Annotated in this window: 49 protein-coding genes and 2 tRNA genes (1 of these 51 running past the window's edge); 26 read left to right on the top strand and 25 right to left on the bottom strand. The window is 65.2% G+C overall.

Going from position 1 to position 41,990, the window contains the following annotated elements:
- From EPD80_RS11355 to EPD80_RS08140, 3 genes are all read left to right on the top strand, one after another.
- Positions 1–339 (top strand): DUF6537 domain-containing protein (locus EPD80_RS11355; protein WP_185957744.1); only part of this gene is annotated, 339 nt, incomplete at its 5' end.
- A 149-nt stretch (positions 340–488) separates the two neighbouring features.
- Positions 489–1,058 carry a TRAP transporter small permease subunit gene (locus EPD80_RS08145; RefSeq protein ID WP_142810985.1) on the top strand — a complete coding sequence of 190 codons (570 nt, stop codon included), beginning with the start codon at positions 489–491 and terminating at the stop codon, positions 1,056–1,058.
- Positions 1,058–2,758, top strand: coding sequence for a TRAP transporter large permease (locus EPD80_RS08140; RefSeq protein ID WP_142810991.1), 1,701 nt, complete (start codon positions 1,058–1,060; stop codon positions 2,756–2,758). The genes EPD80_RS08145 and EPD80_RS08140 overlap by 1 nt, the downstream gene beginning before the upstream one ends.
- Here EPD80_RS08140 and EPD80_RS08135 read toward each other — a convergent pair.
- Positions 2,695–3,633, bottom strand: coding sequence for a LysR substrate-binding domain-containing protein (locus EPD80_RS08135; RefSeq protein WP_142810983.1), 939 nt, complete (start codon positions 3,631–3,633; stop codon positions 2,695–2,697). The two genes, EPD80_RS08140 and EPD80_RS08135, sit on opposite strands and share 64 nt — an antisense overlap.
- Positions 3,634–3,732: 99 nt before the next feature.
- Here EPD80_RS08135 and EPD80_RS08130 point away from each other — a divergent pair, with 99 nt between their 5' ends.
- From EPD80_RS08130 to tilS, 4 genes are all read left to right on the top strand, one after another.
- Complete coding sequence (locus EPD80_RS08130) at positions 3,733–4,056, top strand: HPF/RaiA family ribosome-associated protein (protein WP_142810981.1); 324 nt, start codon at positions 3,733–3,735, stop codon at positions 4,054–4,056.
- A 119-nt stretch (positions 4,057–4,175) separates the two neighbouring features.
- Complete coding sequence (locus tag EPD80_RS08125) at positions 4,176–4,880, top strand: Bax inhibitor-1/YccA family protein (protein WP_142804302.1); 705 nt, start codon at positions 4,176–4,178, stop codon at positions 4,878–4,880.
- A 115-nt stretch (positions 4,881–4,995) separates the two neighbouring features.
- Entirely contained in the window at positions 4,996–5,958 is a 963-nt protein-coding gene (locus EPD80_RS08120) for an acetyl-CoA carboxylase carboxyltransferase subunit alpha (protein WP_142810979.1), read from the top strand.
- Positions 5,959–6,046: 88 nt separating this feature from the next.
- Entirely contained in the window at positions 6,047–7,114 is a 1,068-nt protein-coding gene (tilS, locus tag EPD80_RS08115) for a tRNA lysidine(34) synthetase TilS (RefSeq protein WP_185955357.1), read from the top strand.
- A gap of 153 nt (positions 7,115–7,267) precedes the next feature.
- Here the strand turns inward: tilS and ilvC are convergent, their stop codons facing one another.
- From ilvC to ilvB, 3 genes are read right to left on the bottom strand one after another with little or no spacing between them, the layout of a single operon-like run.
- On the bottom strand, positions 7,268–8,284 hold the full coding sequence (gene ilvC, locus EPD80_RS08110; RefSeq protein WP_142810975.1) for a ketol-acid reductoisomerase: 1,017 nt from the start codon (positions 8,282–8,284) through the stop codon (positions 7,268–7,270).
- A 32-nt stretch (positions 8,285–8,316) separates the two neighbouring features.
- A complete protein-coding gene (gene ilvN / locus EPD80_RS08105; protein ID WP_142804306.1) occupies positions 8,317–8,808 on the bottom strand; it encodes an acetolactate synthase small subunit in 492 nt (163 codons plus the stop codon).
- 23 nt (positions 8,809–8,831) lie between these two features.
- Entirely contained in the window at positions 8,832–10,547 is a 1,716-nt protein-coding gene (gene ilvB / locus EPD80_RS08100) for a biosynthetic-type acetolactate synthase large subunit (protein WP_142810973.1), read from the bottom strand.
- A gap of 141 nt (positions 10,548–10,688) precedes the next feature.
- On the opposite strand from ilvB, the gene EPD80_RS08095 reads away from it, so the two are divergent.
- The 3 genes from EPD80_RS08095 to EPD80_RS08085 all read left to right on the top strand — a co-directional run bounded on the left by EPD80_RS08095 (position 10,689) and on the right by EPD80_RS08085 (position 14,450).
- Positions 10,689–12,542 carry a cation:proton antiporter gene (locus tag EPD80_RS08095; protein ID WP_142810971.1) on the top strand — a complete coding sequence of 618 codons (1,854 nt, stop codon included), beginning with the start codon at positions 10,689–10,691 and terminating at the stop codon, positions 12,540–12,542.
- Between the two features lie 174 nt (positions 12,543–12,716).
- Entirely contained in the window at positions 12,717–13,613 is an 897-nt protein-coding gene (locus EPD80_RS08090) for a flagellar brake protein (RefSeq protein WP_142810970.1), read from the top strand.
- Between the two features lie 9 nt (positions 13,614–13,622).
- Positions 13,623–14,450: an endonuclease/exonuclease/phosphatase family protein gene (locus EPD80_RS08085; protein WP_142810968.1), complete on the top strand. Its 828-nt coding sequence runs from the start codon at positions 13,623–13,625 to the stop codon at positions 14,448–14,450.
- A gap of 46 nt (positions 14,451–14,496) precedes the next feature.
- Here the strand turns inward: EPD80_RS08085 and EPD80_RS08080 are convergent, their stop codons facing one another.
- Positions 14,497–15,234: an alpha/beta fold hydrolase gene (locus EPD80_RS08080; protein WP_142810966.1), complete on the bottom strand. Its 738-nt coding sequence runs from the start codon at positions 15,232–15,234 to the stop codon at positions 14,497–14,499.
- A gap of 71 nt (positions 15,235–15,305) precedes the next feature.
- Between EPD80_RS08080 and greB the strand changes: the two genes are divergently transcribed.
- The gene (gene greB, locus EPD80_RS08075) at positions 15,306–15,863 is read left to right on the top strand and encodes a transcription elongation factor GreB (RefSeq protein WP_142804313.1); all 558 of its coding nucleotides are present in this window, start codon (positions 15,306–15,308) and stop codon (positions 15,861–15,863) included.
- A 62-nt stretch (positions 15,864–15,925) separates the two neighbouring features.
- The gene (gene htpG / locus EPD80_RS08070; protein WP_142810964.1) at positions 15,926–17,845 is read left to right on the top strand and encodes a molecular chaperone HtpG; all 1,920 of its coding nucleotides are present in this window, start codon (positions 15,926–15,928) and stop codon (positions 17,843–17,845) included.
- 37 nt (positions 17,846–17,882) lie between these two features.
- Here the strand turns inward: htpG and fliN are convergent, their stop codons facing one another.
- The 9 genes from fliN to fliF form a co-directional block, all read right to left on the bottom strand.
- A complete protein-coding gene (gene fliN / locus EPD80_RS08065; RefSeq protein ID WP_142810962.1) occupies positions 17,883–18,422 on the bottom strand; it encodes a flagellar motor switch protein FliN in 540 nt (179 codons plus the stop codon).
- A gap of 54 nt (positions 18,423–18,476) precedes the next feature.
- Positions 18,477–19,496 carry a flagellar motor switch protein FliM gene (gene fliM, locus EPD80_RS08060; RefSeq protein ID WP_142810960.1) on the bottom strand — a complete coding sequence of 340 codons (1,020 nt, stop codon included), beginning with the start codon at positions 19,494–19,496 and terminating at the stop codon, positions 18,477–18,479.
- Between the two features lie 23 nt (positions 19,497–19,519).
- Entirely contained in the window at positions 19,520–20,107 is a 588-nt protein-coding gene (locus tag EPD80_RS08055) for a flagellar basal body-associated FliL family protein (RefSeq protein WP_142810958.1), read from the bottom strand.
- Positions 20,108–20,204: 97 nt separating this feature from the next.
- On the bottom strand, positions 20,205–20,945 hold the full coding sequence (locus tag EPD80_RS11350; protein ID WP_185957743.1) for a flagellar hook-length control protein FliK: 741 nt from the start codon (positions 20,943–20,945) through the stop codon (positions 20,205–20,207).
- Positions 20,946–21,646: 701 nt separating this feature from the next.
- A complete protein-coding gene (gene fliJ, locus EPD80_RS08045; RefSeq protein ID WP_142810954.1) occupies positions 21,647–22,093 on the bottom strand; it encodes a flagellar export protein FliJ in 447 nt (148 codons plus the stop codon).
- A gap of 13 nt (positions 22,094–22,106) precedes the next feature.
- Positions 22,107–23,507, bottom strand: coding sequence for a flagellar protein export ATPase FliI (gene fliI / locus EPD80_RS08040; protein ID WP_142810952.1), 1,401 nt, complete (start codon positions 23,505–23,507; stop codon positions 22,107–22,109).
- The gene (locus EPD80_RS08035; protein WP_142810950.1) at positions 23,504–24,313 is read right to left on the bottom strand and encodes a flagellar assembly protein FliH; all 810 of its coding nucleotides are present in this window, start codon (positions 24,311–24,313) and stop codon (positions 23,504–23,506) included. Before EPD80_RS08035 ends, fliI begins: the two co-directional genes overlap by 4 nt.
- Positions 24,314–24,330: 17 nt before the next feature.
- Positions 24,331–25,329 carry a flagellar motor switch protein FliG gene (fliG, locus tag EPD80_RS08030; RefSeq protein ID WP_142810948.1) on the bottom strand — a complete coding sequence of 333 codons (999 nt, stop codon included), beginning with the start codon at positions 25,327–25,329 and terminating at the stop codon, positions 24,331–24,333.
- 1 nt (position 25,330) lies between these two features.
- Positions 25,331–27,016 carry a flagellar basal-body MS-ring/collar protein FliF gene (gene fliF, locus EPD80_RS08025; RefSeq protein WP_142810946.1) on the bottom strand — a complete coding sequence of 562 codons (1,686 nt, stop codon included), beginning with the start codon at positions 27,014–27,016 and terminating at the stop codon, positions 25,331–25,333.
- 134 nt (positions 27,017–27,150) lie between these two features.
- Between fliF and EPD80_RS08020 the strand changes: the two genes are divergently transcribed.
- Genes EPD80_RS08020 through fliE form a run of 3 tightly spaced genes read left to right on the top strand, consistent with a single transcriptional unit; the run spans position 27,151 to position 30,028 of the window.
- Positions 27,151–28,275: a sensor histidine kinase gene (locus EPD80_RS08020; protein WP_142810944.1), complete on the top strand. Its 1,125-nt coding sequence runs from the start codon at positions 27,151–27,153 to the stop codon at positions 28,273–28,275.
- Positions 28,272–29,666, top strand: coding sequence for a sigma-54-dependent transcriptional regulator (locus EPD80_RS08015; protein ID WP_142810942.1), 1,395 nt, complete (start codon positions 28,272–28,274; stop codon positions 29,664–29,666). Before EPD80_RS08020 ends, EPD80_RS08015 begins: the two co-directional genes overlap by 4 nt.
- Positions 29,667–29,701: 35 nt before the next feature.
- Positions 29,702–30,028, top strand: a complete 327-nt coding sequence (fliE, locus tag EPD80_RS08010) for a flagellar hook-basal body complex protein FliE (protein WP_142810940.1) — start codon at positions 29,702–29,704, stop codon at positions 30,026–30,028.
- 81 nt (positions 30,029–30,109) lie between these two features.
- Here the strand turns inward: fliE and EPD80_RS08005 are convergent, their stop codons facing one another.
- The 11 genes from EPD80_RS08005 to EPD80_RS07955 form a co-directional block, all read right to left on the bottom strand.
- Positions 30,110–30,469, bottom strand: coding sequence for a helix-turn-helix domain-containing protein (locus EPD80_RS08005; RefSeq protein ID WP_142810938.1), 360 nt, complete (start codon positions 30,467–30,469; stop codon positions 30,110–30,112).
- Complete coding sequence (locus tag EPD80_RS08000; protein WP_142810936.1) at positions 30,466–30,723, bottom strand: type II toxin-antitoxin system RelE family toxin; 258 nt, start codon at positions 30,721–30,723, stop codon at positions 30,466–30,468. The genes EPD80_RS08005 and EPD80_RS08000 overlap by 4 nt, the downstream gene beginning before the upstream one ends.
- A gap of 34 nt (positions 30,724–30,757) precedes the next feature.
- Complete coding sequence (locus EPD80_RS07995) at positions 30,758–31,534, bottom strand: flagellar brake protein (RefSeq protein WP_142810934.1); 777 nt, start codon at positions 31,532–31,534, stop codon at positions 30,758–30,760.
- A gap of 33 nt (positions 31,535–31,567) precedes the next feature.
- A complete protein-coding gene (locus EPD80_RS07990) occupies positions 31,568–31,909 on the bottom strand; it encodes an EscU/YscU/HrcU family type III secretion system export apparatus switch protein (RefSeq protein WP_142810932.1) in 342 nt (113 codons plus the stop codon).
- Positions 31,893–33,347, bottom strand: coding sequence for a flagellar hook-length control protein FliK (gene fliK / locus EPD80_RS07985; protein ID WP_142810929.1), 1,455 nt, complete (start codon positions 33,345–33,347; stop codon positions 31,893–31,895). Before fliK ends, EPD80_RS07990 begins: the two co-directional genes overlap by 17 nt.
- 110 nt (positions 33,348–33,457) lie before the next feature.
- A complete protein-coding gene (locus EPD80_RS07980; protein WP_142810927.1) occupies positions 33,458–33,754 on the bottom strand; it encodes a hypothetical protein in 297 nt (98 codons plus the stop codon).
- A 4-nt stretch (positions 33,755–33,758) separates the two neighbouring features.
- Positions 33,759–34,169 carry a flagellar export chaperone FliS gene (gene fliS, locus EPD80_RS07975; protein ID WP_142810925.1) on the bottom strand — a complete coding sequence of 137 codons (411 nt, stop codon included), beginning with the start codon at positions 34,167–34,169 and terminating at the stop codon, positions 33,759–33,761.
- 17 nt (positions 34,170–34,186) lie between these two features.
- Positions 34,187–35,566 (bottom strand): flagellar filament capping protein FliD, encoded by a 1,380-nt coding sequence (gene fliD / locus EPD80_RS07970; RefSeq protein ID WP_142810923.1) that lies wholly within the window; start codon positions 35,564–35,566, stop codon positions 34,187–34,189.
- A 10-nt stretch (positions 35,567–35,576) separates the two neighbouring features.
- Positions 35,577–36,005, bottom strand: a complete 429-nt coding sequence (locus EPD80_RS07965; RefSeq protein ID WP_142810921.1) for a flagellar protein FlaG — start codon at positions 36,003–36,005, stop codon at positions 35,577–35,579.
- 74 nt (positions 36,006–36,079) lie between these two features.
- A complete protein-coding gene (locus EPD80_RS07960; RefSeq protein ID WP_185957742.1) occupies positions 36,080–37,624 on the bottom strand; it encodes a flagellin N-terminal helical domain-containing protein in 1,545 nt (514 codons plus the stop codon).
- Between the two features lie 54 nt (positions 37,625–37,678).
- Positions 37,679–38,293 carry a cob(I)yrinic acid a,c-diamide adenosyltransferase gene (locus EPD80_RS07955; protein ID WP_142810917.1) on the bottom strand — a complete coding sequence of 205 codons (615 nt, stop codon included), beginning with the start codon at positions 38,291–38,293 and terminating at the stop codon, positions 37,679–37,681.
- Between the two features lie 84 nt (positions 38,294–38,377).
- Here EPD80_RS07955 and EPD80_RS07950 point away from each other — a divergent pair.
- The 11 genes from EPD80_RS07950 to EPD80_RS07900 all read left to right on the top strand — a co-directional run.
- A tRNA-Ser gene (locus tag EPD80_RS07950) sits at positions 38,378–38,468 on the top strand.
- A gap of 19 nt (positions 38,469–38,487) precedes the next feature.
- Positions 38,488–38,688, top strand: coding sequence for a DUF2905 domain-containing protein (locus tag EPD80_RS07945; protein WP_142810915.1), 201 nt, complete (start codon positions 38,488–38,490; stop codon positions 38,686–38,688).
- Positions 38,689–38,833: 145 nt separating this feature from the next.
- Positions 38,834–39,061 (top strand): type II toxin-antitoxin system RelB family antitoxin, encoded by a 228-nt coding sequence (gene relB, locus EPD80_RS07940; protein ID WP_142804339.1) that lies wholly within the window; start codon positions 38,834–38,836, stop codon positions 39,059–39,061.
- The gene (locus EPD80_RS07935) at positions 39,045–39,326 is read left to right on the top strand and encodes a type II toxin-antitoxin system RelE family toxin (protein WP_142810913.1); all 282 of its coding nucleotides are present in this window, start codon (positions 39,045–39,047) and stop codon (positions 39,324–39,326) included. Before relB ends, EPD80_RS07935 begins: the two co-directional genes overlap by 17 nt.
- A 163-nt stretch (positions 39,327–39,489) precedes the next feature.
- Positions 39,490–39,565: transfer RNA gene (locus EPD80_RS07930), tRNA-Thr, on the top strand.
- A gap of 101 nt (positions 39,566–39,666) precedes the next feature.
- Complete coding sequence (locus EPD80_RS07925) at positions 39,667–39,864, top strand: hypothetical protein (protein WP_142810911.1); 198 nt, start codon at positions 39,667–39,669, stop codon at positions 39,862–39,864.
- On the top strand, positions 39,852–40,091 hold the full coding sequence (locus EPD80_RS07920; protein WP_142810910.1) for a type II toxin-antitoxin system ParD family antitoxin: 240 nt from the start codon (positions 39,852–39,854) through the stop codon (positions 40,089–40,091). The genes EPD80_RS07925 and EPD80_RS07920 overlap by 13 nt, the downstream gene beginning before the upstream one ends.
- A complete protein-coding gene (locus EPD80_RS07915; RefSeq protein ID WP_142810907.1) occupies positions 40,088–40,417 on the top strand; it encodes a type II toxin-antitoxin system RelE/ParE family toxin in 330 nt (109 codons plus the stop codon). Before EPD80_RS07920 ends, EPD80_RS07915 begins: the two co-directional genes overlap by 4 nt.
- A gap of 254 nt (positions 40,418–40,671) precedes the next feature.
- On the top strand, positions 40,672–41,112 hold the full coding sequence (locus tag EPD80_RS07910; protein ID WP_142810906.1) for a DUF4351 domain-containing protein: 441 nt from the start codon (positions 40,672–40,674) through the stop codon (positions 41,110–41,112).
- A gap of 66 nt (positions 41,113–41,178) precedes the next feature.
- Entirely contained in the window at positions 41,179–41,607 is a 429-nt protein-coding gene (locus EPD80_RS07905) for a DUF1640 domain-containing protein (RefSeq protein ID WP_142804341.1), read from the top strand.
- A gap of 86 nt (positions 41,608–41,693) precedes the next feature.
- Positions 41,694–41,990 carry the 5' portion of an SDR family NAD(P)-dependent oxidoreductase gene (locus EPD80_RS07900; protein WP_142810904.1) on the top strand. 498 nt of this gene lie beyond the right edge of the window, so 297 of the gene's 795 nt are visible here — the first part of the coding sequence; the start codon lies at positions 41,694–41,696; its stop codon lies beyond the right edge, outside the window.

Raw genomic sequence — 41,990 nt, 5'->3', positions numbered from 1 at the left:
GGCCCGGCCATGCGCCGCGCCTTCGCGCTGCTCGCCAAGATGAAACGGCTGCGCGGCACGGTGCTCGACCCCTTCGCCCGCACCGAGGAGCGGCGCTGGGAGCGCGCCCTCATCACCGAGTTCGAAAGCGACGTGGAGCGGGTCTTGCGCGAACTCGACGCCGAGCGGCTGGCGCTCGCCACCGAACTGCTCGCCCTGCCGCAGCGCATCCGCGGGTTCGGGCACGTCAAGCGGGCGGCCGGTGAGCAGGTCACCCGCCGCCGCGAGGCTCTGTGGCGGCAGTGGGAGCAGGGGAGCGTGAAGGAAATGGACGCTTCGCGGGAAGCGGCCCTCGCTTGAACGACCATGGACAGCTAGGGAGACGCTGAAGAAATGAGCGAGCACCGCGCAACGCAGCGATTCGCCCGTGCAGCCAATTATTCAGCGTTTCCCTGGGCCGGGGTAGCTTCTTTTTCTTCTATAATGGCGCACTTTTTTGGAGAGACGCGATGCAGTTTTGGCTGAAGGTGTCGCGTGGCATCGATGCATTCACCCGGTTCTTCGGGCGACTGGCGATGTGGCTGATCCTGGCTGCAACGCTCTTGAGTGCGGTCAATGCCCTGGTGCGAAAAATGTTCAACGTGGGCTCGAACGCCTGGCTCGAGGCGCAGTGGTACCTCTACGCCGCGGCCTTTTTGCTCGCAGCGGCGCTGACGCTGCGCAACAACGAACACGTGCGCATCGACATCCTGATCTCGCGTTTCTCACCCCGTACCCAGGCATGGATGGATCTTGTCGGGATCGTTTTCATGATGTTGCCAGTGTGTCTGGGCGTGCTCTATTTCTCCCTCCCTTTCTTTTGGCAGGCCTACGTATCGGGTGAGATGTCTTCGAACTCCGGCGGACTCATCCGCTGGCCGGTCTATCTCATGATCCCGGTCGGATTTTCGCTCTTGCTGCTGCAGGGGGTTTCGGAGGCGATAAAGCGCATCGCTTTTCTCAAGGGGGTCTTGCCATCACCTTTCGTGAAGGAAAGCGACGAGATACGGTCGCCGGATGGCGTGGAAGGAGCGCGATGATGGCATGGCTCGCGGAAAACCTCGCTCCGTTGATGTTCCTGGGGCTGGTCCTGTTTTTGCTTTACGGCTTTCCCGTCGTCTTCGCCTTGGGGGCCTGCGGACTTTTCTTCGGCCTGATCGGCATCGAGCTCGGCCTGCTCTCGCCGGCGTTCTTCCAGGCGCTGCCGCTGCGCATCTTCGGTATCATGCAGAACGAGACCTTGCTCGCCGTGCCCTTTTTCACCTTGATGGGCCTGGTGCTCGAGCGCTCGGGCATGGCCGAGGACCTGCTCGACACCATCGGTCAGCTCTTCGGTTCGGTGCGCGGAGGGCTGGCCTTCGCCGTGATCTTCGTCGGGGCGCTGCTTGCGGCCACCACGGGCGTGGTGGCCGCCTCGGTGATCTCCATGGGGCTCATCTCGCTGCCCATCATGCTGCGCTATGGCTACGACCGTAAGCTCGCGACCGGTGTGATCGCCGCTTCGGGTACTTTGGCGCAGATTCTGCCGCCCTCGCTCGTGCTGATCGTGCTCGCCGATCAGCTGGGCAAGAGCGTCGGCGATCTCTACAAGGGGGCGTTCATCCCTGCGTTTGCCCTGGTCGGACTCTACGTGCTCTACGTGGTCGGCCTGACCCTCCTGCGTCCGCGTGCCTTGCCGGCTTTGCCGCCGGAGGCGCGCGTCATCCGCGAGGACGACGGTTCGAGCGGTACGCGTTCGGTGGTCGTCTTGGCGGCGATCGCGACCGTAGTGGGAATCGTCTTCGGACAATATTACGGCGAGCTGGTTGCCTGGCTCGGCGGCGGTGAACCTCAGGATCGGCCGATCGACGAGACGGTCGTAGTGGCCACGTGTGTCGCGGCGGGTCTGGCGTTCGTGTTCGCGCTCGTCAACCGGGTGTTCCGCCTGGGGCTGCTCTCGCGCATGGCCGAGCGCGTCACGTTCGTGCTGATTCCACCGCTCGCGCTCATTTTCCTCGTCCTCGGCACCATCTTCCTCGGGGTGGCCACGCCCACCGAAGGTGGGGCGATGGGCGCGGTGGGGGCGATGCTGCTCGCCTTGGTGAGGAGACGCCTCACTTTTTCTTTGCTGGTTCAGGCATTGAAGGGAACGACGGTACTGTCCTCCTTCGTGATGTTCATTCTCATCGGCGCGACCATATTCAACCTCACCTTCCAGGGGGTAGGGGGAAGCCACTGGGTACAGCACTTGCTCACCCAGTTGCCCGGGGGTGAGGTGGGCTTTCTCATCTTCGCGGCGCTCTTTGTCTTCGTGCTCGCTTTCTTCCTCGACTACTTCGAGCTCGCCTTCATCGTCGTTCCGCTGCTCGGACCGGCGGCCCATGCGTTGGGGATCGATCTCATCTGGTTCGGCGTGCTCATCGCCATGGTGATGCAGACTTCCTTCATGCACCCGCCTTTCGGTTTTGCCTTGTTCTTCTTGCGTAGCGTGGCGCCGGCGGGCGAATACGTCGATTCCGTGACCGGCAAGAAGATCCGCGGCATATCCACTGCTGAAATCTACTGGGGAGCGATCCCCTTCCTGATCCTGCAGTTGGTGATGGTCGGCTTGCTGATCGCCTTCCCGAGCCTGGTGACGATGAGTTTTTCCCAGGTCGAGACAGTGGATCTGGAAAAAATCGAGATTCCCGTCGGAGATCAGGGATGGGGAACGGAAGGCACCTCGGAATCGGATGACGCCAAGGGGGGCTCGGGCTGGTGATCTGGGGCGAAACGGTGCAGCAGCGCCTGGGTTCCCGGGTGATGCCACTTGCGCTCGAGGGTGAGTAGATAGTAGTGCTCGGTAATATCGGGGAGCGACCCGAGACAGCGCAGGACTCCACTTTCGCACAGCGTCGGTTCGAGGATGGCGGGTGCAGGAAAGATGCCCGCCCCGTTCTCCGCCAGGGTGCGCATGAGGGCGCTGTCGTCGAATTCACCTACGATATGCGGTGTGACATGGTGCTCGTCGAAGAGCTGCAACAAGGCCAGGCGGGTCGCCGAGTGCTCACCGGGCAACAGCAAAGGGGCCGCGTCGAGAGACTGCGGCAAGGGGCCGGTCAGGCTGAGGTCGGCGCGGGCGTACAGGGCGAGCTGGGATTCGATCAGCAGTCGGTACTGCAGCTTGTGCCCGAGCTGCGTGGGCGGCGGGCCATCGGCGATGAGTGCGTCGAGCCGGCCCAGCATGAGTTCGCTCAGCAAGCGGGGTAGCGGCTCTTCAGCCACGCTCAGGCGCAACCTCGGTCGGTGTTCGAGTACGGGTTCGAGCAGTAGCGCCGCGAGCGATTTTGGCACGATGTCGAGCAAACCCAGACGATAGGGTAGGGAGGGTCGTTCGTCCGCGTGCGCGAGAGCGGCTTCCAATTCTTCGGTGAGGCCGAAGATCCGCTCGGCGTAGCGCAACGCGATCTTGCCGGCTTCGGTGAGTTCGATGCCGCGCCCCTTGCGCCGTAGCAGACGGCGACCGAGTGCGCCTTCGAGTACGCCGATCTGCCCCGAAATGGTCTGGGGGGTGAGGCCGCTGGTCTCGGCGGCGCGCTGGATGCTGCCCGTGCGACCGACGAGCCAGAAATGATGGAGTTGCTTCAGACTGATCATTCGAATTTCCCGAAGAGTTTTTGCATTTTTTTCTGATTTTATCTGAGTTTAGTTGATCTAGAATGAAATCCCAAAGCTGCGATCAGCGAAAGGAGGCTCATGATGAAACTGGAACTCGTTTGCGAAGGCCAAACGTGCACAGAGATCGACAGGGAGGAGCTGGCGCACCGTTTTTCCGGGGCGATCCGCCGCTTCCGTGACCGGGTGACCTGGGCACGGGTGAAATTGGTCGACGTGCGCGACGAAACCGGGGCATGGGCCAAGCGCTGCGTGGTGCAGATGCGTCTGCGTCACCGCCCGCAGGTGGTGTTCGCGGTCACGGAACGCGTGGCGCAGTTGGCAGTCGAACGTGCAGTGAAGCGGGTACAGCGCGTGCTCGAACGACGCTTCGCTCGGCCGCAGGTGTTGCCACAGCCAGCCTGAGTGTCCGTGAGGAAAACCTTGCGCCGGGCAGTCGAGAGGTGTCCGAAGCATGCGGACTTTCTCGGTGCGCAGCGCAGAGTGATCCCATACGCTGAAACGAAATTTTGAAGGAGGGTACGATGCAAAGAATCGACGAACGCTGGAATGAGTCCACCCAAGCCCGAGCCATCCCTCTGTCGGAGGCGCGGGGGGAGGCATTGCCGGTAAGCAACCCGGTGCTGCGCAATACCTACGTCCTGCTCGCGCTGACCTTGGCGTTTTCCGCGCTGACGGCGGGCGTGTCCATGGCCTTGGGCTTGCCGCATCCGGGGCTCATCATCACCTTGGTAGGATACTTCGGGTTGCTTTTTCTGGTGCACAAACTCGCCAACCGGGCAAGCGGCATCTTGGCCGTATTCGCACTCACCGGCTTCATGGGTTACACCCTCGGGCCGATCCTCTCCGCTTATTTGGCCTTGCCCAACGGCTCGGCGATCGTGATGCAGGCCTTTGGCGGTACGGCGGCGATCTTCCTGGGGCTGTCGGCCTATGCGACGATCTCGAAGCGCGATTTCTCCTTCATGGGCGGGTTCCTGTTCGTGGGCGTGCTGGTTGCCTTCCTTGCCGGACTCGCGGCGATTTTCTTCCAGATGCCGGGATTGTCGCTGGCCGTGTCCGCGATGTTCGTGCTGCTCATGTCTGGCCTGATCCTCTATGAAACGAGCCAGATCGTGCGCGGCGGCGAGACCAACTACATCCTCGCGACCGTTTCCCTCTACGTCATGATCTTCAACCTCTTCACGAGCCTGTTGCATCTGCTCGGGGTGTTCAACGGCGACGATTGAGTCGAACGCGGTTTTTCGCTGGTCAGGAAGGGGCGCGGCAAGCGCCCTTTCCGTTTTTCGGACCCGGGTGGTGACCTTCGGGTAAAATCTCCTCTTCTCAGGTCGGGATGTAGGTATGAAACGGATCTTTCTCGAATTCGAACGCTCGGTAGCCGAGCTGGAGGAGAAGATCGGCGAGTTGCGCTACGCGCACGACGCTTCCGCCGTCGACATCAGCGAAGAGATCGAGCGGCTGGAGAAGAAGGCGCACAAGCAGCTCGAGGAGCTCTACGCCCGGCTCGATGCCTGGCAAACGACGCAGGTGGCGCGCCATCCACTGCGCCCCTATACGCTCGACTATGTGCAACGAATCTTCACCGATTTCGAGGAACTGCACGGCGATCGTCATTTCGCCGACGACAAGGCGATCGTTGGCGGGCTCGCGCGCTTCGATGGGCGGCCGTGCATGGTGATCGGCCATCAGAAAGGGCGCGACACCAAGGAGAAGATCGCACGCAATTTCGGCATGCCCCGGCCCGAAGGCTACCGCAAGGCGCTGCGCTTGATGAAACTGGCCGAGAAGTTCGGCCTGCCGATCTTCACTTTCGTCGATACGCCCGGTGCCTATCCCGGAATCGACGCCGAGGAGCGGGGACAGTCGGAGGCCATTGGGCGAAACCTCTACGAGATGGCCATGCTGCGCGTGCCCGTGGTCGTCACCGTGATCGGCGAGGGTGGCTCAGGCGGAGCGCTGGCGATCGCCGTGGGGGACACGGTGCTCATGTTGCAGCACGCCGTCTATTCGGTGATCTCGCCCGAAGGTTGCGCGTCCATCCTGTGGAAGAGTGCGGAGAAGGCGCCCGAGGCGGCCGAGATCCTGGGTATCACCGCGCCCAAGCTCTTGTCCTTGGGTCTGATCGACGGCATCGTGCCGGAACCGGTGGGCGGCGCACACCGCGAACCGGAGAAGATGGCCGAGATCCTCAAAGGGCATCTGCAGCAGGCGCTCGCCGGGCTCGAAGGGCTCGCGCCCGAAGCACTGGTGGAACGCCGGCAGCAGCGCCTGGTTTCCTATGGCCGCTTCGCCGAGCGCTCCTGAGCGCGATCAGGTCGCCGCGGCGATCTTCCAGGCGATCGAATCGCTCGCGGCGCGGATCCCTTCGCACCCTTTGGGAGACGCTGAAGAAATGAGCGAGCGGGATGAAGCGCAAGGCGCACGGAGCGCAGCGACCGAGACATATCGAGTAGATAGGCGAGGGAGCGAGCACCGCGCAACGCAGCGATTCGCCCGCGCAGCCAATTATTCAGCGTTTCCTTTGCGGCTCGTATTGGGATTTTCCGGCGGGGTCGACTCCACCGTGCTGCTGCACGCGCTTGCCGAGGCGCGCGCCGAATTTCCGCTGGAGCTGAGGGCGGTACATGTGCACCATGGGCTCCTCGAGCAGGCCGACGCCTGGGTCGAGGCAGCGCGAGCGCACTGTGCTTCACTCGGGGTGCCGCTGCAGGTGGCGTACGTGCGCGTGCAGCCGGACGGCAGAGGGCTGGAGGCCGCGGCGCGTTCGGCGCGCCTGCGCGCGCTCGCCGCGGTGCCGGGGGATGCGTTGGTGCTCGCGCAGCATCGCGACGATCAGGCCGAGACGGTGCTCTTTCGTTTGCTGCGTGGCTCGGGCGTGGCCGGACTCGCGGCGATGCGGCCCATTGCACCGGCGCCCCTGGCCGGGGCGGCGGCGCCGTGGTGGCTGCGCCCTTTCCTCGATCTGCCCAAAGAGACGCTCATCGCCTGGGCACGGGAACGCGGTTTGCGCTGGGTCGAGGATCCGTCGAATGCGAGCGCCGACTTCACCCGTAACTGGCTGCGCGCAGAGATCCTGCCGCAGCTGGAACACAGGCTGCCCGGCGTGCGCACCGTGCTCGCCCGTACCGCCGAGACCATGGCCGAGGCGCAGCAAGGCTTGGACGATCTGGCCGCGCTCGACGACGAACGGGTGGGCCATCCGCAGGGCGGCTGGGATTTGGCGGAGTTTTTGCGGCTGCCGGTCCATCGGCAGAAGAATTTGGTGCGCTGGGCAACCCTGCGGCTGCCGGCCCTGCCGCCGACCCACCGGCGTTTGGAAGAAGGATTGCGCCAGGCGGCGGACTATGCAGGCGGGGTATGGCGTTTTCCCCTGGGGGAGGCGTGGCTGTGTGCCCGCGGCGAGCGCCTGTGGGTGGAGGCGGCGCCGCAGGGGTGCGACGCCGCTTATCGCTGCGGTTGATATCCAGGGCGACACCTCGAAGAACCGTCGCGAGCGGCTGCAGGGCAAGGCGCCCGGAGCGCAGGATGCGAGACATATCACCCAGATAGGCGAGCATCCGAGCACCGCGCAACGCCGCCATGCAGCCGCGCAGTAGGTTATTCGAGGTGTTCGTTAGTTTTTGCTCTGATCGACCAGCTTGTTTTTGGCCAGCCACGGCATCATCGAGCGCAGCTTGGCGCCGACCTGTTCGATCGGGTGCTCGGCGATGAGCCGCCGGCGCGCCGTCATGCTCGGGTAGTTGAGCTTGCCCTCGAGGATGAACTGCTTGGCATACTCGCCGTTGCGGATGCGCTCGAGCGCGCGGCGCATGGCGGCGCGGGAGTGCTCGTTGATGACTTCGGGGCCGGTGGTGTACTCGCCGAACTCGGCGTTGTTCGAGATCGAGTAGTTCATGTTGGCGATGCCGCCCTCGTACATGAGATCGACGATGAGCTTGAGTTCGTGCAGGCACTCGAAGTAGGCCATCTCGGGGGCGTAACCGGCTTCGACCAGCGTTTCGAATCCCATCTTGACGAGTTCGACCGCCCCGCCGCAGAGCACAGCCTGCTCGCCGAAGAGGTCGGTCTCGGTTTCTTCGCGGAACGTGGTCTCGATCACGCCGCCCTTGGTGCCGCCGTTGGCCGCGGCGTAGGAGAGCGCCAAGTCGCGCGCCTTGCCGGAGACGTCCTGGTGCACGGCGATGAGCGTGGGTACTCCGCCGCCACGCACGTATTCGGAGCGCACAGTGTGGCCCGGGCCTTTGGGCGCGATCATGATGACGTCGAGGTCGGCGCGTGGCACGATCTGGTTGTAGTGGATATTGAATCCGTGGGCGAAGGCGAGCGCCGCGCCCTGCTTGAGGTTGGGCTCGATGTCGCGCGTATAGACTTCGGGCTGGGTTTCGTCGGGCAGCAGGATCATTACCAGATCCGCCCCTTTGACGGCTTCGCCCACTTCCTTGACCGTGAGGCCGGCGGCTTCGGCTTTGCTCCAGGAGCTACCGCCGCGGCGAAGCCCCACGGTGACGTTCACGCCCGAGTCGCGCAGGTTGAGGGCATGTGCATGGCCTTGCGAGCCATAGCCGACGATGGTGACGGACTTGCCCTTGATGAGCGAGAGGTCGGCGTCCTTGTCGTAATACACTTTCATGGTATTTCCTTTCCGTTGTGGTCTTGAGAGGGTCAGACGCGCAGGACGCGTTCGCCGCGGCCGATGCCGCAGACGCCGCTACGCACGGTCTCGAGGATCAGGGCGGGGTCGATCGCCTGGATGAAGGCATCGAGCTTGCCCTGGTTGCCGGTGAGTTCGATGACGTAGGTGGTGTCGGTGACGTCGACGATGCGCGCGCGGAAGATGTCGGCCATGCGTTTCATCTCCTCGCGGTCCTTGCCGGTGGCGCGCACTTTGAGTAGCATCAGTTCGCGCTCGAGGTGCGGCGCTTCCGACAGATCCACCACCTTGACCGTCTCGATGAGCTTGTTGAGGTGCTTGGTGATCTGCTCGATGACGTCGTCCGAACCGGTGGTGATGATGGTCATGCGCGACAGCGAAGGGTCTTCGGTGGGCGCGACGGTGAGCGATTCGATGTTGTAGCCGCGCGCCGAGAAGAGGCCGGCGACGCGCGACAGTGCTCCGGATTCGTTTTCGATCAGCACGGAGATGAGGTGTCGCATGGTGTTCGTTCCTGTGCCGTGGGTCAGAGGCTGTCGGCCGAGAGGATCATCTCGGTCAGCCCCTTGCCGCCCTGGATCATGGGATAGACGTTCTCGCGGGGATCGATGCGCACGTCCAGAAAGACGAGCTCGTTGGCGTGCTCGCTGAAGGCGCGCTCGAGCGCCGGCTGGAGATCGGCGGGACGATCCACGCGGATGCCGACGTGCCCATAGGCGCGGGCGAGCGCCGCGAAGTCGGGCAGGGAGTCCATGTAGGATTCGGAATAACGCCCGCCGTGGAAGAGCTGCTGCCACTGCCGCACCATGCCGAGATAGCCGTTGTTGAGATTGACGATCTTGAGCGGCAGGCGAAACTGCTTGCAGGTGGAGAGCTCCTGGATGCACATCTGGATCGAGGCTTCGCCGGTGACGCACACCACCGGCGCATCGGGTCGGGCGAAGCGCGCGCCCATGGCGTAGGGCAGACCCACGCCCATGGTGCCAAGGCCGCCAGAATTGAGCCAGCGGCGCGGGTGATCGAAGCGGTAGTATTGCGCGGCCCACATCTGGTGTTGCCCTACGTCGGAGGTGACGATGGCATCCCCCTTGGTCACTTTCCACAGGGTCTCGATCACGTATTGCGGCTTGATGGGGCCTTCGGCCGGCTGCTCGTAGGCGAGGCAGCGCCGGGCGCGCCATTGTTCGATGCGCTCCCACCAGGGGGCGAGCGCCTCGCTCGGGGCCGTGACGCCCTCTTCGTCGAGGATGCGCAGGAAGTCGGCGAGCACGTGGCGCACGTCGCCGACGATGGGCAGGTCGGCCTTGACGCGCTTGCCGATGGAGGAGGGGTCGATGTCGATGTGGATGATGGTGCGCGGCTCGCTGGCGAAGTGCTCGGGGCTGCCGATGACGCGATCGTCGAAACGTGCGCCGATCGAGAGTACCACGTCGGCGTGGTGCAGAGCGAGGTTGGCTTCATAGGTGCCGTGCATGCCGGGCATGCCGAGGAATTGGCGGTCGCTCGCCGGGTAGGCGCCCAGCGCCATGAGCGTGGTGGTGACCGGAGCCCCCAGGCGGCGGGCGAGCGCCGTGAGCTCGTCGGCGGCATCGGCGAGGATCACCCCGCCGCCCGCGTAGAGGATGGGGCGCTCGGCCTCGCGCAGCGCCTTGATGGCCTTGCGAATCTGCCCCTGGTGCCCCTTGACGACGGGATTGTAGGAGCGCATCGACACCGTTTCGGGGTAGCGGAACTCGCACTTGGCGGCCGAGACGTCTTTGGGGATGTCGACGAGCACCGGGCCGGGACGGCCGGTGCGGGCGATGTGGAAGGCTTTTTTGAGGGTGTCGGCGAGTTCTACGACGTCCTTGACGAGGAAGTTGTGCTTGACGCAGGGGCGGGTGATGCCCACCGTGTCGACTTCCTGGAAGGCGTCTTGCCCGATCATGGCGGTGGGGACCTGGCCGGAGAGGATCACCACCGGAATGGAGTCGCAATAGGCCGTGGCGATGCCGGTGACCGCGTTGGTCGCGCCGGGGCCGGAGGTGACGAGCGCCACGCCCACTTCACCGCTCGCCCGCGCATAGCCGTCGGCGGCATGCACCGCGGCCTGCTCGTGGCGTACGAGCACGTGCCGGATCTCGTCTTGCTGGAAAAATGCGTCGTAGATGTGCAGGACCGCGCCGCCGGGATAGCCGAAGACGTATTTGACGTTTTCGCGCTGCAGGCACTGGACGACGATTTCGGCGCCGGTGAGGAGCATAGGGGTATACCTCGTGGGGATGATCCGTGCAAAGATCGGGTAAACCCGTAACGTTAGCGGCTCGATCGGCTTTGGTCAAGCAGGTTGGCCTTCATTGTCCTCTTATAAAATCGGGAACGAATCGAAGCCGGGAGAAAAACGGTGCATGAAAACATTTTATTGACGCTCGCTTTCATCGTCGTTGCCGGCGCGGCGGCGCAGTGGGTGGCGTGGCGAACCCAGATACCGGCGATCGTCTTTTTGCTGATATTGGGGATCGTGGCCGGACCCGGGCTGGGATTTCTCGATCCGGATCGCTTGTTCGGACCCGTGCTCTTTCCTTTGGTATCGCTGGCGGTGGCGGTGATCCTGTTCGAGGGGAGTCTCACCCTGCGGTTCAGCGAACTCAGAGGCATGAGTCAAGTCGTGCTGCGCTTGGTGAGCTTGGGCGCGTTGCTGACCTGGGCCGTGGCCGCGGCGGCGGCCCATGTGTTCGTCGGCCTGGATTGGGGCTTGGCAGGGCTTTTCGGGGCGCTGGTGATGGTGACGGGCCCTACGGTCATCGTGCCGCTATTGCGTTTCGTTCGTCCTAGTGCCAAGGTAGCCACGGTGCTGCGATGGGAAGGGATCGTGATCGATCCGATCGGGGCGCTGGCGGCGGTGTTGGTCTATCAGTTTCTCGTCAGCCGTGCTTTGCCCGATCTTCCGGCCTGGCTGGCGCTGTGGGTGTTCGTCAAAGCGGTGGCGGTCGGGTTTGCCGTCGGCTGGATCGCGGCCGAGCTGCTGGGTCGGATGTTGCGTCATTATCTGGTACCCGATTATCTCGACAACGTCATCGTCCTCGCTTTCGTGGTCGGGGTGTTCACGGCAGCGAACATGCTCGCCCATGAGGCGGGATTGTTGGCGGTGACCGTGATGGGGATGCGTTTGGCCAACATGAAAAGAGTGCCGCTCGAAAACATACTCTCGTTCAAGGAAACCCTCACCATCTTGTTGATCTCGGTGCTCTTCATCGTCCTTGCCGCTCGGCTCGACGTGGAGCGCCTGGCCGAGGTGGGCAAAGGGGTCGTGTTGGTCTTTCTGGCGATCCAGTTCGTGGCCCAGCCGCTCAAAGTATGGGCCTCGACCACGGGGAGTGGACTGAGATGGCAGGAAAAAGCCATGATCGCCTGGATCGGGCCGCGCGGGATCGTGGCTGCGGCCGTGTCGGCGCTCTTTGCCTTGCGCTTGCGAGAATTGGGGCACCCCGGGGCGGAGATGCTGGTACCGCTCACGTTCGCCGTGATCATCGGCACCGTGCTCTTCGCTGGTGGCACCGCCCGACTGGCAGCGCAACGTCTAGGGGTGGCGGAGCCGCGAGCGCGCGGGGTCCTGATCGTGGGGGCGCATCGCCTGGGGCGAGAATTGGGTTTGGCGCTCACCAAGCTGGGGTTTCGGACGATCGTCGCCGATACCGATTACGCCCTCGTGCGTACGGCGCGCATGGCGGGGCTGGAGACTTTTTTCGGCAACGTGGTTTCGAAGGAGGCCGACCGGCGGCTCGATCTCGTCGGAGTAGGGTATCTGCTGGCGATGTCGCCGTATCCGGAATTGAACGCGCTGGCGGCGCTACGCTACCAGCGTGAATTCGGGCGGGGTAACGTCTATGTGTTACTCACGCCCGAAGAGGTGAGCAAAAAGAGGCAGCAAGTGCTGGATCGACGTTATGCGCGTCTGCTGGGCGGCCCGCAAGTGGGTCTGGCCGAACTGCTCGTCTTGTTCGATCGCGGAGGGAAAGTCTATACCACTCGCTTGAGCGAGGCGTTCACTTTCGAGGCGTACCAGGAGCGGTTTGCGGGTCGAGGGCAGTTGCTGTTGGCGATCGATCCGAAGGGAAATTTGCGTGGCGTGGGGCCAGAACTCACGTCACGGCCGGGGGCGGAATGGTATTTGCTCGGTGTTTATTTGCCGGCGGAGAGCGAAAAGAGCGAGGAGGCCGGCCCTGGACCGCTCGAGCACGCTGGAGCGCGATCCTAGGGTCGGGCGCTCGGCGCGCGCTTGCTCGACTGCCGCTTTCGGTAGATGAGTGTCGGGCCACGGACGATTGCATCGATCCGCGACGTCGTGCGGTTTTTCGTGGTGTTTTTACCGTTCGTCACGGCGCCGGGTTAGAATGAATCGGCCGTTTCGGCATGAAAAGGAGACTACTCGGTGCTCCGGGTTCCCGTTCGTCCCAGCGAATTTCTGGTCGGCAAGCCCATTCCATTCGACGTCTACGACCGGCACGGCCGCTTGTTGTTGGCGAAAGGGCACGTGATCGCGTCGGCCGAGGAGAAAGAAAAGCTCTTGCGCCAAGGGCCTGAGCGCAACCTGAACACCGACGAGCGTTTTCGCCAGGCGATCGGTACCGCCCTGAAAGTGGTCGAAAAGGCGGACGAACCGGGTAAAAACACGATCCACCTCGATTTCGAGGAACTGCGCCTCATACCAGGCACCGTCTTGCAGCTCCAGCTGGGGCAGGAAGAGGATCGTTATTTCGCGCGCTACATCGGGGCACTGCGCGGCAAGTCGGTGATCGTCGACGCCTTGGAGCGAGGAGGGTTGCCACTCTTCGTGCCCGAAGGCACTGCCTTGCGGGTGCGCGGTAGCGTCGGTTCCTACGCCTTCGTCTTCCCTTCTTCCGTATTGGTCAATGCCTCGCGCCCCTATCCTCATCTTCATCTCATGTATCCGATGGATGTGATGGCGGTGCGACTACGGCGCAGCGAGCGGGTGGCGGTGCGCTTGGTGGCGGCGGTGGTCTCCGACGACAACCAAGCCTTCGGTGGGATCATCCTCGACCTGTCGGTGGGCGGAGGGCTGCTGGCCACGCGCCATCCGCTGAAAGTCGGGCAACACGTTCAGCTCAAATTCAAGCTGGAGATCGCTGGCTCGGAGATCATCCTGGCGGTGCAGGCCATCGTGCGTTCGGAACGTGACATCGAGGATCGTACCCTCGAGGGGGCCAAGGGCTATGGCATCGAATTCGTCGATCTCACGCCCGAGGATACCGTCGCCCTGATGACCTATATCGCCGCGGTGCAGACCAATCCCGCGGTACTTGGCTAGGGGGGAAGAATGCGCATCGTCAGTTGGAACATCCAGTGGGGGCGAGGGGCGGATGGACGCGTCGATTGGGCGCGGATCCTGAAGGTGCTGCGCGCGTTCGACGCCGACGTGCTCTGCCTGCAGGAAGTGGCGAGCCGTTTCGACGAACTGCCTGGCTCGCGCGGCGAGGACGGACCGGCCATCCTGCGCGGCGCCTTGCCGGAGTATCGCGGATTCTACGCCCCAGCGCTCGACGTGCCGCGCGCGCACGGCGGCCGGGCGCTCTTCGGCAACTGGTTGGGCAGCCGCCTGCCGGTGGAGCAGGTGCTGCGCCTGAGCCTGCCCTACCCGCCGCCGGAGACCGACAAGTGCATGCCTCGGGTGTTGCTCGAGGCGACGCTGCGCGTGGGGGAGCAGCGGCTGCGCGTGGCAACGACGCATCTGGAATACTACTCGCGGCGTCAGCGCCTGGCGCAGGTGCAAGCCCTCGTCGAACATCAGAGGGAAATCCTCGCCTGGCCGGAGGGCGGCGGGGACGAGGAAGAGGCGACCTTCCGCGCCTGGCCGCGGCCGGCCGCAGCGGTGTGGCTGGGGGACGGGAACTTCGCCCCCGAAGACGAGGAGTACCGTCTGCTCGAGGAAAGCGATCTGTGGTTCGACGCCTGGCGCTTGGTGCATGGGGCGGCGCCGCACGCGCACACGGTGGGATTGCACGGGGCGGAGTGGCCAGATCATCCTTACTGCTGCGACTACGCCTGGGTGAGCGAGGCGTTGCGCCCGGCGGTGCGGGATTTCTTCGTGGAGCAGGAGACGGCCGCCTCAGACCATCAGCCGATCGTGCTCGAGCTCGAATTCTGAAACGGAGCGATCGGCTCAGGGAGATGCTGAAGAATTCAGCGTTTCCTCAGCGGCAGCGACGCAGGAAACGATGCAACAGCCAGCGCAAGGTGAGCGGCGCTTCCAGCATCGGGGTGTGCCCCACGCCGGGGAGCGTGTGCCAGGTACAGGCGGCTTCGCGTCGCGCCAGCGTTTCCCACAAGCGGGTCGCGGCTTTGACGGGCGTCATGCGGTCTTGGGCACCGGTGAGGAAGAGCGCCGGTGCACGCATTCCCTTGGCGCGCTCCAGCGCCGGTTCGGCGGCGTAGGCGGCGCAGGCGCGCAGGTCATTGGCGAGCACGCCGGGGCGTTGTTCCAGCACGAGTTCCTGCACGGCACGCGGCAGCCCCGTGTTCCGGGCGCGTGCCCCGAACGCCCAGGGTTCCATCAGCTGGCAAGCGGCGCGCGGCTCGGCGGCACGCTCGAGCAATTCCGCACTCACCGCCATCGGCAGTGCCGTGCCGATGAGCGCGAGTCCGCGGCAGCGCTCACCCAGCCGCGCGGCGAGTTCGAGCGCCACGAGCGAGCCCATGCTGTGGCCGACGGCGACGATCGGGCGCTCTGGATCGAGACCGACGGCGAGCGCCGCAGCGTATTCCTCGATGGTGGGACACGGCGCACGTTCGTCGGCACCGTGTCCCGGGAGGTCGGGGGCGCTCACCTGCCAGCCCAGCCGGCTCAGCCCCAGGGTGACGGCCCACCAGATGCGTCGGTCGTGTCCAGCGCCGTGGATGAGGACGACGAGCGGATCGGTGGCGAACGTCATGGTGGAACCCTCCGGTGGTGTCGAAGACTATACTTTAGCGTTTTTTGCCGACTCTGACAGGAGGTCTACGCATGAGCAAGGCATTCGTGCGTGAGAGCGAGGTCGACGAGGACGAAGAGCTCGTCGAGGTACAAAGCTTCCCCGGGTTCAAGAACTACATGACGCCAGCGGGGTATCGCGCCTTGCGCGAGGAGTTCGAGCGGCTCGTCAAGGTCGAGCGCCCGCAACTCGTCGAGACGGTGGCTTGGGCGGCGAGCAACGGTGACCGTTCCGAGAACGGCGACTACATCTATGGCAAGCGTCGCCTGCGTGAGATCGACCGGCGCCTGCGTTACCTCACCAAACGGCTGGAATCGGCCGTGGTGGTCGATCCGCGCGAACAGACGCAGACCGACCGCGTTTTCTTCGGGGCGACGGTGACGATCCGCGATCTGAATACCGAGACCGAGGAGACCTGGCAGATCGTCGGGGTCGACGAGGCCGATGCGGGGGAGGGCAAGGTGAGCTGGATCGCACCGCTCGCGCGCGGCTTGCTCAAGGCCGAATTGGGCGACGTGGTGCGTATCCCGACGCCGGGCGGCGTGCGCGAGGTGGAGATCGTCGATATCCGCTACGAAACCTCCTCTTGAAAATTTCCCCTGCCATGCCCAGAAACGAGAAATCCCGAACGACGATCGACAGGAGCGAGACGATGGCTGAAACGAACGACGCAACCCGCCGGACGATGGAGTTTCAGGCCGAGGTGCAGCAGCTTTTGCACCTGGTGGTGCATTCGCTCTACTCGAACAAAGAAATCTTTCTGCGTGAGCTCATCTCGAACGCGTCGGATGCCTGTGACAAACTGCGCTTCGAGGCGGCGCAGCAGCCGGAGCTCTTCGAGGGCGACGGCGAACTCAAAATCTGGGTCGATTACGACCGCACGGCGCGCACCGTGACGATCCGCGACAACGGCATCGGCATGAGCCGTGAGGAGGCGGTAGCCCATCTGGGCACCATCGCCAAGTCGGGCACGCGCGAGTTCCTGCAAAAGCTCGGTGCCGGGGGGCAGGCCGACGCGCGGCTCATCGGCCAGTTCGGCGTCGGTTTCTACTCCGCTTTCATCGTGGCCGACCGTGTCACCGTGCGCTCGCGCCGCGCCGGTTCACCGCCGAGTGCTGGCGTGCTGTGGGAATGCGCCATGACGGGCGAGTCGGCGGGGACTTTCGAGGTGGCCGAGATCGAGCGCCCCGAGCGCGGCACCGAGGTGGTGTTGCATCTGCGCGAGGGGGAAGACGAATTCCTCTCCGGGGTGCGGCTGCGCGAGCTCATCCGCAAGTATTCCGATCACATCCTCTGGCCCATCCTGATGCGCAAGGAACGCTGGGACGAGGACCGCGGCGAGCTCGTCAAGGAGGAGGAGTGGGAGCAGGTCAATCGCGCCTCCGCCCTGTGGGCCCGCGCCAAGCAGGAGATCTCCGAAGAGGAATACATCGAATTCTACAAACACGTGGCGCACGACTTCGAGGCGCCGCTGGCCTGGACGCACGCCAAGGTGGAGGGCCGGCACGAATACACGATGCTCCTCTACCTGCCGCAGCGCGCGCCGTTCGACCTCTTCGAGCGCACGCCGCGTCACGGGCTCAAGCTCTACGTGCGGCGCGTCTTCGTGCTGGAGGATGCCGAGCGGTTGCTGCCGCGCTACCTGCGCTTCGTGCGCGGCGTGGTCGACGCGGCCGATCTGCCGCTCAACGTCTCGCGCGAGATGCTGCAGGATTCGCGCGAGATCGAGGCGATCCGCGCCGGCGTCACCAAGCGCGTGCTGGGGCTGCTCGAGCAGCTCGCCAAGAACGAGCCGGAGAAATACGCCCGGTTCTGGCGCGAGTTCGGCCGCGTGCTCAAAGAGGGGATCATCGAGGACCCGGCCAACCGCGAGCGCATCGCCGGTCTCTTGCGCTTCGCGTCCACGCACAACGACTCGTCCGAAGAGACGGTCTCGTTCGATGATTATATATCTCGCATGAAACCAGGGCAGGAGCGTATCTACTACCTCACGGCCGAGTCTTTCTCCGCGGCGCGCCACAGCCCGCATCTAGAGGCTTTTCGCCAGAAAGGGATCGAGGTGCTGCTCCTTGCCGATCGCATCGACGAATGGTGGGTGGCTTATCTGCCAGAGTATCGGGGCAAGCCGCTCGCCTCCGTCGCCAAGGGCGAGATGGAGTCGGCGCTGCTGTCGGAAGAGGAGAAAAAGGCGCGGGAGGAGGCCGACGAGCGGCTTAAGCCGTTGCTCGAACGGTTGCAAACGGCGTTGGGTGAGCGCGTCAAGGCGGTGCGGGTCTCCTCGCGGCTCACGGAGGCGCCCGCTTGCCTGGTGGTCGAGGAGCACGAGCCGGGGATGCAGCTCGCGCGGCTGCTGCGCGAGCTCGGGCAGGAGGTGCCGGCGCACAAGCCCATCCTCGAGCTCAACCCGACGCACCCGGTGATCGCCAGGCTGCAGGCCGCCTCCGACGAAGCGTTTGCCGATTGGGCGTTGCTCCTCTATGAAGAGGCCCTGCTGGCTGAAGGGGGGAAACTGGAGGATCCGGCGGCCTTCGTGCAGCGCATGAACCGCCTGCTGCTCACGCCGACCGCGTGACACCTCGAGGGGCGGGACGTCCTGGCCTGCCCCTGCTTCAGCTCTCTTGTCGCAACTTGCGCATGCGTTCGGCCGGCGTGATGATGTCGGTGAGGCGGATGCCGAATTTTTCATTCACCACGACCACTTCGCCCTGGGCGATGAGCGTACCATTGACGAGCACGTCCATCGGCTCGCCGGCAAGCCCCTCGAGCTCGATCACCGAACCGTGCGCCAGTTGCAGCACGTCGCGGATCGCAAGTTTCGTGCGCCCCAGCTCCACGGTGACGCGCACCGGGATGTCGAGGATCATCTTGAAGTCGTTGAGCTTGTCGCCCTCAGCACCGCCGGCGCCGAATTCGGGAAAGAGATCCTTGGCGGGTTTGGCCTGGTAGGGGTCGCTCGCCTGCTTGAGCTCTTGGGCGACGCGGGCCATCTCCTGGTCGTGTTGCGCCTGCTCGGCGAGCGCCGCCGCCCATTCGTCTTCGTGGCGCGCTGCATCGCCTTCGCCGGCCTGGCGTTGCTGTTCCTGCATCGCTGCGGCCCAGTCGTCGGCGCTGACCTGGTCTTCTTCCTTGGGGGTTTCGTTCTCGGCCATGGGAAAATCCTTACGCAGGACTCAGGAAAGGGGAGAGGAGGTCTTTCCCGTCGATCATGTCGGGGGGGAGAATTTGGAATCCTCTTCCTCCGGTTCTTCTTCGGCGACGAAATGGTCGACCTTGATCGCATAGTGGCCTTCGCGCGTGCCGTATTGGCCGCGCAGCACCGGGATGTTCTCACAAAACATCGTCACCAATTCGGGAACTTCGAGCGGTATGACGTCGCCCACGCGCATTTCCACGATGTCGGCCAGGACCATGTCGGCATGGCCCAGTTCGGCGCGCAGTTCCACTTCTGCTTCCATGAGGCGGCGACCGAGATTGCGGGTCCAGCGCGTGTCTTGCGTCATCTGGTCGCTCTGCATGGTCGAATAGAGGAGATCCCGCACGGGCTCGAGCATGGAGTAGGGCCAGCACAGCATCAGGTTGGCTTGGCCGATGCCGAAGTCGAGTGAGAACTGGGAGGTGACGACGATCTCGGAGGGCGTGGCGATGTTGGCGAATTGCGGGTTCATCTCCGAGCGCACGTAGTTGAGCTCGATCTTGTAGACCGGTGCCCAGGACTTCTGATATTCCTCGAAGATCACGTTGAGCATGCCCAGGATGATGCGCTGCTCCGTGGGGCTGAAGTCGCGCCCTTCGATGCGGGTACGAAAGCGCCCGTCACCACCGAAGAGGATGTCGACCACGAGGAAGATGAGGTTGGGCTCCATCACGATCAGCCCCGTGCCGCGAAAGGGTTTCATCTGCACGAGGTTGAGGTTGGAAGGGATGACGAGGTTGCGCAGGAATTCGGCGTATTTCTGTACGTGCAGGGCGCCCACGGCGACTTCGACGTTGCGTCGGATGTAGTTGAACAGGCCGATGCGCAGGTTGCGGGCGAAGCGCTCGTTGATGAGCTCGAGCGTGGGCATGCGCCCGCGCACGATGCGCTCTTGCGTGGCGAGATTGTAGGGGCGGATGCCGCCTTCTTCCTCGCCGTCGGACGTCTCGGGCTCTTCGGTCTCGCCGGTTACGTCCCGCAAGAGCTCGTCGACTTCTTTTTGCGTCAGGAATTCGCCGCCGCCCACCATGGTCGTCGTCCGAGTGCGTTTCGCTATTGGATGATGAAGGAGCGGAATAGTACCGCTTGGACCGGGCCGGTCGGCCCCAGCGGTTGCTGACCGGCAGGAGGGGGAGGATAGCCGAGCACACGGTTGATCTCGTCGGTGAGCTCACGTGCGAGTTGTTCTCGCCCTTGGGGGGTGACGAGCTCCGAGGGAAGCTTGCTCGAGAGCAGCAGATTGATCCGGTGCTGTACCTCCGGGAGATACTGTTTGAGGGTGGCATCGAATTTCGAATCGGCCAGGCGCAGGACGATGATGGTCTGAAGATAGCGCTCGCCTTCACCCGGCGCGAGGTTGACGACGAAGGGGTCGAGCGCCACGAACACGGGCGGCGAACTCGGGTTGACGGTGATCGGTGGGGGGGTGGTGGGTCGAGTAATCGAGGTGGGATCGGCTCCCTCCCCTGATTGGGTGCTGCGCTGTTTGATGAGCAGCAGCGTCAGGGCGCCGAGCGCGAGAAGCGCCAGCAGCAGAAGCCCGACCAGCAGCAGGACGAGTAGCTTGGTCTTCTTGCTGATGCCGGTAGCAGCTTCGGGGGGGGCGCTTTCGCTCTCTGGTTTTTCCTCGGGCTTGGCCATGGGTCTTCTCGCTCTCGATCGTTCTTGAGTCAGGATAGCGCGACATTATCCTCCGCCGAGCGCCGAAAAGCGCCATCGACCCGGCTCAATTCGACTTTCAGGCGTAGTGATCGATCAGGCCGCGCTGCAGTAGGCGCCCCACATCCTCCTCTCTGGCAGGGGATGCTTGGGAGCGGCCCTCGTTCGTAGCCGGGGTGGAAGCGGATCCGTTCTGGTCTTGCTGGTCGGAAGAATCCCCCGTGCTCACGCTCGTTTGCCCCAGCGACATACCGGCCTGGGCGAGCTGCTCGCGCAAGTGGGGCAGGGCATGCTCGAGGGCGTCACGGGTGGCCTGGCTGGCCGCGACGAAATGTGCCGTGAGCTGATCGTTGTTGACGATGAGGCTGATTTCCAGCTTGCCGAGCGAAGGCGGGGTGAGCTGGAGCTCGGCTTTGGTCTCGCCGCGCCCAGCCAGCCAGACCAGGCGCTGCGTGGTTTCGCTCGCCCATCGCTCCACTTCGGTGGGTGGCGTATGCACGGAGAGCGTGCGCGTTTCCGCGGCCGGTGAGGAAGACGGGGCGGGGGAGAAAGAGGAAAGCGCAGGGTGACGCGAGGCAGCGCTTCCTTCGGCAGGATGCCCAGAGGGTATCGTACCCCTTTCTGCGCCTTCGGACGTGTTCAGAGGGTCTGGCTGCAGCGTGATCGGCGTCGCCTGAGTCATGTCCGATTTGGGGCCGCGATCGAATGGCGGCACGACCCCTTCAGGCAAGGGCAGCCCCTGCCGGCTGGCTCGAGGGCTGCGTTGGGCGTGCTCGGGCAGGGGGGTGACCGAGGCCGAGGATTCGTTCGCGTCGCGCAAGAGGCGTTCGATCGCGGTTTGCAGTGGTTGGGATGTGGCTGGGGCGAGGGGTCGTTCGGGATCCTCTAGGACGATGGAGCGAAAATGCTTGGCTGCGGCCTCGAGCGATGCAGAGGCGGCAGAGGCGGAGGAAACTGCAGGGGAGACGGCAATTTCTGCCGATGCGGCCGAGGGCACGAGGACGTCGGTTTTCGGCTCGGCGGCGCTGGGGCCACCGCTTGCTGCAGGTGTGGAAAGGAGTATCACTGCCCCGGGAAGAAGGCCGGGATCGGAGGGTGGGAGCGTGTCCTCGAGCGGGGTAGTCTTTTCCTCGTTCGTGTCGTGGTTTGAGGGCACCGCCTGAGACTGCGCCGTTTCTGACGCTGCCGTGGGTGCGTTTGCCGTCGCGTCCCCGTTGGCGGTGGGTGCCGGCGGCGCGACCGGGTCGGTGCGTTTTTCCGGGGTGGCGTTCGTCGTCGAGGGCGGTTGCTCGTTCGCCGGCCTCGGGGCAGAGGGATTCTCGCGTGATGCGTTTCGGGTCTCGGCGTTCCGGCGCTCGAGAAGCTGGGCGAAAGTATCGCCCGTTGGTGCGGCCTTGGCAGCTTCGGTGAAACTAGAGCCACGGAGGACATCGATACCCTGGGGGGCGACGGTTTGCAGGTTCATGAAACACTCCCGAGAGGGCGATGACGACTGAACATGAGCAAAAAGGGTGCCAGAGTTCAGAATTCTCGTTCACGGCGCAGATGGTTCTGTGTCGCATGTTCATCGAGTGCTTTCTGTGCCAGCCGTTCTGCCTGGGCCATCGCTTCGGCATCGGCGCGCGCTTCCAGCACTTCGAAAGCGCGGCGACGGGTGCGCGCCGCCAGCCACGCGCGGCGCGATTCTTCGAGCAGATGCCTCAGGCGCTCGAGCTCTTCGTGCTGTAGCATGAGCGCTTCGTCGAGCCGCGCCAGAAAACCGCGGTGGTTGACGATGAGCTCGGGCGGGGCCGCGTCGCGCAGCGCCTGGCGCAGTTTTTCTTCGTATTCGCTACGAAAACGTTCGAGCAGATCACGCTTTTCCTCTGCGTCGCGATGGCGGCGGATACAGGCGCCCATCGCTTCGGCCGCTTCGTCCTCCTGCCGCTGCATCAGCTCACGCAACATGCGGAACCGGTTCTTGCTCATGGAAGCTTTCCTTTCAGGCGAGCACGCGGCGCAAGCCTTCGCATGCCTCGGTAAAGGACACGCATTCGTTCATGCCCTGTTGCAGGAAAGCGGCCATCGCCGGCTGGCGCCGTACCGCTTCGTCGAGCTCGACGTCGGCGCCGGGCTGGTAGGCCCCCACGGCAATGAGATCCCGTGCGCGCTGGTAGCGCGACCAGAGTTTCTTGAAGCGGCGGGCGAGCGCGAGGTGTTCTTCGCTCACCACCTGGGGCATCACGCGCGAGATCGACTGTTCGATGTCGATGGCCGGGTAGTGACCGCTGTCGGCGAGCACACGCGAGAGCACGAAGTGACCGTCGAGAATGGCGCGGGCGGCGTCGGCGATCGGATCTTGCTGGTCGTCGCCTTCCGTGAGCACGGTGTAGAAGGCGGTGATCGATCCCTGATCGTTGGTGCCGTTGCCGGTCCGTTCGACGAGCGCGGGAAGCCGGGCGAATACCGAGGGGGGATAACCCTTGGTCACCGGCGGCTCGCCCACGGCGAGCGCGATCTCGCGCTGCGCCATGGCGTAGCGGGTGAGGGAATCCATGATGAGGAGCACGTGGCGGCCTTCGTCGCGAAACTGCTCGGCGATCGCCGTGGCATAGGCCGCGCCTTGCAGCCGCAAAAGCGGGCTCACGTCGGCGGGGGCGGCCACCACCACGGCCCGCGCGAGCCCCTCGGGGCCGAGGTTTTGTTCGATGAATTCCTTCACTTCCCGGCCGCGCTCGCCGATCAGCCCCACGACGATCACCTCGGCCACGGTGAATCGGGCCATCATGCCGATGAGCACCGATTTCCCCACCCCCGAGCCGGCGAAGAGCCCCAGCCGCTGGCCTCGACCGACGGTGAGCAGCGCATTGATCGCGCGGATGCCCACGTCGAGCGGCGTGTCGATGGGCGTGCGGGCGAGCGGATTGATCGGCGGGGCGAAGAGCGGACGCAGCGTGGCGCCGGCAAGCGGCCCCTTGCCGTCGAGCGGACGCCCCGCGGCATCGACCACGCGCCCCAGCAACGCTTCCCCGGCGGGGAGGTGCTTGGCGCGATCGGGCGAAGGGGTTTCGGGAAGCTCGTCGGCATGCAGCGGAATGGGCGGCGGTTCGGGCGGCAGGACCCGCGCCCCCGGGGCGAGGCCATAGACTTCCTCCTTGGGCATGAGAAAGAGCTTGTCGGCCTGGAATCCGACCACTTCCGCTTCCACGCTACTGCCGGTAGGCGTTTCGATGCGGCAGCTCGCCCCCAGGGGTAGCCTGATGCCCGTAGCCTCCATCACCAGGCCGTTGATGCGCACGAGCCGCCCGGCTTCGGTGAAGGCCGGCGTGTGGCGCAAGGCTTCGCGCCAGCTCCGCAGTCGGCGCTGCAAGGGGTCGAGGACGAGCGCTTCGGTCTCTCTCATGGGGCTCGTTCCTCTGCCGTCACGTTCAATGCGTCGGGGGTTTCGTCCCATTGGGCGCTCTCCGGCCAGAGACGGGAGACGAGGCGGCGCCAACGAGTGGGCAGGGTAGCATCGACCACGCGCGTCTCCGATTCGACGAGGCAGCCGCCGCGCGCGATCGCGGCATCGGCGATGAGCCGGTGGCCCCCCTTGGTGAGTTCCGTTTCGAGCGCATCGTGCACCAGAGAGAGATCCTCGGGATGGAGACGGATCATGAGGCGAGGCACGCCCGTCTCCTCGAGCAGGCGGCGCACGAGGGAGACGATGCGTTCGGGCGAAGTGCGCAGCTCGTCCTGCAGCACGTGGCGCGCGATTTCGACGGCGAGCGCGGAAATTTCTTCGGCCAGCGCTTCGCGCGTGCGCTCCGCTAGATGCTCCAGCCCTTCGATCAGGGAGTTGGCTAGCGCCAGGCGCTGTTGCCATTGCGCCTCGTACTGCGCCCGGGCCTGGGCTTCCCCTTGGGCCCGCCCTTCGGCCTCGCCCTTGGCGTAGCCCTCCTGATGGCCCTGACGTCGGCCTTCTTCTTGCCCTTGGGCGAGACCTTCGGCGTGGCCGGCAGCGTATCCTTCCTCGTGACCGGCAGCGAAGCCTTCGCGGCGGCTCTGCTCATAGAGCGATTCGAGTTCCTCGACCGTGGGCAGCTGCACCCCTTGGCGCGCCGCTTCTGCGCCGACCGATGGTCGATCTCGCCGGTTTTCCGCCTCGTCGAAGGAAGGCGGTTGCCAGGGACGGTAGAGGCCGGTGGCCTGATGACGGTCGATCGCCACTCACGCTGCTCCCAGGGTCATATGAACCCTTCTTCGCCGCCCTTGCCGGGCATCATGATCGTTCCTTCTTCGGCCAGACGCCGCACGATCTTGAGGATCTCCTTCTGCGCCGCCTCGACCTCGGACACACGCACCGGCCCTTTGGCTTCGAGATCCTCGCGCAGCATCTCGGCGGCGCGTTGGGACATGTTCTTGAAGACTTTCTCACGCAGCTGCTGTGAGGCGCCCTTGAGGGCGATGACGAGCTGGTCGTTCTGCACCTCGCGCAACACCGTCTGCAGGCTGCGATCGTCCATGTCGATGAGGTTCTCGAAGACGAACATCTCGTCGAGGATTTTCTGTGCCAGATCCGGATCGTATTCGCGCACCGCCTCGATGACTTCGTTCTCCAGCTGGGCCCCGGCGAAGTTGAGGATCTCGGCCACGTGCCGCACGCCGCCCATCGCCTTGCTCTTGGTGCTGGAAGCGGCGTTGGCGAGGAGATTTCCAAGCGCCTCGTTGAGTTCCTTGAGCGCCAAGGGTTGGACGCCTTCGAGGGTGGCGATGCGCAGAATCACCTCGTTGCGCAGGCGCTCGGGGAAGTGCTTGAGGATCTCCGCTGCCTGATCGAATTCGAGATGGACCAGGATGGTGGCGATGATCTGCGGATGCTCGTTCTTGATGAGATCGGCCGCGGTGGCCGGGTCGAGCCATTTCAGACTCTCGATCGCGGCGGTGTCCGAGCCCTGCATGATGCGGGCGATGATGTGACTCGCCTTGTCGTCGCCCAGCGCCTGGGTGAGCATCTCGCGGATCTTGTCCGGATCGGGCTCGATCGGGGCCCCGCGTTGTACGTATTGGATGGCCTCGTCGAGCACCTTTTCCACTTCCTCGCGTGGTTTGGGCGGCAGTGAGGCCATGACGGTGCCCAGTTTCTGCACCTCCTTGGGGCCGAGATTCTTCAAGACCTCGGCCGCTTCGGCCGGGCCGAGCGAGAGCAGCAATAAGGCGGCGCGTTCGACGGGGTCCTCGCTCATCTCAGCGTTTCTCCGTGGCTCCGAGCCACTCTTTGATCAGGTTGGCGAGCAGCTTCGGATCGTTCTGGGCGATGCGGCGCAGCTCGGCGAGCTTGCGTTCGAAAGGCGCGGCGGGTGAAACGCCGCCCAGCTGCACGATCGCCCCTTCCTCTTCGGTCTCCGCGGCCGCAGCTCGAGGGGCGCTTTGCACTTCTTCCCTCTCCGCCTTGGTGGTTGCGGTGCGCACGAGCGGCCGGATCACGCCGAAATAGACGATCGCCAGAGCCACGGCCAGCAGCAGGTAGCGCAGAGCTTCGCGGACCAGTTCGACCATGACCGGATCGCTCCACAGGCGTTTCCACCAGGGCGGAGGAATTTCTTCCACCTTGCCGGCGAAGAGCGCCCCGGAGACGGTGATGCTGTCGCCGCGCGTCGGGTTGAGCCCCACTGCATTCTGCACCAATTTCTCCAGCTGGGCGAGCTCTTCGTCCGAAGGGATGGTCTTGACGCCTTCGCGCGTGGTCTCGGTCTTCTGGTTGATGACCACAGCCACCGTGAGGCGGCGCACGTCGCCGAGCGCCTTTTTCGTGTGCTGGATCGTGCGGTCGAGCTCATAGTTGATCGTGGCGGTGCGCTCGCGCTTGCCTCCGGCAGCGGCGGCGGCAGCGCCCTGTCCGACTTCCGGCGTGGTGATGGGCGCGGTGGCCGGCACCGGCGGCTGGTTGGTGAGCGCGCCCGGCACGCCCTGCGGCACCTGCTCGCCGCCGTAGCGCTCTTCGATGCGCTGGCTGCGGATCGCCTGTTCCGGCGCCGGATTGGGACGGTAGGATTCGCTCGTGAGTTCCGTCTGGTTGAAATCGACGTCGACGGCCACCTGCGCCTTGAAGTTGCCCGCCCCGACGATGGGTTCGAGGATGGATTCGACGCGTCGAACGTAGGACGCTTCCATCTCCTGGATGAAAGCCAACTGCTTGGCATCCAGATCGCCCTTGTTCTGGTTCGGCGAGCGGGTGAGGAGGTTGCCGGACTGGTCGACCACGGTGACGCGATCGGGCGTGAGCTCGGGTACGCTGGAGCTCACGAGATGGACGATGCCGGCGATCTGCGCTTCGTCCAGCACCCGCCCCGGGCGTAGCGTCACCATCACGGAGGCCGCGGGTTTTTCCTTGTCGCGCAGGAAGCCCGTTTTCTTGGGAATGGCCAGATGCACGCGCGCGGCCGACACCGCGCCGATGTTCTGGATCGTGCGCGCGAGTTCCCCTTCCACCGCGCGCTGGTAGTTGATCTGCTCGGCGAACTGGGTGATGCCCAGCTTTTGATTGTCCATCAGCTCGAAACCGACGTTGCCGCCGCGCGGCAGCCCCTGCGCCGCCAATCGCAGGCGCAGGTCGTGCACTTGGGAAGAGGGCACGAGGATGGCGCTGCCGTTGTCGGAAAAGCGATACGGCACGTTCATCTGCTGCAGCGAGGTGATGATCGCCCCGCCGTCGCGTTCGTCCAGGTTGGAGAAGAGCACGGCATAGTCGGCGGGCTTGGACCACAAGAGCAGCCCCACGATGAGGGCGATCGCCAGGGCGAGCGCCGCGCCGGCGGCGAGTTTCTGCTGCAGGCTGAGCGCCCCGATGCGCTCGATCAGGTTCGTCAGCGCCGGCGGCAAGCGTGCCGGGGTGGGGGCTCGTGCGCTCAGCGTCGTATCGGCCTCGGCCATGATGTCTTCTCCTGCCGTAGGGGCAACGGTCTCATGCTGCATTATCGCGCGTCGGGCGGCAAGCCGTCGCGGAAATAGCGGCAAAAACCGCCGGCAATTCCTGCCGCCGCCGCTTTCGCGTATAGTAAGAAACCATGACCGCCGATTCCGCCGCCTCGCTCACGCCCGAACAGCTCGCCCTCGCCTTCGAGCAGTTCGCCCGCGCCTCCGACGCGCTCACGCGCTCCTACGAGGCGCTGCAGGCGCGCGCCCGGATGCTCTCCGAGCGGCTGGAAGTGCTGCTGCAGGCGTTGCCGGCCGGCGTGCTGGTGCTCGATGCCCAAGACCGCGTCGTGCAGGCGAACCGGGCGGCCAAGGCGCTGTGGCCCGGCCTCGAGCCGGAAGGGCGCGCGTGGGCAGAGCTCGCCGCCACGCTCCGGCCGACCGACACGCCGCAGGAAGTGGAGTTGCCCTTGCCCGACGGGTCGGTTCGCCGGCTCAACCTCTCCCGGGCCGATCTCGCCGCGCACGGCGGGCGGCTGCTGCTGCTGCACGACGTCACCGAGGCGCACCGCCTGCGCCAGGCGATGGAGCGCAACCTGCGGCTCGCCGCCATGGGCGAGATGGTGGCTGCGCTCGCGCACCAGCTGCGCACGCCGCTTGCCGCCGCCATGCTCTACGTCGGCAACCTCGCCGCCGCCGAGCTGCCGCCCGAGCGCCGCGCCCAGCTCGCCGAGCGGGCGCAGGAGCGGCTGCGCCACCTCGAACGGCTTATCGGCGACATGCTGCTCTTCGCACGCGGCGAAGGCGGCGCGCGCGGACCGGTGGCCCTGGAGCCGCTCGCCCGCGAGACGCTGCATGCCCTCGAACCGCTTGCCGCCGCCAAACGCGCCCGGCTCGAGCGTGCGTTGGAGCCGCTCGCCGGTGCCTGGGTCCAGGGAGATGCCAAGGCGCTCGCCGGCGCCCTCACCAACCTGCTGGAGAACGCCCTGCAGGCCATCCCCGAAGGCGGCACGGTGCGCCTCGAAGGGGAACGCCAAGGGGATCGCGCCCGTCTCATCGTGAGCGACGACGGCCCCGGCATTGCCGCCGATACGCTCGAGCGCATTTTCGAGCCGTTTTTCACCACCCGCAGCGAAGGCACGGGGCTGGGGCTGGCGATCGCCCGCGGCGTGGCGCGGGCGCACGGCGGCGACATCGAAGCCTTCTCCCGCCCTGGCGAGGGCAGCCGCTTCGTGCTCACGCTGCCGCTTTCCCCACCGCCCCTGGAGGACGCATGAGCGAACCGCTGCCGATCCTGATCGTCGAGGACGACGCGAACCTGCGCGACGCCGTCGCGCTCACCCTGGAAGTGGGCGGCTACCGCCCGATCGCCGTCGGCTCCGGCCCCGAAGCGCTCGCCGTACTCGAGCGCGAACCGGTGGCCATGGTGCTCACCGACCTCAAAATGTCCCCCATGAACGGGCTCGAAGTGCTGGACGCCGTGCGCCGGCGGCTGCCGCAGCTGCCGGTGGCCATCATGACCGCCTATGGCGACGTCGCCAGCGCCGTGGCCGCCATGCGCGGCGGCGCCTGCGAATTCCTCCTCAAGCCCTTCGAGCCGGCGGCGCTCCTCTCCCTCGTGCGTAAGTATGCCCAGCCCGGCGGAGACGACGAACTCGTTGCCGCCGACCCCGCCAGCCGCCAGCTGCTGCAACTGGCCGAGCGCGTGGCCCAGACCGACGCCACCGTGCTCCTCGAAGGCGAATCGGGCGTGGGCAAGGAAGTCTATGCCCGCTTCCTGCACCGCCATTCCCCGCGGCACGACGGGCCGTTCGTGGCCATCAACTGCGCCGCCATTCCCGAGCACCTGCTCGAAGCCACCCTCTTCGGCCACGAGAAAGGCGCCTTCACCGGCGCGAGCACCGCCCAGCCCGGCAAATTCGAGCAGGCGCAGCACGGCACGCTGCTGCTCGACGAAATCTCCGAAATGCCGCTCGCGTTGCAGGCCAAGCTGCTGCGCGTGCTCCAGGAAAAGGAAGTCGAGCGCCTCGGCGGGCGTAAGCCGATTCCGCTCGACGTGCGCATCCTCGCCACCACCAACCGCGACCTGCCCGCGGAAGTCGCCGCCGGGCGCTTCCGCCAAGACCTTTACTATCGCCTCGCCGTCTTCCCCTTGCGCATCCCGCCGCTGCGCGAGCGCCCTGGCGACATCCTGCCGCTCGCGCAGCGCTTTCTCGCCGTGCACGGCGCACGCTTCGGCAAAAACGGCGCCACGCTCACCGACGAGGCGGCACGAATCTTGCTTCAATACGATTGGCCCGGCAACGTCCGCGAACTGGAGAACACCTTGCAGCGCGCCCTCATCCTCGCTCCCGGCAACGCGATCGACGCCGCGGCGCTCACCGCCTGCCTGCCTGTGCGCGCGGGCTCGCAGGCCAGAGCAGCGCAAGAACCGAGGGCAGCGGCAGTCGCGGCGCCGAACTCCGCTCCCGTGGCGCACGAAGAGGAGGGCGGTGCCCAGACGGTGCGCGAGCGCGAGCGCGAGCACATCCTGCGCGTGCTGCGCGAAGTGGGCGGATCGCGCAAGCGCGCGGTGGAGCGGCTCGGCATCTCCGAGCGCACGCTGCGCTACAAACTGCAGCGCTACCGCGCCGAAGGCTACGCGATCCCGGGCGACGAACAGTGCTAGAATGAACGCAGCCGCCGCAGAACAGGAGGCATGGCATGGACACCAACGGCATCAACCAGCTGCTCGCCGAAATGCAGCGCGCCCAGGCGCTCGCCCAGGGCAAGCCAGCCGCCGCCGAAGCGCCGCAAGCAGCGGGGCAGGTCGATTTCGCCTCCGTGCTCGATTCCGCCCTCAAAGACGTGAGCCAGGCGCAGAGCCAGGCGCGCGAGCAAGCCGATCGCTTCAGCGCGGGCGACCCCAACGTCGACCTGCAAAACGTCATGATCGACCTGGAAAAGGCTTCGCTCGCCTTCAACCAGATGGTGCAGGTGCGCAACCGCCTGGTGAGCGCCTACCAAGACATCATGAACATGCCGGTGTGACCGGTGTGACTCACGATCGCGCGCGTAAACCACTCGGTTGCACCGCCTGATTGCTGCGTTACGCGCTCCCCTTGCGAACGCTCAGTCGCACTGGAGGCTGTCCATGTCGCAACCGAGCGCGCTCGCAAGCCGTGCCAACAGATCGGCGGAAGGTTTGGTTTCACCCCGCTCGATCATCGATAGCATCTGGGGTGTGCAACCCGCTCTGTCGGCGAGCGTCTCTAGAGTGAGCCCGCGATGCTCTCGCCATAGCTTGAACGGCGATTCTCCAGCGAGCCGCCGTTCGATGAAGTCGAGGGGCAATGTTTCCTCGTTTGCCGCAGCCCTGGCATCCACGGCGTCTTGCAGGTCTTCCAGCCGTTCCAAAAGTGCCTTCCATTGTGCCACCGGCACCACGGCGAAAGCCGGTTTTCCATCCAGTTCAATGATTTGCACGCTCATTTGTATGCGTCTCCTCGTGGTGCGACTTTGACCACCAGCAAAACGAGTTCGGCATTACGCAAGTCGCAGATTGCCCTCCAGTCGCCTACGCGTAAACGCCAAAAGGGTGAGCCGGACAAGGGCTTCCAGTCACCACGGTACATCGTTGGATCGGCGGCAATGGCCTTGAGTTCGTCGATCATGCGGCGCGCCACGCCTTGCGGCATCCGGGCGATGACTTTCTCGGCGGATTTGGCGAAGCGCAGCGTGTACATCGTCTAGAGCCCATGCGAATAAACACGAATCACGTCACGTGCCGCGTCGTGCGGCCAGCTGTTCCCGCTGCAATTCGAAGAGGAAGCGGTAGAGGCGGTTCGCCGCTGCCGTGGGCATGCCGATGAAACGAAAGCCCACCCGTGTGGGAACGGCCCTTGCCGGTCCGGGGGTATCGAGCGGCAGGATGCTGCGCACCTCCATGGTCGTTTCTAGCCAATCCATGGGCGGCAGTATGAGGCGCGCGCCGGCGAATTGGTGGCCGTGCGCGGGCGCAGGGACCTCGGGCGGAAAGAGCAGGGCGACGCCCCCCACGCTCAAATCCAGAACGCGCAGCTTCAGCTTGGGCTCCTCCGCCTGCAAGGGCGCAAAAGCCGGATCCGACCACGGCAGCTCGCACCACCACGTGGGCACGGGCGGCGGCAGGCGGAAGAACTCCCGGCGCTGCAAGCGCAGCACCGTTGAGGGCAAAGGCGCGCCGAGGCCCATCACGCCCTGATGTTCGACACGCACCAGCCGCGCGCAGGCAAACTGCACCGTCACCCCTTCGAGCTTGCCCTGGCAGATCACGCCCCATTGCGTTGCCAGGTGGTTGAGTTGCTCGTCGCCACAAGGGTCGAGGATGAGATGCTCCTCGCTGACATCCAGGAGCACGGACGTGAAGAGATGACGTCGCTCGGCAAAGATGCCCAGTTGAACCCGACGCTCCGCCAGGCTTCGCAGCAAAAACGCAATCTCGCGAGGAGAGCGCAAGAGGAGATCGGGGTGGCGCTCGGGATCGTAGAGCTCGATGCGCAAGGGGGCGGAAGACATGAAGGGAGCAAGATCGTTGGCAGGCTGGTCATGTTATAGCATACTTTCCGGCGGCGGAGCGCGTGGAGGCAGGGGATTGCCGCTGCCGCCCTCCTGCTCCAGTCGATAGACCCAGGCGAGCAGCTCCGCCACCGCCACGTAGAGCTGGGGCGGAATGCGCTCGTCCAGATCGAGCTTCATCAGCAGCGAGAGCAGCTCAGGCGATTCGTGCACATACACGCCCGCCTCGCGCGCGCGCTCGAGGATCTGCTCGGCGATCAGCCCCTGCCCCTTGGCGACCACCCGGGGTGCAGGCTCGCCCGACTCGTAGCGTAAAGCCACCGCGGCGAGGCGCTCGCCCGTCGCGGTTTCCGCTCGTTCATTCTCCGGCTGCATCCATCCCCTCCTGCGCCGCGACCTCGATCTTCGTGACGCGAATGCCGTCCGCCTCCAAAGCCGAGGCCAGCATGGGCGCGGCGGCGCGCATCCGCGTCAAAGCCGCTTCCTGGCTGGCCGTGAGACGCAATTCGAGCGTTCCGTGCTGCCACTGCAGCTGCGCCGTCACCTCGCCCAGGCGGGGCAGGGTCAGCCGCAGCGTGGAGCGCCACACCGGCGCCTCGCCTTCCTCCCCTTCGGCCCTTCCGTCCTGCTCCCCCTCCGCCTCGATGCGCCACTGCACGAGCAAACCCGGCCAAGGGGCGAACTGCACGTTCATCTGCTGGGTGGCCAGGGCGTCGAGCTGATGTTGCACGATCGGCACCAGCCGTTCGGGAATGGCGCTGGCGCTCGCAGGAGGAGCGCCCTGTGCGCCCTCGCTTGCCGTGGTCGCTGCCGTTGCGCCGGCCGGGGGCGCGCCGCGCTCGGGCGCGACGGCGGGGCGCGCCGCAGCTTCCTCGGCGCCGGACGCAGGGATCTGCCCGGAGAGAAAGGCCGTGAGCAGCCGCTCGGCGTTCCCCGGCCCGGCAGCGCCAGGGGCGTTGCGCATGAGCCAGGTCAGCAAAGGGGAGGGCGCGGCGGCCGCTACCAACGCGGCACGTTCGGCCGACGAAACCTCTTCGCCGGCAGCGCCAGGCGCGGCGGACGCAGCCGCAAGGGAGGCGGTGCCAGCGGCAGGTGCGGCACCGGAAGCAGGAGGAACGGCACCGGCAGCGGCAGGCGCGGCGCCCGACGCCGGCGCGCCCGGCGGCGCTTCTGCGCTCGGAGCCGCCGGTGTTGCCCGCGCCACGAGGTTGTGCGGCTCGGCGCGCAGGGATTCGAGCGGATACTGTCCCCGGACCCACCGTGCCAGATGGGATTCGTAGAAGAGCCCCGAGCGCTGCACGCTGTCTTGCAGCGCCGTGGCCAGGCGCTGTACTTCCGCGGGCGATTGGGGCGGGGCGGGCAGCAGTGGCGCGGCCCGTTCCGTGCCGGCAGGCAGGGGCAGGCGCTGCGGGGCGGGCTGCGTCAGCACTTGCCGCAGAAGCTCGCCGGCCGAGGAGAGCTGGGTGCGCGCCGAGGCGCCCGCCATGCTCCGATCCGCTCCTTCCTGCCCTTCCTGACGGCGGGCGTAAATGGTGCCGCCTACCTGCCGCTCGACCACCAGCTCCAGGGTGTCGCCGCTCTTCACCGGCTGGTCGAGCGCGAGCGTCATTTCACGCCCTGCCACCACCGCCTGGTAGGTGCCCTCGGGCAGCGGCCGCTGGATGGTGGCGCGCAGTACCTGCCCCGGGAGCACCTCCGGCAGGCGCTCCGGAAGGGGGCGGATGCGCTCCACCCCGCCGACCTGCGTCTCGGGGCGCAGCAGCTCCGCCTCGACCATCATGCGTATCCGCGCAGCGAGGTCTGGCGGGATCATCTCATCACCTCCGGGCGCCTAGGGAAACGCTGAATGATTGGCTGCGCGGGCGAATCGCTGCGTTGCGCGGTGCTCGCTCATTTCTTCAACGTCTCCCTGGAGCGGCGCGCTCACGTCGGCGGCAGCGCACCCCAGGCGCGCAGCAGTTTCTTCAGGCTCGCATGCGCCGGCAGCAAGTGTGCGCCGGCCGCCTCCAGCGACGCGCGCGCCGCCACGATCGCTGCCCGCCGCTCGGGCAAGGCCGGGTCGTGCGTCGCGCACCAGGCGCGGTCGGCCGTCGTCAGGGCGTCGAGCGCACTCATCAGCGCCGCCGCGCGATCCCAGTCGTTCGCCTCGGCGGCGGCGGCGAACGCTTCGCAGCCGCGCGCGAGCTCCGCCCAGGGCGCCTCTTCGATGGGCGTCGTCATCGAATCACCCCGCCGCGGCCGCGGCCTGTTGGCGCGGCATTTCCGCCCAGGCCTCGCGCAGGGTGCGCAACAGCCCGCTCACCTCCTGCACCGCCGCGGCGTTGTTGGTGGCGTTCGCCTGCGTCAGGCGTTCCACCATGTAGTCGTACAAGGCGGCGAGGCGCTCGCCCAACTCGCCGCCGCTCTCCACGTCCAGCGAGGCGTGCAGCCCGTCGTGGATGATGGCGATGGCCCGGCTGATGGACTGGGCGCGCTTGGGAATGTCTTTTTGCTCCATGGCCACCACGGCCTGCGCGAGCGCCATCAGCGCACCGTCGTAGAGCATCAGGATGAGCTGGTGCGGGTCGGCGCTTTGCACGGCGGTCTCCAGGCTGACTTGCGAATAGGCGTTGGCGCCTCGCATCCGGTTGAACATGCCTTCTCTCCTCGGCATCACTTCTTCGTACTCGCCAGCAGGGCGTCGAACTGCTGTTGCAGGTAGCCGCCCAGGCTTGCGTACTGTCCCACGATCGTGTCCATCGCGTTGAACTGCCGTCGATAGTTCTGCTCGATACGTTCGAGCTGCAACTCCAGCCGCTCCTTCTGCTGATCGATCAGCGTCACGCGGGCGGTCAGCCCCTGCACGCGCGCATCGAGCAACCCGCCCGTTTGCAGGTTGGCCTCCAGCACCGGAGCCAGCCGTCGCGCCAGCCCCGGCTGCGCATCCGTGCCCACCAGCATCTGGTTCACCGCCTCGGGCGCGTTCTGCAGGGCCTGCGCGAACTTGGCTTCATCCAGGCTCAAAGTGCCTTTGTCGTCGAAGCTCAGCCCCAGATCGGTGAAATTGCGCAAAGGCCCGCTACCCGTGAGCGAATTGAGGGAATTGCGCAGCTGGCTCTGGATCGTGCGCACCGAAGCGTCGCCGGACAACGGCCCGGCCGTTCTCGTTTCCGGATCGTAGTAGGAAAGGGTATGGAGGGTGTTGTTCACTGCGTTGTAGGCATCGACGAAGGACTGCATCGCCTCCTTCAACGCCGCATCGTCGCGCTTCACCGTGAGCCGGGCCGTCTGCTCGGCGGTCACGGAGCGCAGCTCGATCGTCACGCCGGGGATGAGGTCCTCGATCGTGTTCGAGGGACGGGTCACGGTGAGCCCGTCGAAGGTGATCTGCGCGTCCTGCGCCGCTTGCACCAGATAGAGGCTGCTGCTCGGATCGGTGGGCGGATCCCCCTCTACCTCCGGGTCGAAAGTGAGCTCCTCGAGCCCCCCGGTGCCCATGAGCGAGAACGCCTGGCTCTCGCCGGTCTGCGCACCCGTGAGCACGAGCTGCCTCACCCCGCCGTTGTCGACGATGGATGCGCGCACCAGGGAGCCTGCCTGGTCGTTGATGGCGGTGCGCAGATCCTCGAGCGTGCCGCCGGTAAAATCGATCTCCACGCTCTGGCCGCCGGCGCTGATGGTGAGGGTGCCCGCGCCGGGGTTGAAACCTTCGGTGGCGTTGGTGGCCACGCGCTGCGCCTGGGCGAGCCGTTGCACGCCGATCTCGTGGGTACCCATGGCGGCGCCGGCGCTCGCGGTGGCGGTGAAGCCGGCCCCCTCGCTCACCGAAGCCGCGGCAGCGAAACGCACGCTGGGATCGTCGAGCCGTTTCACCGCCGCTTGCAGCGTGGTCAGCGCCGACTTCACCTGACCGAAGGCGGAGATCTGCGTCTGTACCGTGCTCTTGCGCTGCTCGAGCGCGACGATCGGCCGGCGCTCGATCGACATCAGCTGCTCGACGATGCCGTTGATGTCCAACCCCGAACCGATGCCGCTGGAAGTGATCGTGGCCATGGCCGTCTCCTCAGGCTTTCTGGTGTACGAGCAGGCCCTGGATCTTGTCGAGCGCCTGGGCGATCTCCAGCATCTCCTTGGGCGGAATCTGCCGGATCACTTCCTTGGTGGACGTATCCACCACCTGCACCACCATGCGGTTGAAATCCTGGTCGAGGGTGAATTGGATGCCGGCGCTCGAGAGCGTCTCCACCGTCTTTTGTACCTGGTCGACCGCGCCCTGCAAGGTGTCGCGGTCGATGGCGGGAGCTTGGGCGGTGGCGGCGGTGTTGCCTGCCGGCGCCGTCGCTGCCGGGGCGGCTTCGCCCGGGCGCGCGGTGGCCGTCGTGCTCGCCGCCGTGTCCGCCACGGCGGCGGAAGGCGCCGGCGCTCGCGGCTCGGTCACCACCGTGCTCGCGGCGCCCTGCGGCAGAGATACGGAAGAAATCGGGACGTTCATGGTCAATCTCCCCAAGGGGAACGGGCGGCGCCAGGGATCATGCTAGACCCTGCGCCGCCCGTGTCAAGCCCCGATCAGCGCAGGAGCGTCAGCACGTTCTGCGTCGAGGCGTTCGCCTGCGCGAGCATGGCGGTACCGGCCTGCTGCAGGATCTGCGCCCGCGACAGGTTCGCCGTTTCGGCGGCGAAGTCCGCATCCAGCACCCGCGAGCGGGCGGCCGCCACGTTTTCGCTCGTCACCGAGTTGCTCGAGACCACCGAGCTGAAGCGGTTCTGGATCGCGCCGAGGTTCGCCCGCTGGTCATCGACGTAGGCAAGGGCAGCGTCGACGATGCTGATGGCTCTGTTGGCGCCGGCCTGGGTGGTGATGTCGATCTTGTCGACCGAGTACTCGGAGCCGCTGGTGAAGCCGCTGTTCTTAGTGGTCAGGCTGCTGCTGAGCACCTTGGTGCCGTCGTCGGTGACGCTGAAGGTGTTGGCGGAGACGAAGCTCACCTGGCCGCCGATGACGATGCTGTCGTTGGCGCCGCCGCTGGTGATGGTCGGCGCAGAGGCTTCAGTACCAACCTTGAAGCTGGCTGAGACGGTGGAGCCCCCGGCAGAAGCAGTGAAATCACCGATCTTGATGTCGGAGCCGTCGGCGGCGGTGAGGATGATCTTCGTCGGATTGGTTGGATCATCGAGCGTGGCGGTGACGCCGGTGTTGGCGTTGTTGATGGCGTCGGCGAGGGCAGTGAGGGTGACGCCATTGGTGGCGTCGGAAACGGTGATTTCCTGCCCCTGCAGGGTGAATGTGACGGTGGTGGCGAGGGTGGGGGGGGAGGCTGAGGGATCGTCTGTAAGGACACCATTATTAAGATAACCTGCAAAGTTGAGGGTAGCAGTGGTGCTGGCGGTGGCGTTGACGCCGGTCTGGCCGGCGACGGCATTGACGGCGGCGGCGATGTCCTTGGCGCTCTGACCTTCGCTGATGCTGATGGCGACGCCGCCGGCCGGGGTCTGGGCGCTCGAGATCTTGAGGGTGCCGGCGGCCACGCCGTTGGTGGTGGTGTCATCCAGGCTCGCCGTGGCGTTTAGCTCGCCGATGTTGGCACGACCGGCGACGGACTGGGCGCCCATGTCGGCCGCCTTGACGCTGTCGATGCCGAAACTGATGCTCTGGTTGGCATAGGCGCCCACTTGGAAGATCTGATTCTGGAAGCTGCCATCGAGCAGCGCCTTGCCGTTGAACGAGGTCTGGGTAGCGAGCCGGGTAATTTCATCCTGCAACTGCTTGACCTCTTTCTGCAGCGAGACGCGGTCGGTGGCGGTGTTGGTGTCGTTGGCCGACTGCACCGCCAGCACGCGGATGCGCTGTAGTGCATTGGTGATCTCGCCCATTGCCCCCTCGGCCACCTGGGCGATCGACATGGCGTCGTTGGCGTTGCGCGTGGCCTGGTTGAGGCCGTTGATCTGCGCCGTCATGCGGTCGGAAATCGCCAGGCCCGCCGCGTCGTCCTTGGCGGAGTTGATGCGCAGACCCGACGAGAGCCGCTGCATGGCGGTCTGCATGTCGTTCTGGCTCTTCAAGAGGTTGCGCTGCGCGTTGAGCGAGGCGATGTTGGTGTTGATGACAGCCATGATGGTTCTCCTTGCGTGAGTGGATTACCGGGTTCGGTAAGGGTGTTTACGGCATCATGCGGCGGGACTTGAGGAATTTTCCCCGCCGGGGGGCATGGCGCCGGCGCGCGCGGGCTTGGGCGTTTTGTGCTCGCGCCGCCACAGTTCGTCGGGTACACCGGCGCGGCGGTTGTAGACGCGGGCGAGCACGAAGAAGAGGTCTGAGAGGCGGTTGAGGTAGCGGCGCGGGGCAGGGTGCAGCGCTTCTTCCTGGGCGAGCGCCACCACCGAGCGCTCGGCGCGGCGGCAGACGGTGCGGGCAAGGTGCGCGAGCGCCGCCGCGCGGCTGCCGCCGGGCAGGATGAATTCCTTGAGCGGGGGCAGGTCGGCGTTGTAGGTCTCGATCAGCGCCTCGAGCCGCGCCACCTGCGCGTCGGTGAGCACGGCCGCGCCGGGAAGGCAGAGTTCTCCGCCCAGGTCGAAGAGGGCGTGCTGGATCTCGGCGAGCACCGCGCGCAGGTCTTCGTCCGCGGTCTCGCTTGCGAGCACGCCGACCACGGCGTTCAACTCATCGACTTCGCCCAGCGCCTCGATGCGCCGGCTGTTCTTGGCCACGCGCGAGCCGTCCCCGAGGCCGGTGGTGCCTTCGTCGCCCGTGCGGGTGGTGATCTTGGAGAGGCGGTGTCCCATGTCGTGCTCCTTGGAGGAAAAGGCGGGCCACGTGCGAGGAACGTGGCGTTTTTCGCTGAACCTCGGTATAATACAAGGCTTGCCGGAGAGGTGGATGAGCGGTTTAAATCGCACGCCTGGAAAGCGTGTTCAGGGGAATACCCTGACGCGGGTTCGAATCCCGCCCTCTCCGCCAGCATCCCCGGGCGCCGACGATGCAAAAACTCCTCTTCCTGCTCGGCCTCCTCTTCCTGCTCGCGGCCGTGCTCTGGCCGTGGCTGTCGCGTTTCCCCTTCGGCCGCCTGCCCGGCGACATCGTCATCGAGCGCGAGAATTTCACGTTCTACTTCCCCATCACGACCGGCATCCTCGTCTCGGTGTTGCTCTCGCTCTTCTTTTGGTGGTGGCGCAAGTAGCGGCGGCGCGCTCGTTTGCTGGATACGCTCGGATCCTGCACAGGCTAGCATGATCCGGCATCGTGCGCCGCGAATCCCACGATCGTTGTTGCCGCGACTTCGTGCTATATTGAATAAAATACATGTATTGAATGGAGACGAGGACATGCCCACCTCCATCCGCCTCTCCCCCGAAGTGGAGCAGCGGCTCGACTTCCTTGCCCAGCGAACGGGGCGCAGCAAGGCTTATTACCTGCGCGAGCTCATCGAGCGGGGCCTCGAGGATCTCGAGGATTACTACCTTGCCGCCGACGTGCTCGAGTCTATCCGCAAGGGGCAGGAGCCAGTTCATTCCTCGGATGATGTGAGGAAAGCACTTGGCTTGGTCGATTGAATACTCCGAGACGGCCAAGGAGCAGCTGCGCAAGCTCGACAAACCAGTGGCCAAGCGCATCGTCGAGTTCATGGACGATCGCGTGGCCCCCGCCGACGATCCGCGCCGCCATGGTAGGGCGCTGCGCGGCCCGTTGGGTGAGTTCTGGCGCTACCGGGTTGGAAATTACCGCGTGATCTGCCAAATTCAAGATGAGGTCTTGCGGGTTTTGGTGCTGGCCATCGGCCACAGAAACACGATCTACCGTTCGATGACCAGACAATGATTTTTGGTTATGCGGGTACCGCTGCGCGTACCTCGAGCCGCTGGTCAGGGCGACTCTGCTGCAGCAATGAGGAGGGTGAGAGGCATCGGTTCGCGCGAGCTTGATTTTCGCGCAGGAGAGGGATAAAATGCCACTTCTTCCAGGCCGCCAGGCCGCGCTCCATGCCGTTGTAGCTCAGCTGGTAGAGCAACTGATTCGTAATCAGTAGGTCGGAGGTTCGAGTCCTCTCAACGGCACCAAAAATTCAATAAAATCAAGAAGTTGCGTAAATCCCTTTAGTCTGTATCGCCCCCGTATCGCCGCATTTTGTCGCTACACCCTACCCGATTACAATGGGGGCATGAACGCCCGCCACGACGCCAGCTACAAGCACCTCTTCTCATCGCCCAAGATGGTGCAGTACCTCGCCGAAGGCTTCATCCCCGACGACTGGATGAACCGGCTCGACTTCGCCGAGCTCGACGTACCCGAATCCTACGACCTGGGGGAAGTGACAAATTTTGTCAAACGAGGTACATTGAGCATATGGGTACGATGAACATTTCATTGCCGGATAGCCTTAAAGCCTTCGTCGATCAGCAGGTCGAACAAGGGCGCTATGGCACAAGCAGCGAATATGTGCGCGAACTGATTCGCAAGGACCAGGATCGGCAGCAGCTTCGCGATCTCCTGTTGACAGGGGCGGCATCTGCGCCCAGCGTCGTGGCCGATGCCCAGTACTTTGACGGCCTGCGCACCCGGGTACGCCAAAGCGGCGGTTCGTGACCAGCAAACCGGTCGTTTTACGAGACCTGGCGCGTCAGGATGTGGACGACGTCTTGGTGCATTACCTGTCGGAGGGATCCCCTGCGGCAGCATTGGATTTCATCGACAAACTCGAGCAGGCGTTGGCACATATCGGGCGCCACCCCGCGACAGGCTCGCCGCGCTACGCATATGAGTTGGACTTGCCTGGACTGCGGTTTTGGCAGACCAAGCGCCATCCCTATCTGATCTTCTACATCGAGCGAACCGACCACATCGACGTCTGGCGCGTCCTGCATGGCAGCCGGGATATTCCCCACTGGATGCAGGAAAACAATCAGACATAGTTTGAGGCAATCGCTGTCAACACCGATTGAACGTGCGCTTGAAATTTACTTTTCTATGCGTGTTCCGGCTAGCCTCTCAACAGCCCGATCCTGACGCCGGGGCGAGCTCCAGCACCACCGGGGCGTCGTTCCCAGCGACGGGGTTCGACGTCGATCGTGCAGGTGAGCGACGACCTGCGCGAGCGCGCCGACGACGTCCTCTGGCAGATGAAAACGCCTATAGTGATGAAGTGCTCGCGAGCCTGCAAAACGCCGTGGCTGCCACCATCCGGCTCAAGCGGCAAGAGACGGCCGAAGACATCGCCCGGCTGGGCGCAGCGATGCGCGCCTGGTTTGCGGGTGACCCGGAACTTCAGCACATTCTCGCGCTCTGGATACGCGAGTACCTGCTACGAGACCTCAAGCCCGAGCTCGACGTGCCCGAATCCTACGACCTGAGGGCAGTGACCATGCAATTCGCCGAACGCATCAAAGAACAAATCCGTCAGCGCGAGCAGAGCGCGCTGCAACAGGGGCTGCAGGAAGGCGTCTTGCAGGGCGAGGCGCTTCTGCTGCAGCGCATGCTCACGCGCCGCTTCGGCCCCTTGCCCGAGTGGGCGCGCCAGCGCCTGGAGGATGCCACGTCCAACGAACTCGAAACCTGGGCCGACCGGGTGCTCGATGCCGCGCGTCTCGAGGACGTTTTTGCGCGCTGAGCGGCGTGGTGCGCAGCATCGTTTGAACGTGCGGTTAGAATCTAACTTTTCTATGGGGAATTGCCCATGGGCGCTGCGCTGAAACTGTACGAAGATCTGCTCGACGCGGGCGAGGACAAGCGTCGCGCGAAGTTGATCGCCGAGGCGTTCGAAGCGCTGGAAGCGCGCTATCCCGACCTGCGCGACGTGGCCACGCATGCCCACCTGCGCGAGACGGAGCTGCGCCTGCTGCGAGAGATCGAGGCCATCCGCCTGGAGACGAAGGAAATCGAGGCGAACCTGCGCAAGGAGATGCACGAGATCGACGCCAGCCTGCGCAAAGAGCTCCATGGGATCGATGCCAATCTTCGCAAAGAAATCGAAGGCGTGCGTCTGGAGATCAAGAACGTCGAGGTGCGGCTGACGCAGGCGATCCATCGCCAGACGGTCTGGGTGATCCTGGCGATCGGCGGTATCACCGGATTCATCCGCTGGCTGGACGTGTTCTTCAAGTGAGACCGGCTAGCCATTCAGCGGCTCGATTCTGACTCTGGATTTTGCATGCCGCGTCGAGGGAAAAAAACAATATGAAAGGAGGGGCAATGGATTTGGGATTGCAGGGCAAGAAAGCGGTGGTGAGCGGGTCGACTTCCGGTATCGGATTTGCTACGGCCAAGGCTTTGGCGCGCGAAGGGGCGGAAGTGGTGATCAATGGACGCTCGCCACAGCGGGTAGAGGCGGCGATTGCCCGCCTGCGTGCGGAGGTACCTCAGGCGCGGCTCATCGGCGTGGCGGCCGATCTTTCTACGGCCGAAGGGTGCGAGGCGCTGTTGCATGCCGTGCCGCAGACCGACGTGCTCGTCAACAACCTGGGCATCTTTGAGGTTCGGACTTTCGAG

The sequence above is a fragment of the Tepidiphilus olei genome (genome assembly GCF_006980705.1).
GTDB classification, from domain to species: domain Bacteria; phylum Pseudomonadota; class Gammaproteobacteria; order Burkholderiales; family Rhodocyclaceae; genus Tepidiphilus; species Tepidiphilus olei.
The sequence above is the reverse complement of the archived record's forward strand: the minus strand, read 5'-3'. Positions and strand labels throughout refer to the sequence as shown.

Excerpts from the sequence above, each read along its gene's own strand:
- fliG (WP_142810948.1), bottom strand. The coding sequence starts at position 25,329 with ATGAGCGAGGACCCCGTCGAACGCGCCGCCTTATTGCTGCTCTCGCTC.
- greB (WP_142804313.1), top strand. The coding sequence starts at position 15,306 with ATGAGCAAGGCATTCGTGCGTGAGAGCGAGGTCGACGAGGACGAAGAG.
- relB (WP_142804339.1), top strand. The coding sequence starts at position 38,834 with ATGCCCACCTCCATCCGCCTCTCCCCCGAAGTGGAGCAGCGGCTCGAC.
- EPD80_RS07945 (WP_142810915.1), top strand. The coding sequence starts at position 38,488 with ATGCAAAAACTCCTCTTCCTGCTCGGCCTCCTCTTCCTGCTCGCGGCC.
- EPD80_RS08000 (WP_142810936.1), bottom strand. The coding sequence starts at position 30,723 with ATGTACACGCTGCGCTTCGCCAAATCCGCCGAGAAAGTCATCGCCCGG.
- fliD (WP_142810923.1), bottom strand. The coding sequence starts at position 35,566 with ATGGCCACGATCACTTCCAGCGGCATCGGTTCGGGGTTGGACATCAAC.
- fliI (WP_142810952.1), bottom strand. The coding sequence starts at position 23,507 with ATGAGAGAGACCGAAGCGCTCGTCCTCGACCCCTTGCAGCGCCGACTG.
- ilvN (WP_142804306.1), bottom strand. The coding sequence starts at position 8,808 with ATGCGACACCTCATCTCCGTGCTGATCGAAAACGAATCCGGAGCACTG.
- fliK (WP_142810929.1), bottom strand. The coding sequence starts at position 33,347 with ATGATCCCGCCAGACCTCGCTGCGCGGATACGCATGATGGTCGAGGCG.
- EPD80_RS07955 (WP_142810917.1), bottom strand. The coding sequence starts at position 38,293 with ATGGGACACCGCCTCTCCAAGATCACCACCCGCACGGGCGACGAAGGC.
- fliM (WP_142810960.1), bottom strand. The coding sequence starts at position 19,496 with ATGGTGGGCGGCGGCGAATTCCTGACGCAAAAAGAAGTCGACGAGCTC.
- EPD80_RS08135 (WP_142810983.1), bottom strand. The coding sequence starts at position 3,633 with ATGATCAGTCTGAAGCAACTCCATCATTTCTGGCTCGTCGGTCGCACG.
- EPD80_RS08120 (WP_142810979.1), top strand. The coding sequence starts at position 4,996 with ATGAAACGGATCTTTCTCGAATTCGAACGCTCGGTAGCCGAGCTGGAG.
- EPD80_RS07960 (WP_185957742.1), bottom strand. The coding sequence starts at position 37,624 with ATGGCTGTCATCAACACCAACATCGCCTCGCTCAACGCGCAGCGCAAC.
- EPD80_RS07905 (WP_142804341.1), top strand. The coding sequence starts at position 41,179 with ATGGGCGCTGCGCTGAAACTGTACGAAGATCTGCTCGACGCGGGCGAG.
- tilS (WP_185955357.1), top strand. The coding sequence starts at position 6,047 with ATGAGCGAGCGGGATGAAGCGCAAGGCGCACGGAGCGCAGCGACCGAG.
- EPD80_RS07920 (WP_142810910.1), top strand. The coding sequence starts at position 39,852 with ATGGGTACGATGAACATTTCATTGCCGGATAGCCTTAAAGCCTTCGTC.
- EPD80_RS08005 (WP_142810938.1), bottom strand. The coding sequence starts at position 30,469 with ATGAGCGTGCAAATCATTGAACTGGATGGAAAACCGGCTTTCGCCGTG.
- fliS (WP_142810925.1), bottom strand. The coding sequence starts at position 34,169 with ATGTTCAACCGGATGCGAGGCGCCAACGCCTATTCGCAAGTCAGCCTG.
- EPD80_RS08125 (WP_142804302.1), top strand. The coding sequence starts at position 4,176 with ATGCAAAGAATCGACGAACGCTGGAATGAGTCCACCCAAGCCCGAGCC.
- EPD80_RS08080 (WP_142810966.1), bottom strand. The coding sequence starts at position 15,234 with ATGACGTTCGCCACCGATCCGCTCGTCGTCCTCATCCACGGCGCTGGA.
- fliN (WP_142810962.1), bottom strand. The coding sequence starts at position 18,422 with ATGGCCGAGAACGAAACCCCCAAGGAAGAAGACCAGGTCAGCGCCGAC.
- EPD80_RS07965 (WP_142810921.1), bottom strand. The coding sequence starts at position 36,005 with ATGAACGTCCCGATTTCTTCCGTATCTCTGCCGCAGGGCGCCGCGAGC.
- htpG (WP_142810964.1), top strand. The coding sequence starts at position 15,926 with ATGGCTGAAACGAACGACGCAACCCGCCGGACGATGGAGTTTCAGGCC.
- EPD80_RS08140 (WP_142810991.1), top strand. The coding sequence starts at position 1,058 with ATGGCATGGCTCGCGGAAAACCTCGCTCCGTTGATGTTCCTGGGGCTG.
- EPD80_RS07980 (WP_142810927.1), bottom strand. The coding sequence starts at position 33,754 with ATGACGACGCCCATCGAAGAGGCGCCCTGGGCGGAGCTCGCGCGCGGC.
- EPD80_RS07925 (WP_142810911.1), top strand. The coding sequence starts at position 39,667 with ATGAACGCCCGCCACGACGCCAGCTACAAGCACCTCTTCTCATCGCCC.
- ilvB (WP_142810973.1), bottom strand. The coding sequence starts at position 10,547 with ATGCTCCTCACCGGCGCCGAAATCGTCGTCCAGTGCCTGCAGCGCGAA.
- EPD80_RS08055 (WP_142810958.1), bottom strand. The coding sequence starts at position 20,107 with ATGGCCAAGCCCGAGGAAAAACCAGAGAGCGAAAGCGCCCCCCCCGAA.
- fliJ (WP_142810954.1), bottom strand. The coding sequence starts at position 22,093 with ATGAGCAAGAACCGGTTCCGCATGTTGCGTGAGCTGATGCAGCGGCAG.
- fliE (WP_142810940.1), top strand. The coding sequence starts at position 29,702 with ATGGACACCAACGGCATCAACCAGCTGCTCGCCGAAATGCAGCGCGCC.
- EPD80_RS08015 (WP_142810942.1), top strand. The coding sequence starts at position 28,272 with ATGAGCGAACCGCTGCCGATCCTGATCGTCGAGGACGACGCGAACCTG.
- EPD80_RS07990 (WP_142810932.1), bottom strand. The coding sequence starts at position 31,909 with ATGCAGCCGGAGAATGAACGAGCGGAAACCGCGACGGGCGAGCGCCTC.
- ilvC (WP_142810975.1), bottom strand. The coding sequence starts at position 8,284 with ATGAAAGTGTATTACGACAAGGACGCCGACCTCTCGCTCATCAAGGGC.
- EPD80_RS07995 (WP_142810934.1), bottom strand. The coding sequence starts at position 31,534 with ATGTCTTCCGCCCCCTTGCGCATCGAGCTCTACGATCCCGAGCGCCAC.
- EPD80_RS08145 (WP_142810985.1), top strand. The coding sequence starts at position 489 with ATGCAGTTTTGGCTGAAGGTGTCGCGTGGCATCGATGCATTCACCCGG.
- EPD80_RS08020 (WP_142810944.1), top strand. The coding sequence starts at position 27,151 with ATGACCGCCGATTCCGCCGCCTCGCTCACGCCCGAACAGCTCGCCCTC.
- EPD80_RS08130 (WP_142810981.1), top strand. The coding sequence starts at position 3,733 with ATGATGAAACTGGAACTCGTTTGCGAAGGCCAAACGTGCACAGAGATC.
- EPD80_RS08085 (WP_142810968.1), top strand. The coding sequence starts at position 13,623 with ATGCGCATCGTCAGTTGGAACATCCAGTGGGGGCGAGGGGCGGATGGA.
- fliF (WP_142810946.1), bottom strand. The coding sequence starts at position 27,016 with ATGGCCGAGGCCGATACGACGCTGAGCGCACGAGCCCCCACCCCGGCA.